54 protein-coding genes and 1 tRNA gene are annotated in these 55819 nt (G+C 66.2%); 35 read left to right on the forward strand and 20 right to left on the reverse strand.

Annotated features, from left to right (window positions below; genetic code table 11):
• Positions 1-49: 49 nt before the first annotated feature.
• Positions 50-3505, forward strand: coding sequence for a YhdP family protein (locus GY40_RS19825; protein ID WP_038365746.1), 3456 nt, complete (start codon positions 50-52; stop codon positions 3503-3505).
• A gap of 196 nt (positions 3506-3701) precedes the next feature.
• Here GY40_RS19825 and tyrS read toward each other — a convergent pair whose 3' ends face one another.
• Both tyrS and GY40_RS19835 read right to left on the reverse strand, forming a co-directional pair.
• Entirely contained in the window at positions 3702-4955 is a 1254-nt protein-coding gene (tyrS, locus tag GY40_RS19830) for a tyrosine--tRNA ligase (protein ID WP_038365748.1), read from the reverse strand.
• Positions 4956-5050: 95 nt separating this feature from the next.
• Positions 5051-5278 carry a DUF1127 domain-containing protein gene (locus GY40_RS19835; RefSeq protein ID WP_038365749.1) on the reverse strand — a complete coding sequence of 76 codons (228 nt, stop codon included), beginning with the start codon at positions 5276-5278 and terminating at the stop codon, positions 5051-5053.
• Positions 5279-5399: 121 nt separating this feature from the next.
• Between GY40_RS19835 and gcvA the strand changes: the two genes are divergently transcribed.
• Positions 5400-6353, forward strand: a complete 954-nt coding sequence (gene gcvA, locus GY40_RS19840) for a transcriptional regulator GcvA (RefSeq protein WP_051988315.1) — start codon at positions 5400-5402, stop codon at positions 6351-6353.
• Between the two features lie 9 nt (positions 6354-6362).
• Here gcvA and GY40_RS19845 read toward each other — a convergent pair whose 3' ends face one another.
• A complete protein-coding gene (locus tag GY40_RS19845; RefSeq protein ID WP_038365751.1) occupies positions 6363-7034 on the reverse strand; it encodes an alpha/beta hydrolase in 672 nt (223 codons plus the stop codon).
• 311 nt (positions 7035-7345) lie between these two features.
• Between GY40_RS19845 and GY40_RS19850 the strand changes: the two genes are divergently transcribed.
• From GY40_RS19850 to GY40_RS19885, 8 genes are all read left to right on the forward strand, one after another.
• The gene (locus GY40_RS19850; protein WP_156116008.1) at positions 7346-8548 is read left to right on the forward strand and encodes a cysteine desulfurase family protein; all 1203 of its coding nucleotides are present in this window, start codon (positions 7346-7348) and stop codon (positions 8546-8548) included.
• A gap of 62 nt (positions 8549-8610) precedes the next feature.
• Positions 8611-10083, forward strand: coding sequence for a Fe-S cluster assembly protein SufB (gene sufB, locus GY40_RS19855; RefSeq protein ID WP_038365754.1), 1473 nt, complete (start codon positions 8611-8613; stop codon positions 10081-10083).
• A 110-nt stretch (positions 10084-10193) separates the two neighbouring features.
• A complete protein-coding gene (gene sufC / locus GY40_RS19860; protein WP_038365755.1) occupies positions 10194-10946 on the forward strand; it encodes a Fe-S cluster assembly ATPase SufC in 753 nt (250 codons plus the stop codon).
• The gene (gene sufD, locus GY40_RS19865) at positions 10946-12295 is read left to right on the forward strand and encodes a Fe-S cluster assembly protein SufD (protein WP_038365757.1); all 1350 of its coding nucleotides are present in this window, start codon (positions 10946-10948) and stop codon (positions 12293-12295) included. The genes sufC and sufD overlap by 1 nt, the downstream gene beginning before the upstream one ends.
• Complete coding sequence (locus GY40_RS19870; protein ID WP_038365758.1) at positions 12295-12501, forward strand: tautomerase family protein; 207 nt, start codon at positions 12295-12297, stop codon at positions 12499-12501. Before sufD ends, GY40_RS19870 begins: the two co-directional genes overlap by 1 nt.
• A 4-nt stretch (positions 12502-12505) precedes the next feature.
• On the forward strand, positions 12506-13759 hold the full coding sequence (locus GY40_RS19875; protein WP_038365760.1) for a cysteine desulfurase: 1254 nt from the start codon (positions 12506-12508) through the stop codon (positions 13757-13759).
• 35 nt (positions 13760-13794) lie between these two features.
• Complete coding sequence (locus GY40_RS19880) at positions 13795-14175, forward strand: SUF system Fe-S cluster assembly protein (protein ID WP_051988335.1); 381 nt, start codon at positions 13795-13797, stop codon at positions 14173-14175.
• Positions 14176-14278: 103 nt separating this feature from the next.
• Complete coding sequence (locus tag GY40_RS19885; RefSeq protein ID WP_038365762.1) at positions 14279-15169, forward strand: PhzF family phenazine biosynthesis protein; 891 nt, start codon at positions 14279-14281, stop codon at positions 15167-15169.
• Here GY40_RS19885 and GY40_RS19890 read toward each other — a convergent pair.
• Both GY40_RS19890 and GY40_RS19895 read right to left on the reverse strand, forming a co-directional pair.
• Positions 15164-15520 carry an MmcQ/YjbR family DNA-binding protein gene (locus GY40_RS19890; RefSeq protein WP_038365764.1) on the reverse strand — a complete coding sequence of 119 codons (357 nt, stop codon included), beginning with the start codon at positions 15518-15520 and terminating at the stop codon, positions 15164-15166. The genes GY40_RS19885 and GY40_RS19890 overlap by 6 nt on opposite strands.
• 7 nt (positions 15521-15527) lie before the next feature.
• Positions 15528-16595, reverse strand: a complete 1068-nt coding sequence (locus tag GY40_RS19895) for a malate/lactate/ureidoglycolate dehydrogenase (RefSeq protein ID WP_038366054.1) — start codon at positions 16593-16595, stop codon at positions 15528-15530.
• Between the two features lie 205 nt (positions 16596-16800).
• Between GY40_RS19895 and GY40_RS19900 the strand changes: the two genes are divergently transcribed.
• Complete coding sequence (locus GY40_RS19900; RefSeq protein ID WP_038365766.1) at positions 16801-17190, forward strand: HesB/IscA family protein; 390 nt, start codon at positions 16801-16803, stop codon at positions 17188-17190.
• 6 nt (positions 17191-17196) lie between these two features.
• Here GY40_RS19900 and GY40_RS19905 read toward each other — a convergent pair whose 3' ends face one another.
• Together GY40_RS19905 and GY40_RS19910 are read right to left on the reverse strand one after the other, a co-directional pair.
• Entirely contained in the window at positions 17197-18249 is a 1053-nt protein-coding gene (locus GY40_RS19905; RefSeq protein ID WP_038365768.1) for a GGDEF domain-containing protein, read from the reverse strand.
• Between the two features lie 182 nt (positions 18250-18431).
• The gene (locus GY40_RS19910) at positions 18432-19916 is read right to left on the reverse strand and encodes a DEAD/DEAH box helicase (RefSeq protein WP_038365770.1); all 1485 of its coding nucleotides are present in this window, start codon (positions 19914-19916) and stop codon (positions 18432-18434) included.
• A gap of 161 nt (positions 19917-20077) precedes the next feature.
• Between GY40_RS19910 and GY40_RS19915 the strand changes: the two genes are divergently transcribed.
• Positions 20078-20773 carry an alpha/beta fold hydrolase gene (locus GY40_RS19915; RefSeq protein WP_038365772.1) on the forward strand — a complete coding sequence of 232 codons (696 nt, stop codon included), beginning with the start codon at positions 20078-20080 and terminating at the stop codon, positions 20771-20773.
• Positions 20774-20775: 2 nt separating this feature from the next.
• On the opposite strand, the gene GY40_RS19920 is transcribed toward GY40_RS19915, so the two are convergent.
• The 3 genes from GY40_RS19920 to parE all read right to left on the reverse strand — a co-directional run bounded on the left by GY40_RS19920 (position 20776) and on the right by parE (position 24325).
• Positions 20776-21036 (reverse strand): hypothetical protein, encoded by a 261-nt coding sequence (locus GY40_RS19920; protein ID WP_038365775.1) that lies wholly within the window; start codon positions 21034-21036, stop codon positions 20776-20778.
• 100 nt (positions 21037-21136) lie between these two features.
• Complete coding sequence (locus GY40_RS19925; protein ID WP_038365778.1) at positions 21137-22078, reverse strand: LysR family transcriptional regulator; 942 nt, start codon at positions 22076-22078, stop codon at positions 21137-21139.
• 165 nt (positions 22079-22243) lie between these two features.
• Complete coding sequence (gene parE / locus GY40_RS19930) at positions 22244-24325, reverse strand: DNA topoisomerase IV subunit B (protein WP_038365781.1); 2082 nt, start codon at positions 24323-24325, stop codon at positions 22244-22246.
• A 322-nt stretch (positions 24326-24647) separates the two neighbouring features.
• Here parE and GY40_RS27675 point away from each other — a divergent pair, with 322 nt between their 5' ends.
• From GY40_RS27675 to GY40_RS19940, 3 genes are all read left to right on the forward strand, one after another.
• Positions 24648-24815: a hypothetical protein gene (locus GY40_RS27675; protein WP_156116009.1), complete on the forward strand. Its 168-nt coding sequence runs from the start codon at positions 24648-24650 to the stop codon at positions 24813-24815.
• 223 nt (positions 24816-25038) lie between these two features.
• Entirely contained in the window at positions 25039-26421 is a 1383-nt protein-coding gene (locus GY40_RS19935) for a hypothetical protein (protein WP_051988316.1), read from the forward strand.
• Between the two features lie 31 nt (positions 26422-26452).
• A complete protein-coding gene (locus GY40_RS19940) occupies positions 26453-27328 on the forward strand; it encodes a glycosyltransferase family 2 protein (RefSeq protein ID WP_038365784.1) in 876 nt (291 codons plus the stop codon).
• A 7-nt stretch (positions 27329-27335) separates the two neighbouring features.
• Here GY40_RS19940 and GY40_RS19945 read toward each other — a convergent pair whose 3' ends face one another.
• Positions 27336-28535 carry a glycosyltransferase family 4 protein gene (locus tag GY40_RS19945; RefSeq protein WP_248311224.1) on the reverse strand — a complete coding sequence of 400 codons (1200 nt, stop codon included), beginning with the start codon at positions 28533-28535 and terminating at the stop codon, positions 27336-27338.
• Between the two features lie 115 nt (positions 28536-28650).
• Between GY40_RS19945 and GY40_RS27195 the strand changes: the two genes are divergently transcribed.
• Complete coding sequence (locus GY40_RS27195) at positions 28651-30054, forward strand: TIGR03808 family TAT-translocated repetitive protein (RefSeq protein ID WP_197062784.1); 1404 nt, start codon at positions 28651-28653, stop codon at positions 30052-30054.
• 113 nt (positions 30055-30167) lie between these two features.
• Here the strand turns inward: GY40_RS27195 and glnA are convergent, their stop codons facing one another.
• Together glnA and GY40_RS19960 are read right to left on the reverse strand one after the other, a co-directional pair.
• Positions 30168-31577: a type I glutamate--ammonia ligase gene (gene glnA / locus GY40_RS19955; RefSeq protein ID WP_038365793.1), complete on the reverse strand. Its 1410-nt coding sequence runs from the start codon at positions 31575-31577 to the stop codon at positions 30168-30170.
• A gap of 96 nt (positions 31578-31673) precedes the next feature.
• The gene (locus tag GY40_RS19960; protein ID WP_038365795.1) at positions 31674-32012 is read right to left on the reverse strand and encodes a P-II family nitrogen regulator; all 339 of its coding nucleotides are present in this window, start codon (positions 32010-32012) and stop codon (positions 31674-31676) included.
• 296 nt (positions 32013-32308) lie between these two features.
• Here GY40_RS19960 and GY40_RS19965 point away from each other — a divergent pair, with 296 nt between their 5' ends.
• Entirely contained in the window at positions 32309-33826 is a 1518-nt protein-coding gene (locus tag GY40_RS19965; protein ID WP_038365798.1) for a bifunctional ADP-dependent NAD(P)H-hydrate dehydratase/NAD(P)H-hydrate epimerase, read from the forward strand.
• Positions 33827-33878: 52 nt separating this feature from the next.
• On the opposite strand, the gene GY40_RS19970 is transcribed toward GY40_RS19965, so the two are convergent.
• Positions 33879-34406, reverse strand: coding sequence for a PRC-barrel domain-containing protein (locus tag GY40_RS19970; RefSeq protein ID WP_038365801.1), 528 nt, complete (start codon positions 34404-34406; stop codon positions 33879-33881).
• Positions 34407-34654: 248 nt separating this feature from the next.
• Here GY40_RS19970 and GY40_RS19975 point away from each other — a divergent pair, with 248 nt between their 5' ends.
• Complete coding sequence (locus GY40_RS19975) at positions 34655-34861, forward strand: hypothetical protein (protein ID WP_038365804.1); 207 nt, start codon at positions 34655-34657, stop codon at positions 34859-34861.
• Positions 34862-34888: 27 nt separating this feature from the next.
• Here the strand turns inward: GY40_RS19975 and GY40_RS27680 are convergent, their stop codons facing one another.
• Together GY40_RS27680 and GY40_RS19980 are read right to left on the reverse strand one after the other, a co-directional pair.
• The gene (locus tag GY40_RS27680) at positions 34889-35056 is read right to left on the reverse strand and encodes a hypothetical protein (protein WP_156116011.1); all 168 of its coding nucleotides are present in this window, start codon (positions 35054-35056) and stop codon (positions 34889-34891) included.
• A 5-nt stretch (positions 35057-35061) separates the two neighbouring features.
• Positions 35062-35283: a hypothetical protein gene (locus GY40_RS19980; RefSeq protein ID WP_038365807.1), complete on the reverse strand. Its 222-nt coding sequence runs from the start codon at positions 35281-35283 to the stop codon at positions 35062-35064.
• 139 nt (positions 35284-35422) lie between these two features.
• On the opposite strand from GY40_RS19980, the gene GY40_RS19985 reads away from it, so the two are divergent.
• Together GY40_RS19985 and GY40_RS19990 are read left to right on the forward strand one after the other, a co-directional pair.
• Positions 35423-35698, forward strand: coding sequence for a hypothetical protein (locus GY40_RS19985; RefSeq protein ID WP_038365809.1), 276 nt, complete (start codon positions 35423-35425; stop codon positions 35696-35698).
• A 54-nt stretch (positions 35699-35752) separates the two neighbouring features.
• On the forward strand, positions 35753-36577 hold the full coding sequence (locus tag GY40_RS19990) for a bestrophin-like domain (RefSeq protein ID WP_142020983.1): 825 nt from the start codon (positions 35753-35755) through the stop codon (positions 36575-36577).
• 101 nt (positions 36578-36678) lie between these two features.
• Here GY40_RS19990 and GY40_RS19995 read toward each other — a convergent pair whose 3' ends face one another.
• Positions 36679-36888 (reverse strand): hypothetical protein, encoded by a 210-nt coding sequence (locus GY40_RS19995; RefSeq protein ID WP_038365813.1) that lies wholly within the window; start codon positions 36886-36888, stop codon positions 36679-36681.
• Positions 36889-36988: 100 nt separating this feature from the next.
• Positions 36989-37063, reverse strand: a tRNA-Lys gene (locus tag GY40_RS20000).
• A gap of 177 nt (positions 37064-37240) precedes the next feature.
• On the opposite strand from GY40_RS20000, the gene GY40_RS20005 reads away from it, so the two are divergent.
• From GY40_RS20005 to GY40_RS20050, 10 genes are all read left to right on the forward strand, one after another.
• Entirely contained in the window at positions 37241-37519 is a 279-nt protein-coding gene (locus GY40_RS20005) for an FtsB family cell division protein (RefSeq protein WP_248311225.1), read from the forward strand.
• Positions 37520-37685: 166 nt separating this feature from the next.
• Positions 37686-38783 carry a pyruvate dehydrogenase (acetyl-transferring) E1 component subunit alpha gene (gene pdhA, locus GY40_RS20010; protein WP_038365819.1) on the forward strand — a complete coding sequence of 366 codons (1098 nt, stop codon included), beginning with the start codon at positions 37686-37688 and terminating at the stop codon, positions 38781-38783.
• A gap of 56 nt (positions 38784-38839) precedes the next feature.
• Positions 38840-40246 (forward strand): pyruvate dehydrogenase complex E1 component subunit beta, encoded by a 1407-nt coding sequence (locus tag GY40_RS20015; RefSeq protein WP_038365823.1) that lies wholly within the window; start codon positions 38840-38842, stop codon positions 40244-40246.
• Positions 40247-40259: 13 nt separating this feature from the next.
• Positions 40260-41597: a pyruvate dehydrogenase complex dihydrolipoamide acetyltransferase gene (locus GY40_RS20020; protein WP_038365826.1), complete on the forward strand. Its 1338-nt coding sequence runs from the start codon at positions 40260-40262 to the stop codon at positions 41595-41597.
• An 18-nt stretch (positions 41598-41615) separates the two neighbouring features.
• Positions 41616-43055 (forward strand): dihydrolipoyl dehydrogenase, encoded by a 1440-nt coding sequence (lpdA, locus tag GY40_RS20025; RefSeq protein ID WP_038365829.1) that lies wholly within the window; start codon positions 41616-41618, stop codon positions 43053-43055.
• A gap of 66 nt (positions 43056-43121) precedes the next feature.
• On the forward strand, positions 43122-43898 hold the full coding sequence (locus tag GY40_RS26700; RefSeq protein WP_051988317.1) for an alpha/beta hydrolase family protein: 777 nt from the start codon (positions 43122-43124) through the stop codon (positions 43896-43898).
• Between the two features lie 62 nt (positions 43899-43960).
• Positions 43961-44299 (forward strand): GlsB/YeaQ/YmgE family stress response membrane protein, encoded by a 339-nt coding sequence (locus GY40_RS20035; RefSeq protein ID WP_051988318.1) that lies wholly within the window; start codon positions 43961-43963, stop codon positions 44297-44299.
• A gap of 85 nt (positions 44300-44384) precedes the next feature.
• Positions 44385-44663, forward strand: coding sequence for a GlsB/YeaQ/YmgE family stress response membrane protein (locus GY40_RS20040; RefSeq protein WP_038365832.1), 279 nt, complete (start codon positions 44385-44387; stop codon positions 44661-44663).
• Positions 44664-44763: 100 nt separating this feature from the next.
• Complete coding sequence (gene lipA / locus GY40_RS20045; protein ID WP_038365835.1) at positions 44764-45771, forward strand: lipoyl synthase; 1008 nt, start codon at positions 44764-44766, stop codon at positions 45769-45771.
• Positions 45772-45785: 14 nt separating this feature from the next.
• Positions 45786-46259, forward strand: a complete 474-nt coding sequence (locus tag GY40_RS20050) for a type II toxin-antitoxin system RatA family toxin (RefSeq protein ID WP_038365838.1) — start codon at positions 45786-45788, stop codon at positions 46257-46259.
• A gap of 40 nt (positions 46260-46299) precedes the next feature.
• Here the strand turns inward: GY40_RS20050 and GY40_RS20055 are convergent, their stop codons facing one another.
• Both GY40_RS20055 and GY40_RS20060 read right to left on the reverse strand, forming a co-directional pair.
• On the reverse strand, positions 46300-46797 hold the full coding sequence (locus GY40_RS20055) for a CinA family protein (RefSeq protein WP_038365840.1): 498 nt from the start codon (positions 46795-46797) through the stop codon (positions 46300-46302).
• 4 nt (positions 46798-46801) lie between these two features.
• Positions 46802-48007 carry a bifunctional 2-C-methyl-D-erythritol 4-phosphate cytidylyltransferase/2-C-methyl-D-erythritol 2,4-cyclodiphosphate synthase gene (locus tag GY40_RS20060; protein WP_156116012.1) on the reverse strand — a complete coding sequence of 402 codons (1206 nt, stop codon included), beginning with the start codon at positions 48005-48007 and terminating at the stop codon, positions 46802-46804.
• 180 nt (positions 48008-48187) lie between these two features.
• Here GY40_RS20060 and dusB point away from each other — a divergent pair, with 180 nt between their 5' ends.
• From dusB to GY40_RS20085, 5 genes are all read left to right on the forward strand, one after another.
• Positions 48188-49177, forward strand: a complete 990-nt coding sequence (dusB, locus tag GY40_RS20065; RefSeq protein WP_038366068.1) for a tRNA dihydrouridine synthase DusB — start codon at positions 48188-48190, stop codon at positions 49175-49177.
• 81 nt (positions 49178-49258) lie between these two features.
• The gene (locus GY40_RS20070) at positions 49259-50332 is read left to right on the forward strand and encodes a two-component system sensor histidine kinase NtrB (RefSeq protein ID WP_051988336.1); all 1074 of its coding nucleotides are present in this window, start codon (positions 49259-49261) and stop codon (positions 50330-50332) included.
• Positions 50333-50347: 15 nt separating this feature from the next.
• Complete coding sequence (gene ntrC / locus GY40_RS20075; protein ID WP_038365842.1) at positions 50348-51799, forward strand: nitrogen regulation protein NR(I); 1452 nt, start codon at positions 50348-50350, stop codon at positions 51797-51799.
• Between the two features lie 181 nt (positions 51800-51980).
• Positions 51981-54260, forward strand: a complete 2280-nt coding sequence (locus GY40_RS20080; RefSeq protein ID WP_248311226.1) for a sensor histidine kinase NtrY-like — start codon at positions 51981-51983, stop codon at positions 54258-54260.
• On the forward strand, positions 54257-55624 hold the full coding sequence (locus GY40_RS20085) for a nitrogen assimilation response regulator NtrX (RefSeq protein WP_038365845.1): 1368 nt from the start codon (positions 54257-54259) through the stop codon (positions 55622-55624). The genes GY40_RS20080 and GY40_RS20085 overlap by 4 nt, the downstream gene beginning before the upstream one ends.
• Positions 55625-55819: the final 195 nt, after the last annotated feature.

Consider the following 55819-nt stretch of genomic DNA (forward strand, 5'->3'; position numbering starts at 1 on the left):
CTGCACCTTGTCGGAAGCGGCACCGACGCCCGAGAGGACCACGCGCATTTTGGCGGAGCAGGAAGCAAAGGTTGCGCTTGCCGGGCATGGCGAGCCGGCGCCGCAGGGCGCGGCCTGCGATGCGGAGGTCGTGAAGAAGCGCGCCAGGGCCGGCTTGATCACGATCTGTGTCGCGATCGTGGTCGCTGCCGTGGTGCTGGCCGGCGCGGCCGTGACGCTGCTCGTCACCGGGATCATTCCGCTCTCCGGTCTCGAAGGGCGAATCTCGTCCGCGATCGAGGAGCGGCTGGGCCCTGACTGGAAGGTGGAGGCCGCCTCGGCCGAGCTCGGCCGCATCGACGGGCATTCTCAGCTCAGGGTCAGGCAAGTCTCGTTCCGTCACTCGAGCGGCGCCGTCATCCGGGCGCCGGAGGCGATCCTCGGCTATGAGCCGATGGCGCTGCTCAAGGGCGATATCCGCCTGGTCTCGATCGATTTGCGCGGCGTCAACGTCCGGCTCGGCGTCGACAAAAACGGCGCGCTCGTCGTGAACGCCGATTCGGCTCCCGCAGAGACACCGCCACCCGCGACGGTTCCTGATGCCGCGCAGTGGAATGCCTTCACCGGCATCATGAGCGCGATCTCGACGCTGGCGCGCGGCGACGGGCTGCTCGGCGCACTGGAGACCGCAGGCATCAACGGCGCCCGCCTTTCGCTGGTCGATCCCGAGGGGCGCCAGAAGGCCGGCTTCGAGGATGTCGAGATTCGGCTGTCGCGGATCGGCGAGCGCGGCACGCGCCTGACGATGAAGGGCCGCACGGGGCAACGCTGGAAGGAGATGGCGGTCGATCTCACCACCGAAGCCGACGGAACCCAGCGCGCCGATATCGATATCCAGCGCTTCGAGCCGGCCGAGGCCGTCGCGCTGGCCTTCGGGACGGGCGGGATGGAGCTGGAGGGCCTCCCCCTTCAGGGCAAGGCGACGCTGCGGCAGACGCCCGACGGCAAGCAGTCGATCACGGCCAAGATCGACGTCCAATCCGGTTCGATCCGCTTCCCGGAGAGCCCGATGCCGACCGTCAAGCTCGCTTCGGCCCATTTGGAGGTGGCCAGCGGCCCCGATCTGACCCAGCTCAACATCGTGCGGGCCGAGATCGATGCCGGCGCGACGCATTTCGTCTCCTCCGGTTCGCTGCGCGAGGATAGTGGCGGCTGGCGTCTCGAACTCGACGCCAAGGGACAGCTCGCCGGGCTCGATGGCGACCCGGCGGTGCAGATGGACGGCCTGAAGGCCAATCTCAAAATCGATCCCGCCAATGGTGCGGTCGGAGTGGATGAGCTCAGCATCCGCGGTCCCAAGGCCAAGGTCGACATGACCGCCTTCGTCCAGCGCGTCGGCAGTTCCCCGCTGCAGCGCTTCCATGTCAAGGCGATGGATTCCGATCCGCGGGCACTTCTGGCGATCTGGCCGAAGTTCACCTCCCCGGACGTGCACAACACGCTGGAGCGGCAACTCGCGGCCGGACACATGAAGTCGTTGACCGTCGATCTCGACCTGCCGGCGGAGGATCACGCCAAACTCATCCATGGCGGCGGCATGCCCGACGGCGCCTTGCTCGTCGTCATCGACGCCGATCAGGTGCGATATCTGCCCGACCCCGGCCTGCCGCCCCTTACGGATGCGGTGGTTGCGGGCAAGGTCACGGGGCGCACGGTGCAACTTGCGATCGGCCAGGCGATGGCCGATCTCGGCAATGGCCGCAGCATGCGGCTGAGCGACGCCAGCTTCGCGATGCCGGACTACTGGATACATCGCGCTCCGGCGAATATCGCGTTTCGGATTGCCGGCTCGATGGATTCGCTGACCGCTCTGCTGGGCTTTCCGGCGCTGAAGGACTTCACCCCGGGCCAGATCGACCCCGCTGCGATCAAGGGAGCGAGCGACCTCAAGGTCGCGCTCACCCTGCCGCTGGCGAACGACCTGAAGACGGAGGAGGTGTCGATCAGCGGCAACGGCATCCTGTCCAATGTCGCATCCGACACGATGCTGGGAACCGAGAAACTCGACGCCGGCTCCTTCACGATGAATTTCGATCGCAACGGCCTGGCGCTGCGTGGCGACGCGAAGGTCGGCGGCGACAAGACGCAAATCGAGATCAAGCAGAATGCGAAGGGGCAGGGCGATGCGACACTGCTGCTCTCCCTCGATGCGGCGGCACGGCAAAGACGAGGCATCGGACCGGATTCCGGTATTTCCGGCGCGCTGCCGGTCAAGGTGGTGAAAAGCTTCAGCAAGGGCCAGCTGAACACGCCACCGCGGGTCGAGATCGACCTGACCAAGGTCGCGCTCGACGGAACGATACCGGGCCTGAGCAAGCCGGCCGGACGGCCGGGCAAGGTCAGCTTCAACTACATCCTCGATACCGACGGGCCCGATCTCGACGATTTCTCGTTCGATGCAGGCAGTGCGCAGATCAGGGGGCGCGTCGAGCTCAACAAGCAGAACGGGCTGGAGAGCGCGAGCCTGACGCAGTTCCGTCTCTCGCCGGGTGACAACCTCAAGCTCGACATCAAGCGGGACGGCGGCGTCACCAAAGTCATTGTTCGCGGCGCGGTGGCCGATCTGCGGCCCTTCATCAAGGACGTTCAGAGCCCGGCCCAGGCGCCGCGTGGCGATCGCTCGGCGCAGCAGAAGGGCGGCGACTACGACGTCGATCTCGACGTGCCGATCCTGACCGGCTTCAACAACGAGGCGATCACCAACGGCACGCTGAAATTCTCCAAACGCGGCGGCGATCTGCGCATGGTCAATTTCCAGGGGCGCATCGGCAAGGCCGACGTGACTGTCAGGCAGCGCCAGAGCGAGGGCGGCAAGCTCGTCGTGCAGACGGAGAATGGCGGCTCGCTGCTGCGCTTCCTCGATCTCTACAACAAGGCCTATGGCGGCGACCTCATCCTGACCATGGGGACAGGCGAGAACCAGAGCGGCGACCTGCTGTTCCGCAACTTCCTCGTGCGCAACGAGCCGGCGCTGCGACGCGTCGTCGGCACCTCGTCGAGCAGCGCCTTCACGGGCGAGCGTACCGGAGGCGACCCACCGGACGTCCGCATCGACGTCAGCGAAGTCGCCTTCACCAAGCTGCGCGCCGAGTTCACCCGCTCCGCCAGCCGGCTCGACGTCTCGGACATGGTGATCTGGGGCCAGCAGGTCGGCTTCACCCTTCAGGGCCATGTCGATTATGGCCGCGACCGCGTCGACATCGGCGGCACCTTCGTGCCGGGCTATGCCTTCAACAACGCCTTCGCGCAGGTGCCGGTGGTGGGGGCGCTGCTCGGCGGCGGCAGCCAGTATGGCGGGCTCTTCGCGGTGAATTTCCGCATTTCCGGCCCGGCCAGCGCGCCGAACATGACGATCAACCCGCTCTCCGCCCTTGCACCGGGTATCCTGCGCCGCTTCGTCGATCCACTCGGCGGGGCACCCGAGCAGCGGCCGGTCCAGCCGGGGCAGGCGCCGCCACGGCCCTGAGCGATACTGACGAAGCGGGACTTGCCGGGGCGAGATATGCCGTCACGCTCGGGCCTGCCCCGAGCGTCTCGTGGAGGAACGGCGCCTCTCACGGCGAGACATTCCCGGACTGCGCTTCGCTTAGCCCGAGAATGACGGCGCGACCGATGAGGTTGCTGTTCTTGCCGAAGCTGTTTTTGCCGGATCGGGCCTGTGCCTATTCCGGCCGCAGCAGGACGTGCTTCTTCTTGCCGAAGGAGAGCTTGACCGCCCCATCCGAGGTCAGATCGGCGAGGCCGAGCGTGGCGCGCTCGTCCGTGACGACGACATCGTTGACGCGCAAGCCTCCGGCCTTGACCTGCCGACGCGCCTCACCGGTCGAGGGCACGAGCCCCGCTTTGACGAAGGCGCTGAGCACGCCAAGGCCCGGCTCGATCTCACCGCGGGGGATCGTGACGCTCGGCAGGTCGGTCGCGAGGGCGCCTTCCTCGAAGGTCTTGCGCGCCGTCTCGGCAGCGGCTTCGGCGGCCTCGCGGCCGTGGACGATTGCCGTGATCTCGGTCGCGAGGATCTTCTTCGCCTCGTTCAGCTCGGCCCCGCCGAGCGCAGCGAGCCGGGCGATCTCGTCCATCGGCAGCCGCGTGAACACCTTGAGGAAGCGGCCGACATCCGCGTCCTCGGTGTTGCGGAAATACTGCCAGAAATCATAGGGGCTGAAGACGTCGGCATTGAGCCAGACCGCGCCGTTGGCGGTCTTGCCCATCTTGGCGCCGGACGAGGTCGTCAGCAGCGGCGTCGTCACGCAGTAGAGCTGCGGGCCGCCCATCCGGTGCGAAAGATCGACGCCGTTGATGATGTTGCCCCACTGATCGGACCCGCCCATCTGCAGGCGGCAGCCATAGCGGCGGTTGAGCTCGACGAAGTCGTAGCCCTGCATGATCATGTAGTTGAATTCGAGGAAGGACAGCGACTGCTCGCGGTCCAGCCTAAGCTTCACCGAATCGAAGGACAGCATGCGGTTGACCGAGAAATGCCGGCCGACATCGCGCAGGAATTCGACATAGTTCAGCTTCAGCAGCCAATCGGCGTTGTTGGCCATCATCGCGTCGGTCGGGCCGTCGCCATAGCGCAGGATGCGGCCGAAGACGCGCTTGATGCTCTCGATATTGGTGGCGATCTCCTCGACGGTCAGCAGCTTGCGCTGGTCGTCGCGGAAGGAGGGGTCGCCCACCATGGAGGTGCCGCCGCCCATCAGCGTGATCGGGCGATGGCCGGTCTCCTGGAACCAGTAGAGCATCGTCAGCGAGATCAGGTTCCCGATATGGATCGAGGTCGCGGTCGCGTCATAGCCGACATAGGCCGTCTGGGTTCCCTGCCGGCACAGAGCATCGAGGCCGGCCGGGTCGGAGACCTGGTGGATGAGGCCGCGCTCGTCGAGCACGCGCAGGAAATCGGATTTGTAGGTGGTCATGGCGGCTTGCGATCTGGCGTTTGTGGGTCCGCCGTCGTCTAGAGCATGTTCCGCCAAAGTGGAAACCGCTTTTGCGGCGAAGGCGCCGGCGGCCTTCATCCGGGAATGCGGTTGAGCCATAATCCGGCAGCGTCGCTGGGATGCGGCGGGTCCACGACATCGCGCGAGAGCCCGAGGTCGCAAAGCGCGCGGTCGTCCAGCATGGCGAGGCGGCGCTGCGTGCGGGCGGCAGCCGCATGACGCTGCCAGGACGCCAGCAGGCCGAGCAGGAAGGAGGCGCCGGCCCGGGGGGCGAGCGGCGCCGTTTGCGGTAGGCAGGTCATGATCCGATCCTCGGAGGCGGCAGGCGATGCGCCTGGCGGTGTGAGGTGAATCTGAGCCGGATGGCGCGGGACGACAAAGCGGAAGATTGTCACCTGCCATAAAGAGGGCTTATGGTTCGGCATGCCCGCGCATCCGCCGCCACCAAAGCTTCCTCCGCTCGCCGCGGTCCGCGTTTTCGAGGCTGCGGCGCGCCACCAGAACTTCACCCGCGCGGCCGAGGAGCTCGGCATGACGCAGGCGGCGGTGAGCTACCAGATCCGCTTGCTGGAGGACCGAGTGGGCGCCGCGCTGTTCGTGCGCCAGCCCCGCCAGGTCGTGCTGACGGCGATCGGGCAACGCCTCGCCGGGCCGGTGGCGAAGGCGCTCGCCGATATCGGCACGGTGTTTCGCGATCTCTGCGAAGAGAACCAGACGGTCCTGACGATCTCGGCGTTGCAGACGATGGCGATCACCTGGCTTTCACCGCGCCTCGCCCAGTTCCAGATCGAGAACCCGCAATTCGAGGTGCGGGTCGGGACCTCGGAGCATCTCGTCAACTTCGCGACGGAGTCGGTCGACCTGGCCTTGCGCTTCGGGATGGGCGAATGGCCCGGGCTGGTCGCGGAGAAGCTCTTCGCCTGCCACTACGCACCGCTCTGCACGCCGGAACTGCGCGAGCGGCTGCAATTGCGCGAGCCGCAGGACCTGCTGCGGGCCCCGCTGCTCAGCCCGACGGATGATTGGTGGGCAAACTGGTTCGCCGATGTCGGTATCGTGGCGCCGAAGCCCGGCGGACGGGCCACGATGGCGTTATCGATGCAGGCGATGAACATCCAGGCGGCGCTGCGCGGGCATGGCGTCGCGATGGCGGCGCCGGAACTCTTCGCCTATGACATCGCGGCCGGGCGGCTGGTCTTCGCCATTGAACACGCAGTGCGGGGGGAACGCTCCTACTGGATCGTCTATCCGCCGGAGCGCCAGCGCGAGCGCAAGATCAGGTTGTTCCGCGACTGGATTCTGGCGGAGGCCCGGGCAGCTTCCATGAAGCTGCCCGTACTCGAGGGAAGCCGGAGCGCGACCGCCCCAGCTGCCTGATCGTCCGGATCAGGCCTGTTCCTGCTCCGACTTGATGATCTCCGGCCCGACCTTGCCGTCGAGATAGACGCCGACCTGCTCCATGAGCTGCTCGACGCGACCGTCGAAGAAGTGGTTCGCGCCTTCGACCACGGCATGCTCGATCTGGATGCCCTTCTGGGTCTTCACCTTCTCGATCACCGCCATCACCTCCTTGACCGGGGCGACGCGATCCTCCGAGCCATGGACGAACAGGCCGGAAGACGGGCAGGGCGCCAGGAAGGAGAAATCGTAGCGGTTCGCCATCGCCGCGATCGAGAGGAAGCCCTCGATCTCGGGGCGGCGCATCAGCAATTGCATGCCGATCCAGGCGCCGAAGGAAACGCCCGCGATCCAGCAGTTCTTGGCCTCGGGGTTGAGCGCCTGCATCCAGTCGAGCGCGGCAGCCGCATCCGAGAGCTCGCCGGCGCCGTGGTCGAAATGGCCCTGGCTGCGGCCGACGCCACGGAAATTGAAGCGCAGCGCCGAGAACCCCCGGTTCACGAAGGTGTAGAACAGGTTGTAGACGATCTGGTTGTTCATCGTCCCGCCGAATTGCGGGTGCGGATGCAGGATGATCGCCAGCGGCGCGCCCCGCTTCTTGGCGGGCTGGTAGCGCCCCTCGATCCGGCCTGCCGGACCGTTGAAAATCACCTCTGGCATCGTCTTACCGCCTTTTGTTGACGATGCCGGCAGGGGCGGAGCCTGGGGCGGCCGAATGCCGCTCCTGAAGCCCGCCGCCCTTGACGGCACCACCTCGTGCGCCCTAGATAAAGAGCGCTTAGAATGGTTCTAACAGCCGTGAACGAACGAAGAACAAAACGGTATGCCGCTCTCGGAAACCGGTTCGACCTCGTTCTGGCCGGTTCGGACGGGCGGCTATAGCACGGCGCACAGGTGCGATTTCAAGCATTTCGTGTCGAGCCCGTGAGATCGCGGCCCGCGATGACGAAGATGGAGCAGGCAGGACGGTGATGGCGGCAAGGCGCGCCTATCTCGACCACAATGCCACGACCCCGGTGCGGCCGGAGGCGGTGGAGGCGGTCGCGCATGCGTTGGCCCTGCCCGGCAACCCGTCCTCCGTTCATGGTGAAGGGCGCGCGGCCCGCGGCGCGATGGAACAGGCGCGCGAGCAGGTCGCCGCGCTCGTCGGTGCGAAGGCCGCGAATATCATCTTCACCAGCGGCGGCACCGAGGCGAATGTCACCGTGCTCTCGCCCGGACTGATGGATTGCGATGGCGGCCGCGATTGTGTGCGGGTCCCGGCCTCGCTCCTGCTTCACAGCGCGAGCGAACATGCCTGCGTGCGCGATGGACATCGCTTCGCCGCCGGTTCCGCCGAGGAAATCCCTGTCGATCGCGACGGGCTCGTCGATCTCGTCTGGCTGGAGGCGCGGCTTGCCCGCTTCGCCGCCGAGATGCCTGGCGCGCGGGCGCTGGTCTCGATCCATCTCGCCAATAACGAGACCGGGGTGATCCAGCCGGTCGCCGAGGCCGCTGTCATCGTTCACCGTCATGGCGGGCTTTTGCACAGCGATGCCGTGCAGGCTGCCGGCAAGATACCGATCGATATCGTGGCGCTCGGTGCCGATGCACTGACGCTGTCGGCCCATAAGATCGGCGGGCCGAAGGGGATCGGCGCTATCGTCTTCCGCACCGGCGCGCTCGAACTCGCGGACAAGCCGATGCGTGGCGGTGGTCAGGAGCGCGGCTGGCGGGCCGGAACCGAAAACTTGCCGGGAATCATTGGCTTCGGCGCTGCAGCTGAGATCGCGCGCAAGGCTCTGGGCGAGGAGGCGGCCCGGCTTGCCGTGTTGCGCGACAGGCTCGAAGCCGGCTTGCTGGCGCTTGCGCCGGAGACCGCGATCTTCGGCCGCCCGGTGGAACGCCTGCCCAATACCAGCGCCTTCGCGACGCCCGGCCTGAAGGCCGAGACACTTCTGATCAAGCTCGACCTGATGGGCGCGGCGCTGTCCTCCGGCTCGGCCTGCTCCTCGGGGAAGGTCAAGCGTTCGCATGTGCTCGATGCGATGAAAATCGACCCTGCCATGAGCGCAGGGGCCTTGCGGGCCTCGCTCGGATGGACCACCTGCGAGGCGGACATCGATCTTTTCCTCGCGGCCTACGAAAAGCTCGTGGCTGCGCAAGCCGATCGGGGCGCCCGGGCTGCCGCCTGACGCGTTCCGCAACACGAAGAAATTGAACCGGCGGGCCTTGAACCCGCACTGGAGACTGAGAAATGGCAGCGGTCCAGGAGACCATCGATCAGGTCAAGTCGATCGACGTGACCGAATACAAATACGGCTTCGTCACGGAGCTCGAGGTCGACAAGCCGGCCAAGGGCCTGACCGAAGACACCGTGCGCTACATCTCTGCGCGCAAGAACGAGCCCGAATGGATGCTCGAATGGCGGCTCGACGCCTTCCGTCGCTGGAAGACCATGACCGAGCCGACCTGGTCGCGCGTCAACTATCCGCCGATCGACTACCAGGACCTCTACTACTATGCTGCGCCGAAGAAGGGCGCTTCGCCGAAGTCCCTCGACGAGGTCGATCCGGCGATCCTGGAGACCTACAAGAAGCTCGGCATCCCGCTGCGCGAGCAGGAGATTCTCGCCGGCGTCGCGCCGGAGAACCGCGTCGCGGTCGATGCGGTGTTCGATTCCGTTTCGGTGGTCACGACCTTCAAGAAGGAGCTGGCGCAGGCCGGCGTGATCTTCTGCTCGATCTCGGAAGCGATCCAGGAACACCCCGAGCTGGTGAAGAAGTATCTCGCCACCGTGGTGCCGGTGACGGACAATTATTTCGCCACGCTCAACAGCGCGGTCTTCACCGACGGCTCCTTCGTCTATGTGCCGAAGGGCGTGCGCTGCCCGATGGAGCTGTCGACCTATTTCCGCATCAACGAGCAGAACACCGGCCAGTTCGAGCGCACGCTGATCATCGCCGACGAGGGCGCTTATGTCAGCTATCTTGAAGGCTGCACGGCTCCCAAGCGCGACGAGAACCAGCTCCACGCGGCGGTGGTCGAGCTGATTGCGCTCGACGATGCCGAGATCAAGTACTCGACCGTGCAGAACTGGTATCCGGGCGATGCTGAGGGCAAGGGCGGCATCTACAACTTCGTGACCAAGCGCGGCGATTGCCGCGGCAAGAACTCGAAGATCTCGTGGACGCAGGTCGAAACGGGATCGGCGATCACCTGGAAATACCCGTCCTGCATCCTGCGCGGCGACGGTTCGCGCGGTGAGTTCTACTCGATCGCCGTGTCGAACGGAGCGCAGCAGGTCGATAGCGGCACCAAGATGCTGCATCTCGGCAAGAACACGACCTCGAAGATCATCGCCAAGGGCATCGCGGCCGGCAAGTCCGACTCGACCTATCGCGGCATGGTTTCGGCCCATCGCAAGGCGACGGGCGCGCGCAACTTCACCAACTGCGACTCGCTGCTGATCGGCGACCAGTGCGGTGCGCACACCATCCCCTATATCGAGGCCAAGACCGCGACCGCGATCTTCGAGCATGAGGCGACGACCTCGAAGATCGGCGAGGACCAGCTCTTCTACTGCCAGCAGCGCGGCCTCTCCGAGGAGGAGGCGGTGGCGCTGATCGTCAACGGCTTCGTCAAGGAGGTGCTGCAGCAGCTCCCGATGGAATTCGCCGTCGAGGCGCAGAAGCTGATCACCATTTCCCTTGAAGGCTCCGTGGGCTGACGCCCGATCGTTTCCGAGATGCCCGGGGCAAGCCCGGGCATGACGCCGAGACCAAGCGCGTCATGGTCGGGCCCGACCCGACCATCTCCTGCAAGATGGAACTCTGAACAATGCTCGAAATTCGCAATCTGGTCGTCAAGATCGCCGACGAGGACAAGCAGATCCTCAATGGCCTCAACCTCACCGTGAACGATGGCGAGGTCGCCGCGATCATGGGGCCGAACGGCTCCGGCAAGTCGACCCTGTCCTATGTCATCGCCGGCAAGGAGGACTATGAGGTCCTCGACGGCGAGATCCTGCTCAACGGCGAGAACGTGCTGGAGATGGAGGCCGACCAGCGCGCTGCGGCCGGCATCTTCCTGGCCTTCCAGTACCCGCTGGAGATCCCCGGCGTCGCCACCATGACCTTCCTGAAGGCCGCGATGAACGCGCAGCGCAAGGCGCGCGGGCAGGACGAGCTTCTGACGCCGGACTTCATCAAGCAGGTCAACGCCGCCGCCGACAAGCTCGGCATCGCCAAGGACATGCTGCGCCGTCCGCTCAATGTCGGCTTCTCCGGCGGTGAGAAGAAGCGCATGGAAATCCTTCAGATGGCTCTGCTTTCGCCGTCCATGTGCATCCTCGACGAGACCGATTCCGGCCTCGACATCGACGCGCTGCGCATCGTCGCCGAGGGCGTCAACGCGCTGCGCGACAAGAATCGCGGCTTCCTCGTCATCACCCACTATCAGCGCCTGCTCGACCATATCGTGCCGGACACCGTCCACGTCATGTCGAAGGGCAAGATCGTGAAGACCGGCGGCAAGGAGCTGGCGCTCGAGCTCGAGAAGTCGGGTTACGCGTCCTATGGGGAGGCCGCCTGATGGCCATCGTCACCCCGCTGAAGACGGCGGCCGAGCAGACGCTGATCCAGCAGTTCGCTGACAGCAAGGCCGAGCTGCCGGGCGGCCCGGCCGTGCGCAAGTTGCGCGAGGACGCCTTCGCCGGCTTCGAGGCCAAGGGCCTGCCGCATCGCCGGCTCGAATCCTGGCGCTATACCGACCTGCGCGCGCTGTTGCGCGAGGCCCGTCCGCTCGCCGACGGCGCCGCCGTCACCGAGGCGGTCAAGGCTCGCCTGGCCGCGCTGAAGCTCGACGGCCTGCGCCTCGTCCTGGTCGACGGCGTCTTCGCGCCCGACCTCTCGACGCTCGACGACATTCCGGAAGGCGTTTCGGTGCAGTCGCTGTCCGAGGCACTGGTCTCTCAGCGCGAGGGCCTGTCCCGCGTGCTGTCCGGCCCCTCGGTCGGCGCCGACGATACCGGGCTGATGCTCAACACCGCACTGATGCGCGACGGCGTCTTCGTCGAGATCGCCGAGGGCCGGAATCTGGAGCAGCCGATCGTCATCGTCTCCCTCGCTTCCGGCCATGAGGAGCGGGCGGTGTTCCACCGTTCGGTCGTGCTGGCGGCGCAGGGCAGCCGGGCGACCATCGTCGAGGTCAGCGAGGCGGCCGGCGAGGCGGCCCAGCAGATCAACGGTGCCATCGTCTTCGAGACCGGCGACGAGAGCGAGATCCAGCATGTCCGCATCGTGACGCGGCAGGCCGCGGCGAGCGTGCAGGTGCAGAGCCTGCTCGCGACCGTCGGCGCCCAGGCCAAGTTCGACTCCTTCGCCTTCGTCGCCAGGGCCGGCACGCTGCGCCAGCAGCATTTCGTCCGCTTCGCCGGCGAGCACAGCGAAATCGGCCTGCGCGGCGTCAATCTGCTGCGCGGCTCGGAGCATTCCGACGTCACGCTGATCGTCGACCATGAGGTGCCGCACGGCACCAGCCGCGAATTGTTCAAGACGATCGCCGGCGGCGAGTCGACCGGCGTCTTCCAGGGCAAGGTCGTCGTGCGCCCGCATGCGCAGAAGACCGATGGCAGCATGAAGAGCAACGCGCTGCTGCTGAATGACGGCGCGACGATGTTCAACAAGCCGGAGCTCGAGATCTTCGCCGACGACGTGGTCTGCGGCCATGGCGCGACCGTCGCGCAGATCGACGGCGACCAACTCTTCTACCTGATGGCGCGCGGCCTGCCGCGGCCCCAGGCGGAGGCGCTGGTGCTGCAGGCCTTCGCCGGCGAGGCGGCCGAGTTCATCGGCGACGAGAATGTGCGCGAGCTCGTCATGCACGAGGTCGAGTCCTGGCTCCAGGCCCGCGAGGCCGCCTCCGAGGTGAGCACCGTCTGATGCCCTACATCAATCTCCAGATCACGAAGGGCGCGACGCGCGAACAGAAGGCGCAGATCGTCAAGGAGTTCACCGAGACCCTGGTGAAGGTGCTCGGCAAGAACCCGCAGAACACCCATATCGTGATCCAGGAGATCGAGCGGGAGGATTGGGGGCATGCCGGCGCGCTCGTCGCCGACCGGCAGCCCGGTACCGGAAAGGCGTGAGCATATGAACGCGGTGACCGGCCAGCCCGTACTGAAGCCCTATGACGTCGAGACGATCCGGCGGGATTTCCCGATCCTGTCGCGCGAGGTCTATGGCAAGCCGCTCGTCTATCTCGACAACGCGGCCTCGGCCCAGAAGCCGAACGTGGTGATCGATACGATGTCGAAGCTGATGCGCGAGGATTATTCCAACGTCCATCGCGGGCTGCATTACCTCGCCAATGCCTCGACCGAAGCCTATGAGGCGGCGCGCGAAAGCGCGCGGCGCTTCCTCAACGCCAAGCATCTCGAGGAGATCGTCTTCACGCGCTCCTCGACCGGCGCGCTCAACACCGTCGCGTCCTCGCTCGGGCGCCACCTGAACCTCGGCGAGGGCGACGAGATCATCGTCTCGATCCTCGAGCACCACTCCAACATCGTGCCCTGGCATTACTGGCGCGAGCGGCATGGCGCCGTGCTGAAATGGGCACCGATCGACGAGGACGGCAATTTCCTCATCGAGGAATTCGAGAAGCTGATCACCCCGCGCACCAAGGTCGTGGCGCTGACGCATATGTCGAACGCGACCGGCACCATCGTGCCGATCGCCGATGTGGCGAAGATCTGCCGGGCGCATGGCATCCCGCTCGTCGTCGACGGCAGCCAGGGCGCGGTGCATCTGCCGGTCGACGTGCAGGCGCTGGGCTGCGACTTCTATGCTTTCACCGGCCACAAGACCTATGGACCGACCGGTTCCGGCGTGCTCTGGGGCCGCAAGGAATGGCTCGACAAGCTGCCGCCCTATGAAGGCGGCGGCGAGATGATCGTGACCGTCACGGAAGACACCGTGACCTATAACGACCCGCCGCACCGTTTCGAGGCCGGCACGCCGGCGATCGTCGAGGCTGTGGGGCTGGGCGTCGCGCTCGACTACATGATGGCGCTCGGCCGCGAGAACATCGCCGCCCATGAGGCGAAGCTCGGCGCCTATGCGATGGAACGTCTCGGCGAGATGAATTCGATCCGCATCTTCGGCAAGGCACGGGAGAAGGGTGCGATCGTCGCCTTCGAGATGAAGGGGGCCCATGCCCATGACGTCGCGACGGTGATCGACCGCGCCGGCGTGGCCGTTCGCGCGGGTACCCATTGCGCGATGCCGCTTTTGGCACGATATGGGGTGACATCGACCTGCCGCGCCTCCTTCGGCCTCTACAACACGCTGGAAGAGGTCGACAAGCTGGTGGAAGCCCTGCGGAAGGCCGAAAACCTGTTCGCATGATATCGAGGATACGAGCCTTGGCCACGTCCGAACCCATCGCGCTGAAGGAAGACGGCTTTAAGCCGAACGAGCCGCAGGTCGGCTCCGCCGCGTCGCTTCCGCCTGAGGAGATCGACCGGCTGACGGACGATATCGTCGCGGCGCTGAAGACGGTCTACGATCCCGAGATCCCGGCCGACATCTACGAGCTCGGCCTGATCTACCGTGTCGACATCGCCGATGACCGGCAGGTCACCATCGATATGACGCTGACCGCGCCGGGTTGCCCGGTCGCGGGAGAGATGCCGGGCTGGGTCGAGAATGCGGTCAGCACCGTCAACGGCATCGCGGGTGTCACGGTCAACATGACCTTCGATCCGCCCTGGGACCAGTCGCGCATGTCCGACGAGGCCCGCGTCGCGCTCGACATGTGGTGAGCGCGACACCGGTCGCGTTGATGGATCGCATCTCATCGCTTCATTGGTGCTGAGCCCGCTCCGCTGGCAGGAATAGGCGCGTCATCCGCTCCCGGAGCTTGCCATGCCCAGCTTTCCCTACGAGACCGTCGACGTCTTCACCGACCGCCCCTTCGGCGGCAACCAGCTCGCCGTCTTCACCGATGCGCGCGGGCTCTCGGATGCGCAGATGCAGTCGCTTGCGGCCGAGATGAACTATAGCGAGACGACCTTCGTCCTGCCGCCGGACGATCCGGCCCACGATGCCAGAGTCCGGATCTTCACGCGCGCGCATGAAATGCCGTTCGCCGGCCACCCCAATGTCGGAACGGCCTTCGTGCTCGCGCGCCACGGTCGCGACCGTGGCGGCGTGCTGCGCTTCGAGGAAATTGCCGGGCTGGTCGAGGTGAAGGTCGCGCGCGATGCCGCAGGCACCGTCACCGGCGCGACGATTGCTGCCCCGCAGGCCCTGACGAAGAGCATCGAATTGCCGGCCGACGCGATCGCCGGCTGCGCCGGTCTTTCGCCTTCAGATATCGTCGTGACGAACCACCGGCCGGTACGGGCCTCGGTCGGCGTTTTCTTCGTTCTCGCGGAGGTGACGCTGGAGGCGCTTTCGCGCGCCACGCCGGACCTCAGCCGGTTTCGGGCCGTCCGGGACAGCACGCCAGGCCTGGAGGGCCGCTTCTCGCTGTTCCTCTATGCGCGGGACGGCGCCAGCGATATCCGCGCCCGGATGTTCGCGCCGATCAGCGGCACATGGGAGGATCCGGCGACCGGAAGCGCCAGCGCCACGGTTGCCGCCCTGCTTCTCTCCCTCGGTAGCCAGGACGATGCGAGCTTCACGCTGACGCAGGGCGTCGAGATGGGCCGGCCCAGCCTTCTGCACCTGACCGCGCGCCGCGGCGAGGACGGCATCCGCGCCACTGTCGGCGGCTCCTGCGCGCAGATGTTCCGGGGCGAAGCGCTCCTATAGGCCCAGCTCCGCGCGCACCCGCTTCGTCAGCCCTGCCGCGGCGAGGCGGTGGCTTTCGCGCAGATAGTCCTGCAAGGCGTCGTCCGGCATGCTCTCGGGCGACAGCCACTGGATCCATTTCATGCCGCGCGAGGCGAGGTAGGGCGCGGGCCTCAGGCCCGGCTGCTCCCTCAGAATGTCGAAAGCCAGCGGCGAGCATTTGAAGCTCACCGCCATCTCACCGTCCTCCTGCGGCCGCGCGATGGCGAAGACCTTGCCGCCGACCTTCCAGACATCCGCGCCGCCCCATTGCACGACATGGCTGGTCGCCGGCAGGGCGGCGCAGAAGGCATTGTAGGCCGCTTGCAGCATGGGAAGCTCAGTAGCTGTCGGCGTCGATGCCGTAGCGGGCGGCGGCGGCCTTGATCTGCGACCAGGTCTCGTCGTCGAGCGGGATGCCGGCGGCGGCGCGCTCGATCCGGACCTTCCGCTCCTTGTCTCCCGGCGCCAGGACGGGGTTGGCCGGGTCCTGCGGCTTGGCGGCGCGCACGAAGGCGAGGTAGCTGTCGATGCGGCTCTTGCGCAGCCCGGCATCGGGCTCGAGGCGGGCAGGGTCGATCAGCACGCCGAAGAGCGAATTGATGGTCCAGCTCTTTTGCGGCTTCTGGTCGATGCGCGCCGCACCCATCAGCCCCGCCGAGAGCAATTCGGCGATCAGCGAAAGGCCGGCGCCCTTATGATCGCCGAAGGGCAGCAGCGCGCCGAGCGGCCGGTCCGGGCTGGCGAAGACATGGGAAGGGTCGGTCGTTGGGCGGCCCTCGCCGTCGATGATGTAGCCGGGCGGCACCTGCTCGCCCTTGTTGAGCGCGACGCGGGCCTTGCCATGCGCCATGCGGCTCGTCGCGAAATCGAGGATCAGCGGATCGCCGCCGGGGACGGGAATGCCGATCGCATGCGGGTTCGTGCCGAAGCGTGCTTCCTTGGCAGCGAAGGGGGCGACGATCGGCGGCCGGCCGGCGACATTGACCCAGAAGAAGGAGATCAGCCCGGCCGCCGCCGCAACCTCGGCATAATGGCCGATGCGGCCGATATGGTGCGAATCGAGCAGGTTGACGATGGCGACGCCACCGGTCCTGGCCATCTCGACGGCGCGGTCGACGGCGTTGCGCGCGGTGGGTTGGCCGATGGCGATGTTGCCGTCGACGATCAGGAAGGGCGCCGCGTCGAGGCGGATCTCGCCCTTCGATTCGGGTTTGAGGTTTCCGTCGGCAAGGGACTGGAAATACAGCGGTATCATCCCGACGCCGTGGCTGTCATGGCCGCTCAGATTGGCGAGGACGAGGTGGTCGGCGGTCTCCTCGGCCTCCTCAGCGCTCCAGCCGGCCCTGGTGACCATGTCGCGGACGAGGGAGCGGAGGGCTTCGGGGCGGTGCAGGCGTTGAGGCATGGCTTCCCTGACGCTGGGATCGAAGGCGCTCCAGAGTGCATGCCGGAGGGCGAACCGCAATGCATCGCGCGCGAGGATGCCGGCGCATGAACGCATGGCGCGCCAGCTGTGTCGCGCCGCACCTCGACGGAAGCGCGTGCAATCCCTATGTTAGGTCCATCATCTTGCTTCACCGGGCCTTGAACCCGGTCGAGGAGGGACAACAATGTTTTCGATACCCGGGCTGAAGGTCATCTCTCTGACCGATGCAGCCGCTGCCCGCATCCGCGAGATCATGGCGCAGAGCGCGGGCGATGCCGCGCCGGCACTCGGCCTCAGGGTCGGCGTGAAGAAGGGTGGCTGCGCCGGCATGGAGTACACCTTCGAGATCGCCCGCGAGATCAATAAGGGTGACGAGGTCGTTTCCGAGAAGGACGCGACCGTGATCGTCGATGCCAAGGCGGTGCTGTTCCTGCTCGGCACGGAGCTCGACTTCAGGACCGATCGCTTTTCCTCGACCTTCGTCTTCAACAACCCCAACCAGGTCTCGGCCTGCGGTTGCGGCGAATCGGTCGAGATCAAGCCGCGTGGCGAGAGCGCGTTCGCGGCGTCCTGAGCGGCGTCAGGCGACGCGGCTCGCGAGTTCCACAGCTTCCTCGGTGACGGTGCGGTTGCGGCCGTCGCGCTTGGCCCGCATCATCGCCTGATCAGCCCGGTCGACGAGGGAGCCGGCGGTGTCGCCGCGGCGATACATGGCGACGCCGAGCGAGATCGTGATGCGGCCAAGGTTCTCGTTGGTCGAGCGCTTGATCAGCTCGCGGGTGAGCAGGGCCTGGCGCACCGTCTCGGCGCCGAACTTTCCGGCGATCAGGTCGGCCTCCGGCAGGATGATCGCGAACTCCTCGCCGCCGAAGCGGCTGATGACTGCCTTGTCCTTGAACTTGTCCTTCATCGTGCGTGCGACGAGGCGCAGCACCTGATCGCCCGTCAGGTGTCCATGGGCGTCGTTGAAGCGCTTGAAGAAGTCGATATCGGCCATCACTAGCGCGAAGGGCTCGCGCCGAAGCGTGGCCTGGTCGATCGACTTCTGCAGCATCTCCTCGAAATGGCGGCGGTTGGCGAGGCCGGTCAACGGATCCGTCAGGGCTTCGGCGCGCGTCGATTCCAGCGCCTCGCGCAGGTTGCGGATCTCGTTAGAGCTGTTGCGCAGCTCCGCTTCGAGCTGGGTCTTGCGCGTCACTTCCTCGCGGGTCGACATGACCAGCGCCTCGACCCATTCGCGCAGCTTCTGCCGGTCAGTCATCGGTGGGACATCTTCCGACATCGCCGCCAGCCTACCGTGATAGAGCTCGCTGGAGCCGAGCGCCTTGTCGATCAGCGCCATCATGCTGTCGATCTCGCCCAGCACCTGCAGGCTGGTGCGCTCCGCCTGCCGCGAGAAGCGCTCGGTATTGATGAAGCGCTCATAGAGGCTGTCGATATCGGCGGCCGTGACCTTGCCGTCGCTGCCGGCGAGGATGGCGTTCAGTGCCAGGCTGACCGCGGGCATCTCGCCGCTCAGATGGGCATACCAGACCTCGAAGGCGCGCGGATAGCTCGGTGAATCATGCTGCCGCATGGCGGCGACGACGCGCTCGGCCAGGTCGTGATGGGCGGAAACCGGGGCTTCGTCCATATCATGCCATTCCCGTGCGAAGCGGGTCGCGGCTTTCGGCCACGTCGACTTCGATCATTCAATCGAAGCGGGACATCCTGTCCGCATATACGGCGGCATGCGCCCGTCCATCGCGAGACTTTCGCACCGCGACGACGGAGATATCAAGTAAAGGCCGTTAAAATCGGGTTTATGCCGCTGCGTCAACCGATGCGAACCGGCCGCAGCAGGAAGGCCGGCACATGATCGCCGAGGCCTTTCACCTGCGGGCCGTCATCGTCGTCGCGATTGCGCCGCCGCCCGTCGCGCTCCTTGCGCTCCGGGGTTCCGGGGCGGATGGGCTGCTCGGCTTCCACCTGCGGACGCGGGCGCCGCGCGGCGTCGCGCCGCTCTTCGACAGCCTCGACGACGGCGGGGGCGGCTTCCGTTTCGCTATGGCCGCGCGGACGGCGTTCGTTGCGTCCACGGTCGCGCTCGCCCCGTCCGCGGTCGCGGGAAGACGGGCGCTTGTCGTCGCGCTTGCCGCGGCGTTCCTCGCGGGGGGCTCCCGGCGGCAACGCGTCGAGACCCGCTCCCTCATAGGCGATGCTCTGGCCGGTCAGCTTCTCGATCGCGGCGACGAGCTTGTCGTCATGGCGGGTGACGATGGTGAAGGAGGCGCCTTCGCGACCGGCGCGGCCGGTGCGGCCGATGCGGTGGACATAGTCCTCGGCGTGGGTCGGCACGTCGAAGTTGAAGACGTGGCTGACGGCCGGGATGTCGAGGCCGCGCGCGGCCACGTCGCTCGCGACAAGGATCGGGTTCTCGCCGGTGCGGAAGGATTCGAGCGCCGCCATGCGCGCGTACTGGTCCATGTCGCCGTGCAGGGCGACGGCGGGGAAGCCGTGGCGCAACAGCGATTTGTGCAGCGTCGCGACATCGCGCTTGCGGTTGCAGAAGACGATGGCGTTCTGCAGATCGGTTGCGCCCTTGATGAGCTTGCGCAGCGTCTCGCGCTTCTCGAAATCCTGCGGGTTGGAGGCGATCAGCCGCTGCGTGATGGTGGTGGCTGCGGTCGCGGGGCGCGAGACCTCGACACGGACCGGATTATGCAGGAACTGCTCGGAGATCCGGGTGATCTCGGGAGGCATGGTCGCCGTGAAGAACAGCGTTTGCCGGGTGAAGGGCACGAGCTTGCAGACGCGCTCGATGTCCGGGATGAAGCCCATGTCGAGCATGCGGTCGGCCTCGTCGATGACGAGAAGCTCGACGCCGGTGAGCAGCAGCTTGCCGCGCTCGACATGGTCGAGCAGGCGGCCGGGCGTCGCGATCAGCACGTCGACGCCGCGGGTGATCTTGGCGTCCTGATCGCCGAAGGAGACGCCGCCGATCAGCAGCGCGACCGAAAGCTTCTGATTGACGCCGTAGCGGGTGAAGTTCTCCTCGACCTGCGCGGCAAGCTCGCGCGTCGGCTCCAGGATCAGCGTGCGCGGCATCCGGGCGCGGGCGCGGCCCGTCTCCAGGATCGTCAGCATCGGCAGGGTGAAGGCCGCCGTCTTGCCCGTGCCGGTCTGGGCGATGCCCAGAACGTCCTTGCGGGCCAGCACATGCGGAATGGCCTGGGCCTGGATCGGAGTCGGTGTGCTATAGCCGGCGGCCGTGACAGCCGTCAGAACCTTTTCACTCAGGCCGAGTTCGGCAAATGACATGCGTATGGCGCTTCTTCAGAGTCGGTGACACGCGGCGGGATGGGTCCATCAACCGCCACGCTGGCGCGACAACAGTTCCTGCGCGCCTTCGGACCCGTGTGGAATGCAAAGAAAACGCGGCAAAGTCAATCACGTAGCCAGAAAAGGACGATTTTTGCCCGATGAAGGACCCGCTCGTTCTCGTCCCCGGCCTCAGTTGCACCGCCGCGCTCTATGCTCCGCAATGGTCGCGGCTGGCCGATGGCCGCCTCGTTCTGGTCGCAGAACACAGCCGCGACGACAGCCTCGGTGCCATCGCTGAGCGTCTTCTGGCAGCCGCGCCGCCGCGTTTTGCGCTCTGCGGGCTGTCGATGGGCGGCTATGTCGCCTTCGAGGTGCTGCGCCGGGCACCGGAGCGCGTCACGAGGCTGGCGCTGCTCGACACCAGCGCCAAGCCGGCGACCCCCGAAAGCAATGAGCCCCGCGCCCAGATGATCGATCTCGCGGAGAAGGGGGCCTATGACAACGTCACGACACTGCTCTGGCAGCGCCTGGTGGCGCCCGCCCGGCTGACGGACGAGCCGTTGCGGCTGCTGGTGCGCCGGATGGCCGACGATATCGGCGCCGACGGTTTCGTGCGTCAGCAGAAGGCCATCATGAAGCGGCCGGATTCGCGACCGGTCCTGACGGGCCTATCCCTTCCGACATTGGTGCTGGTCGGTGAGGAGGACGAGATCACCCCGGTGGCGGAGGCGCAGGAAATGGCGGGGCTCGCCGGCGCGAAGGCCCGGCTGGCGACGTTGCCGGGCTGCGGCCATCTCTCGACGCTGGAGGAGCCGGAACGGGTGGCGGCGGAACTGGCGCGCTGGCTGGCCTGAAATCAGCGGGGCAGGGCGCAGGGGTCGAGCTTCGTCGCGTTCGCAGTCTGGCTGATGGAGCCGGTGACCATCGGATCGACCGGCTGGCGCTTCGCGGCGGCAAGGCTCGCCTGCGCCAGCTTGTCCCTGTCGAGGCCGGCCGTCTGGTTCGAGACGAAATTGGCGGCGATGACCGACAGGAAGGCGATGGCCGCGGCGGCCTTGGCAATGTCGATGGCCGCCGTGCCGCGATTGTTCTTCCAGAACAGTTGGATCAGGCGCATTGCGCTCTCCGTGTCCCGTGTCCGCACGGGTATGGCGCAAGCATGCACCGAGAGCGGTAAAAGCTTGGTTAGCCGGATCTTTCCGGAAAGCGCGGCATTTTCAGGATAAGGGGCCGGTCTCGGCCGATCGCCCTTCGAGGCGCGCCCGATGCTCGCGAAAGAGCTTGCGCAGCGCCGCCAGCACGGCGCCGACGCCGGCGCGCTGGCGCGAGACGTCATGCGAGAGCAGGTAGATGTCGTCGCCGGTCGCGTCCGGCGGCGGTGCGATGCGCCGGAGGCCGGGGTCGAGATCGGCCATGAAGCAGGGCGCCATCGACAGCGCGCCGGCCGAGCGGATGCTTTCATAGCGTGCCGCGGAATCGCCGACTCGGGCCGCAATCGGCCTGCCGGCCGCGAAACGCAGGATATGATCGTCGATGCGCGAGGAGGTTTCGCGGTTGACCGAGATGATCGGCGCCGTCGCCGGATCGACATCGTGGCGGCAGTAGAGCGCCTGCATCAGCCGGCCGATCTTCTGCGCGTAATAGCCCGGTTCCGCTGGCGGGTTGCTCATCCTCAGCGCGATGTCGGCTTCCCCACGGGCGAGGCTAAGCCGGTCGCGCGTGCTGATGATGACGATTTCGACGCCGCCGGCATCCCTGGAGACCGTGGTGGCGTGCATGGTCAGGAACAGGCTGATCGAGGTCGTCGCGGTGACGCGCACCGGCGCATTGGCGAGCGGACGAGCGGCATCGGCCCGCGACAGGAAGCGCCGGGTGGCCGCCTCGACCTCACCGGCTTCCGCCGCGAGCTCGATGCCGATCGCCGTCGGAACGAGGCGGTTGGCCTCGCGGATGAAGAGCTGGAGGCCGAGATCCTTCTCCAGCACCTTGAGCCTGCGCGTGACGGTGGCCTCGCTTAAGCCCAGCCGCGCCGCCGCCACGGCCATCGACCCGCCGCTGGCGATGGCGTTGAAGATCCGGATGTCGTCCCAGGAGGCGTTCCCGGCGGGCGCCGCCAGATCGCCGTCGCGTCGAGATGGAGGTGGAGCAGGCTCGGCCATATCGTCAGGGACGGCTCGCCGAGCGGGGCGCGGCTTCTGCGATCATGATCGTCCGGGAAGCGGAAGGGGTTCGACATGCGCGAACCCTGCCAATCCTTTCGCAAGCGGGCAGCCCGGCGGCGCTGAGGTGCAGCCTTGCAGAAATGCCGGGCTCGCCGCCGGCGATCACAGGTCGATCAGCTCGCCGGCGAAGGCCGCCCGCTCCTGGATGAAGATGAAGCGGGCCTCGGGCTTGTTGCCCATCAGCCGCTCGACCGTATCGGAGGTCTCTTCCCTCGCCTCATGGTCCACCATGACCTTGAGCAGCAAGCGCTTGGCCGGGTCCATGGTGGTTTCCTTGAGCTGCTGCGGCATCATCTCGCCCAGGCCCTTGAAGCGCGAGATCTCCGGCTTCTTGCCCTTGAAGACGGTCTCGATCAGCTCGTCCTTGTGGGCGTCGTTCCGGGCATAGACGCTTTTGCCGCCGTGCTGGAGCCGGTAGAGCGGCGGCACGGCAAGGTAGAGATGACCCTTCTCGATCAGCTTCGGCGTCTGGCGCCAGAAGAAGGTGACGAGCAGGGAGGCGATATGGGCGCCGTCGACATCGGCGTCCGTCATCACGATGACCTTCTCGTAGCGCAGGTCGTCCTCGCGGAACTGCGTGCCGATGCCGCAGCCGAGCGCCAGGATCAGGTCGGCGAGCTGCTGGTTCTGGTTGAGCTTCTCTCGCGTGGCGTTGGCGACGTTGAGGATTTTGCCGCGCAAGGGCAGGATCGCCTGGTTGGCGCGGTTGCGCGCCTGCTTGGCAGAGCCGCCGGCCGAGTCACCCTCGACGATGAAAAGCTCGGAGCCGGCCGCGCCGGCATTGGAGCAATCGGCGAGCTTGCCGGGCAGGCGGAGCTTCCGCGTCGCGGTCTTGCGCGAGACCTCCTTCTCGAGGCGGCGGCGCAGCCGCTCCTCGGCGCGATCCACCGACCAGTCGAGCAGGCGCAGCGCCTGCTGAGGTGCGGCGGCAAGCCAGTGGTCGAAGGCGTCGCGCACGGCGTTCTCGACGATGCGGGAGGCTTCCAGCGTCGCGAGCTTGTCCTTGGTCTGGCCCTGGAATTCCGGCTCGCGGATGAAGACCGAGAGCATGGCGGCGCAGGTCGCCATCACGTCGTCGGAGGTGACCTGCGCCATGCGCTTCGACTGGCCGATGCGCTCGGCATGGTCGCGCAGGCCCCGCAGCAGGGCGATGCGCAGGCCCTGCTCATGGGTACCGCCTTCGGGAGTCGGGATCGTATTGCAATAGGAGGAGGAGAAGCCGTCCTCGCCGGTGGCGAGCCAGGCGATGGCCCATTCGAGCGAGCCGTGGCCGCCTTCCTTCGTGATCTTGCCGGAGAAGATCGGCTCGGCGACGAGGTCCTTGCCCTCGATCTCGCGACCGAGATAGTCGCGCAAGCCGCCGGGGAAGCGGAACACGGCTTCCGCCGCGACATCGCCCTCCGGCTTCAGCAGCGCCGGCGCGCAGGTCCAGCGGATCTCGACGCCGCCGAAGAGATAGGCCTTGGAGCGCGCCATGCGGAACAGGCGGGCAGGCGAGAAATGCGCGCCTTCGCCGAAGATCTGGGCATCCGGGTGAAAGCGCACCTTAGTGCCGCGCCGGTTGGCGACCGCGCCGACCGTCTCAAGCGGGCCTTGGGGCAGGCCGCGCGAGAAAACCTGCCGGTAGAGCGTCTTGCCGCGCGCGACCTCGACCTCCAGCCGGTCGGAGAGCGCATTGACGACGGAGACGCCGACGCCATGCAGGCCGCCCGAGGTCTCATAGGCCTTGGAGTCGAATTTGCCGCCGGCATGCAACGTCGTCATGATGACTTCGAGCGCCGACTTGCCGGGGAATTTCGGATGCGGGTCGACCGGGATACCGCGGCCATTGTCCGTCACCGCGATCGAGCCGTCCTCGAACAGTTCGACGTCGATGAAGGTGGCGTGGCCGGCCACGGCCTCGTCCATGGCGTTGTCGATCACCTCGGCGAAGAGGTGGTGCAGCGCGCGCTCGTCGGTGCCGCCGATATACATGCCCGGCCGACGGCGGACGGGCTCGAGCCCCTCCAGCACCTCGATGGCGGAGGCGTCATAGCCGGTCTCGGACAGGGTTCCGTTGCGCGGAGCTCCCGCGCCGCTGCGCGGCGCTTTTGGAGTCTCGGCGGGTGCGCGCAGTTCCGGCTTCGGGCCAGCCTCAGCCGGCCGCTCCGCGTCCGAGCCGAAAAGATCGCCATTCTCCGCCATCGCGCCAAATGCTTCCTGATTCGCAACGCTAAACTCTAGCGCATTCCGACCCGTCCTGCGCTTCGCGGCCGCTTATAGACCGTGCCGGCCGCTATAAAAACCTCGCCTTCCACATCTGTCAGGAGCCATGCGCCGCCCGCCGTCATCGACAGGTCATGGATCGCCGTGAACCTCTGCTGGAACCCGGTTCATTCAGGCTGCGTTAAGCGGCACGGACCAGGATGGTGTGCGTGATCGGGCCTATGCGGCGATTTGCAATGCGCTAAGATCAGCCTAGGGGGAGGTCGCCGTGGTGTCGCGTCAGTCGTTTCCTGTGACGAGAATGGCCGGGCTTCAGCGCGCTGCGCGTCTGGCCGGCGAGTCCTTCGGCTATGAGGATGCCCGCGTCGTGGCGGAAGCGCCGCGCCTGGACTGGACGTCTTCGCGAGGGCTCTGGTGGCTCGCTGCCGTTGCGGCAGGCGCCGGTTTCGCCGTCCTGCACTTCTCCTGATCACTGACGGCTGGGGGCGCAGCGCCCTTTCCGGATCGTGCCGGCGCCCATGCCCGGGCGCTGGCATCCGGTTCATTGTTCGGTCCGGTGCTCCCTCGACGCGAAATATCAACCTTTCGGCCCTACGCCTGACGGTGGAGGGTTTCGCGCGTGAACGGTGCCATCATTGCCAGTGCCGGCCTGACAGGCCGCGTCGCCGCCACTGTCGCAAGCTGAGGCCGCGATGGCGAAGATCGCTGCGCTCGGAGCCTATATCTACCAGGCCGTTCTGGCGCTGGGGCTGTTGCTCGTTGTCGCGCACCGGCTGCCGGCGGCGGAGTTCACGGCCTATTCGCTGTTCATCTCGGTCGTGCAGTTCGGGGCGATCGCTTGCTTCGAGTGGATTCGCTTCGCCTGCAGCCGCTTCTATCCCGGCCCTGACGCGCAGAGCGAGGCGACCGAGCGCGGAACCATCACCTCGGAATTCCTGGCCTGTTGCGGGTTTTGCGCTGTCGGTGCGCTGATCGCGTGGTTCTGCGGCGTGCCGGCACCGGTCGCGGGGCTCGGCGCGGTCGCGGCGATCGTGCAGGGCGGCAGCGAGATCCATCTCACCATGCTGCGCTTCCGGCACGCCTTCCGGCTGTTCTCCTGGATGCAGGCCCTGCGCGCCTCGCTGATGGCCATCGGCACGCTGGCCGGCGCCTGGGCCGGGGCGGATTTCGCCCATGTCCTCGGCGGCGTCATGGCGGGCTATCTCGCCTATCTCGTCCTGGCGATCCTGGTCTCGCGGGGCGGTTTCGGCGAACCGGGGCGCTGGAGCCTCGAGGCGACGCGCCGGCATCTCGCCTATGGTGGGATCTCCGCGGGAGCCTCGGTCGCCGCGATGCTGGCACCGCTCGGGCTGAAGGCGATCTTCACGGCCACGTTGGGAGGGCAGGCGGCCGCCGCGCCGCTGCTGGCGCTCGATCTGTTGCAGCGCCCCTTCGTCCTGATCGTCTCGGCGATCTACGCCATCCGTTATCCTTCGCTCGTACAGCTCTTCGACCGCGATGGCGGCAGCGGCGAATTCCGCCGCGAGCTCGGGCGTTACTATGCCTTGCTCGCCGGCTTCTCGGCGATGGGCGCCGCGGCCGTGCTCAGCCTGCTGGCCGTCGCCACGACGCTGCTGATCGCGCCCGAGCTGCGCGAATCCTTCCTGCGTGTCGCGCCCCTCATCACGTTCACGGCGCTGATCCGGGCCATCGTGCAGACCCTGTTGCCGACGGCGGCCCATCTCCAGCGTCGGTTGGCGGCGATCGCCGGGCTCGCCGTATTCGATTCTGCGCTGATGTGCGCCGGCGCTCTGGCCGCCACGGCGTGGTTCGGCGGAACGGATTTCACGATCTCGGCCGGTGCGGCCGTCGGAGCGCTTGTCGCGCTCGCCGGCGGCCTGCTGCTGCTGCGCCTGCTGCCATTCGAGATGCCACGGCTGCCGCTCGCCTCCGCCCTGCTGGCCATCGTCGCGGCCTGGGCGATATCGACCTGGCTTGGCGGGAACGCGGTGCTCGCCGCTGCGGCCGGGCTCGGCGCGACGATGCTCGCGAGCCTGCCCGCCTTGCCTCGCATGCTGCGATGGCTGGCGCATTGAGGGACGGATGCATGATCGGAACGCTCCAGCCATGAAGATCGTCGTCGGGATCGCGACCGCCGGGCGCCGGGAGGTGCTTTGCGACACGCTCGCCGAGCTCGCGCGGCAGGAACGGCTGCCGGCGGAGATCCTGATCTGCCCGGCGCAGGAGGAAGATGTCGACTGGTCCTTCGCCGAGACGCTCACCGTGCCGGTCAGGCGGGTCGCGCCGCGGCAGGGGCTGTGCGTGCAACGCAATGCCATTCTCGACGCGATCGGCGATGCCGAGCTGCTGCTGTTCTTCGACGATGATTTCCTGCCGGCCCCGTCCTTCGTCACCGAGGCGGAGGCGTTGCTCGGCCGCGAAGGCGACATCGTCGTCGCGACCGGACAGGTGCTTGCCGACGGCATCCACGGGCCCGGCCTCGCTGCTGCGGAAGCCCGGGCGATCCTGGCACGGGACATCGCGCCGGCGGAGGCGCGGTTGACGCCGGTCGAGAATGCCTATGGCTGCAACATGGTATTCCGGGTCGCGGCGATCCGGGCGGCGGGGGCGCGTTTCGACGAGAACCTGCCGCTCTATGGCTGGCAGGAGGACACCGATTTCTGCCAGCAGCTCGCCGGGCAGGGGCGGATCGTGCATTCGACCGCGCTGCGCGGTGTGCATCGCGGCAGCAAGCGCGGACGGACCTCCGGTCTGCGCTTCGGCTATTCGCAGATCGCCAACCCGGTCTATCTGGTGCGCAAGGGCACGCTCAGGCCGCGCCGCGCTCTGCGGCTTGCCGCCGGCAATGTCGCGGCGAATATCGGCGGCAGCCTCAAGCCGAACAACCCCGTCGACCGGATCGGCCGGCTGAAGGGGAACTGCCTCGCTTTCTGGGACCTGCTGCGCGGGCGGCTCGCGCCGCAGCGGATCCTGTCGCTGTAAGGGCCAGTCAGGCCTTGGCCAGCCTTTCGGGGCACATCTCGGCCAGGATCGCGAGCAAGGCTTGAGTACTCTTCTCCCAGGAGAAGTGCGCCAGATTGGCATGGCCGGCAGCGACAAGCGTCGCGCGGCGCTCAGGCTGCGCCAGTATCAGCTGCATCGCTTGCTTCAGGCTTTCGCGATCGCGCGGATCGAAATAGAGCGCCGCATCGCCACAGGCTTCGCGCACGGCCGGGATATCGGCAGCCAGCACCGGGCACTCTTGCGTCATGGCCTCAAGTGGCGGGATGCCGAAGCCTTCATAGAGGCTCGGAAAGACGAAGGCGATCGCCTGCCGCTCGAGGCCAGCGACCTCGGCATCAGATAGGCGCCCGGCAAAGATTATATTGTCCGCCTCGGCAATGCCGCTGCCTTTGAAGACATGGGAGTGGATGCCGCCGACGATGACCAGCTTCTGGCCGGGCAGGGCACTTTCCTGGAAGGCGCGAATGGCGAAGTCGACGTTTTTGTTCGGCTTCAGCGTGCCGACCAGAACGAAGAAGCCGCGATCGTCGAGACCAAGCCTGTCGACGATGGAGCCGTCCGGCACCGTTTCGGCGAAATGATCGGGCGCGTTGTGGATGACGGCGATCCCTTCTGCGGGCACGCGGAAGACAGCGCTCAGCTCACGACGGGAAAACTCCGAGACGGTCGCGACCCGGGCCGTCCGGGTTAGCGCGAAGCCGAGCAGCTTGTGCAAGGCCCGGTAGCCGCGGCCGAAGGCCTCCGGGTGGCGGAAGATCGTGGCGTCATGGATGACGACGAATTGGTGTGGATGAAGCAGAGGGCCACTGCCGCCGAAACCGACGAGAAGGTCCTGGCGGGTCGCGCGCGCCAGGACACTCTGTTCCCACACGTGCCCGTTCGACCGGCCGGTTTGGAGAACCTCCATATGCTGCAATTCCAAGTCGATCTCGACACCCGCGGGCACGACAATTCGCCAGCGAGAGCCGAGAAGAGGTGACGGCAGGGCGCCTTGGCCGATCCTTCTGTCAAGCGCTGCCGTGAGTTCGCGTGCGAAGCGCTGAACGCCTGTCAGTGGCTGGGCGAGGAAGCGGCCGTTGATCGATATGGTCTTCAACGCAGCTGTCCCATGCCAGACGAGTTGACTTTGAACGTGCCGGAAAGGGCTGAAAGCTCCGTTACGAGGCGTGTCGCCGATAGACGCCACATCGAGCAGTGAGGCTTGACAAATAAGAATATAAGCCTATTAATGTTCTTGTTTTGTTCGAGTCGTTGACGCCTGATGCGTGCGTGCTCGAATGCCTAGCCCGAAGGAGGTCCCCATGCCCGGCTATCGAATTCTTGATGACGTGGTCATTGCTGATCCCGCGACGCCCCCGCCATCCGGTTTCACAAGTGCGACTGTCGGCGCCGCTATCGAGGCAGCGAGAAATGCTGCCAAGCCATTGCAACTACGCGCCGGCGTCTACGATATTGCGAATATTAGCATCCTGACGACGAATGGTTCCGGTTGCGGCATTGAGGTTCTCTGCAGTGCTGGTGAAGCGGTGCTCAGGTTTACTGGCGGCGGCTATGCTCTGCGTATCGCCGGACAGGGGGGCATGAGCTTTCGCAATGTGACTTTTGATGGTCAGAATTTAGGTATTCAATCCTATAACGCGCCCGACATCATCACGGGCGCTGCCGGCCTTATTGTTCTGGACAATGCCAAAGATGTTCGCTTCTCGAAATGCAATTTCAGAAATACCGTCAAGACGGCTGATGAGCCGGCGGGAGGATACAAGGCGGCTGTACTTTGCGCGAATGATGCTCGCCCGACGATTAGTAACTGTGAGTTTTACAATGTCGACGTTGGTGTCTGGTCCTTCAGTTCCGAAACCATTGTCGAAGGCTGCCGTATCGTCGGAGCGAAGAACAACGGCATTGCTATCTGGGGAACGGTGGGCAGTGGCGGCAATCTCTCGGCGATCCGCAATAATTTCATTAACTTCGTTTCCAGCGATGCCGGCACCGGCGCCAACGGAAATGGTGTTGCGGTCTACCTCGCGAATGACGTCAGCATCGTCGACAATACGATCATGAACTGCGATTTTTCCGCAATTCGGGTCAACGGCGGCTCGAGGGTCCTGTTCTCACGTAACGTCTGCTGGAACCTTAGGGAGGGTGCCCTCTATTATGAAGCGCCAGGGGCAGGGCAGGACGGAACAGGGGTGACGATTGTCGACAATCGCGTCGATACGGCCGGCGATGGAATATATGTGACGAATTCTGGCTATTATGGCGATGGCGTCGCCCGTCGAGCGGTCGTCAGTGGTAATCAACTTTCTAATATCGCCCCTCATGCCATTCCGGGGTCGGGCGGGATCGGCCCCTACAGCACGAGCGGTATCGGCATTCTCGTCGAGCAGGACGGTGTCATCAGTGGGAACATCATCGAGAGCTGCGCCGGAGGGATCAAACTCGGTGTCGCTCAAGGAGCGCGCGATCTCGTCTGCGATGGAAATCTTGTGCGGGGGTGCGATGTCGGGCTGATCTTCTCGTCAAATTCGGCTGCTGGCAAGATGGTCATCTCAAACAACATCGTCTCCGGTGCGGGTGGCAATGCGCTCGTATCTGCGCCTTCGACCGGATTGACGCCGCCGCTGACCAGCTACAACGCCAACCTTCCATCCCAGATGGTTGGCGGAGCAGAGCAGATTCTCATCGTCGATAATCGGGCGTCGTAGATCGATCGCGAATCCACAAAAAACCGGGGCGTCGCCGCCCCGGTGAAAGGTAGCCGCGGGATACGCGGCCGGGAGGAAGCCGTGGGCCGGCTCGAAAGAGCCGGCCCGAGCTCTCAGTAGGAGTAGTACATCGCGAACTCGACCGGGTGCGGCGTCATCTCGAAGCGCGCCACATCCTGCATCTTGAGCTCGATATAGCTCTCGATGAAGTCGTCGTTGAAGACGCCGCCGGCCTTGAGATAGGCGTTGTCCTTCTTGAGGCTTTCCAGGGCCTCGCGCAGCGAACCGCACACCGTCGGGATCTTCTTCAGCTCGCGCGGCGGCAGGTCGTAGAGGTCCTTGTCCATGGCCGGACCCGGATCGATCTTGTTGATGATGCCGTCGAGGCCGGCCATCAGCATGGCGGCGAAGGCGAGATAGGGGTTCGCCATCGGATCGGGGAAGCGGACCTCGACGCGCTTGGCCTTTGGCGAGGTCGTCCACGGAATACGGCAGGACGCCGAGCGGTTGCGCGCCGAATAGGCGAGCAGCACCGGAGCCTCATAGCCCGGGACGAGGCGCTTGTAGGAGTTCGTCGACGGGTTGGTGAAGGCGTTCAGGGACTTGGCGTGCTTGATGATGCCGCCGATGTACCACAGGCACTCCTGCGACAGGTCGGCATATTTGTTGCCGGCCATCGTCGGCTTGCCGTTCTTCCAGATCGACTGGTGGACGTGCATGCCCGAGCCGTTGTCGCCATAGATCGGCTTCGGCATGAAGGTCGCGGTCTTGCCGTAGCTCTGGGCGACGTTGTGGATCGCGTACTTATAGACCTGCATGGTGTCGGCCATGTGGGTCAGGGTGTCGAACTTCAGGCCGAGCTCGTGCTGGGCGGAAGCGACCTCGTGGTGGTGCTTCTCGACCTTGGCGCCCATGGCCGCCATGGCCGCCAGCATCTCGCCGCGCATGTCCTGCGCCGAATCCTGCGGCGGAACCGGGAAGTAGCCGCCCTTGGTGGCGATGCGGTGGCCAAGATTGCCGCCCTCGTACTCGGTCATGCCGTTGATCGGCAGCTCGACGTTGTCGAGCTTGAAGCCCGTGTTGTACGGATCCGCCGCGATCTTGACGTCGTCGAAGACGAAGAACTCGGCCTCGGGGCCGACATAGATGGTGTCACCGATGCCGGTCGACTTGAGATAGGCCTCGGCCTTCTTGGCGATGCCGCGCGGGTCACGGCCATAGGGCTCGCCGGTGGCGGGCTCGAGCACGTCGCAGGTGATGACCATGGTGGCGGCCGAGAAGAACGGATCCATCACAGCGGTGGTCGGATCCGGCATCAGCAGCATGTCGGACTCGTTGATGGCCTTCCAGCCAGCGATCGAGGAACCGTCGAACATCGTGCCTTCGGCGAAGATGTCCTCGTCGATCATCGTGACGTCGAAGGTCACATGCTGCCACTTGCCGCGCGGGTCGGTGAAGCGGAAATCGACATATTTGACGTCGTTGTCCTTGATCGCCTTGAGGACATCCTTGGCGCTTTTCATTTCAGCATTCCTCTTGCCAGCTATTTCTCAAACTCGCGCGCTGCGGATGGATCCAAATCACCCGGCAGCTCTCGACCCATGTGATGCGGGAAATCGTCAGATCGCGTCCGCGCCTGTCTCGCCCGTGCGGATGCGGATGGCACCCTCCACGCTCGATACAAAAATCTTGCCATCGCCGATGCGGCCGGTCTGGGCGGCCTTCATGATCGCCTCGATCGCGCGCTCGACCATGTCGTCGGCCAGAACGATCTCGATCTTCACCTTCGGCAGGAAGTCGACCACGTATTCGGCGCCGCGATAGAGCTCGGTATGGCCCTTCTGGCGGCCGAAGCCCTTCGCCTCGAGAACGGTGATGCCCTGAAGCCCGACTTCCTGAAGCGCTTCCTTCACCTCGTCCAGCTTGAAGGGCTTGATGATCGCTTCGATCTTCTTCATGCGCCGACCGGCCTCCTTTGCGCCCCAGACCCCGGCCGGAGCCGGGCGGCACCCGCCGCGATCCGGGAGTTTGAACGATCCCCGGCCGCATGCGAAGCACCTTGTCTTGCTCATAGCATCGGCGCCCGCGCACCGCCACGTGGCAGCCCGGCTTCTTGCGCCTGATCGAGAGGCAAAAAACAGCATAAAAAAAAGTCAAACGCCTAATTGTAGTGCAAATGCTGCCTTGGCGCCTTGTTGTCGCGCCGTGCGACCTGCTCTCATGATGGGCCATGCCCGGCACAACGATCCCAGCCATGCGACCGACCGACCTCGCCTTGCTCGCAGTGGCGCAGATGGGGGAGGCGGATCGCATCGCGATCGCGGGTGGGACGCCGGGCATCATGCTGATGGAGCGGGCCGGGGCGGCGGTGGCCGATGCGGTCTCCCGCCATGCGGCTTCCGGCGCAAGCGTGAGCATATTCTGTGGCCCCGGCAACAATGGTGGCGACGGATTCGTTGCCGCGAGGCTCCTGCGTGAACGAGGGTTTCAGGTGGCGGTTGCTCTGCTGGGCGACGTGCATGCGCTGCGGGGCGATGCCGCCATCGCCGCGGAACGCTGGGGCGGCCCGATCCTGCCGCCGGGCGTGGCCGTGCCGAACGACGCGGACATCCTCGTCGATGCGCTGTTCGGAGCGGGTTTGAGCCGGCCGCTTGCCGGCGAGGCCGCGCAGCTGGTCGCGGCGATGAACGCCTCTGGCCGGCCGCTGGTCGCGGTCGATGTTCCCAGCGGGCTTTCGGGCGATACCGGGCAGGCCGAGGGGCTGGTCGTTCGTGCCACGGAAACGGTGACCTTCTTCCGGCTCAAGCCCGGTCACCTGCTCCAGCCCGGCCGCGATCTCTGCGGACAGGTGACGCTGGCGGATATCGGCATTCCGGCCGAAGCGGCCCTCGAGGCGATCGCTCCTACGGCCTTCGCCAACGGTCCCGCTCTCTGGAGCTGCCATCTGCCGCGCCATGGCAGCTTCACGCATAAATTCGAGCGCGGCGCCGTTGCCGTACTCGCAGGAGGGATCGCCGGCGTCGGGGCGCCGCGGCTCGGCGCGCGGGCGGCCCTACGGATCGGCGCCGGGCTCGCGACCATCCTCTGCGCTCCTGCGGCCCTGGCTGCGCATGCGATGCGTGGGCCGGACGCGCTGATGCAGCGCTCCCTCGCGGACGAAACGGGCCTTGCGCCTCTCCTGGAGGATCGGCGCTTGTCCGCCGTTCTGGCAGGGCCGGCGCTCGGGCTCGATGCGCGAGCTCGCCAGCTGGTTGCGGCGCTTGTCCATAGCAGCAAGCCGCTGGTGCTCGACGCCGATGCGCTGACGATTCTGGCGGAGAATGCGGAAGCCCTGTCGAGGCTGGGACAGCGGAACGCGGCTTGCGTGATGACGCCGCATGAGGGCGAGTTCCGGCGGCTTTTCGGCTGGGAGCCGGCGATCGACCGGGACTCTTCCAAGCTGGAGCGCGCCCGCAAGGCCGCTGCCTTCAGCGGGGCGATCGTCGTCTACAAGGGAGCCGACACGGTGATCGCATGCCCGGACGGGCGTGCGGCGATCAATGCGACCGGCTCGCCGGCGCTGGCGACCGCCGGTTCCGGCGACGTCCTGGCCGGCATGGCCACGGGGCTGATCGCGCAAGGCATGCCGGCCTTCGAGGCGGCCTGCATGGCGGTCTGGCTGCATGGAAAGGCCGGCGAAGCGCTGGGCTTCGGGCTGATCGCGGACGAGCTGCCCGAAGCCGTTCCGCCCTTGCTCCGCACGCTCGCCGCAGGAGCGGGTCCGGATCCATGACGCTGGCACAAACGAAACCGCCCCGTTGCCGGGGCGGTTCGGATCGAACGTGTCAGCTGCCGGAATAGGTCACGGCCGGGGCTGCATTGAGCTGGTCCTTGGTCATGGTGATCTTGCCATGATCCGGATACATGGCTGGCGCCTTCGGAGCCGCGCTCATGCCGCCGCCCGTGCTACCGGCAGCACCGCCCGCCGGGGCAGGGGCCGGAGCGGGTGGGGCGATCGGCTGATCGCTCCAGGTCACCTGCTCGAAGGGAATGGCGACGTCCTTCGCGCCGATGCCGAGGAAGCCGCCGACGCCGACCGTGACCATCTCGATCTTGCCGGTCTTGTCGACGATCACTTCGGTTACGTCACCGACCTTCTTGTCGTCGGGGCCGTAGATATCGACGCCGATCAGCTTGCTGGTACGCCATTTGCCCTGGCCGGCGAGATTGTTTGCCGGCGGCTTGGCAGGCTGAGCCGCGGGAGCCGGGCTCGTCGAGGACGAGGGCGGCGTCGGAGCGCTCGTCTGCGCGAGCGCTGTCGCGGTCAGCATGGCGAATCCGATAGAGGTCATGGCGAGTTTATGCGTGAGCATTTTTTCCTCCTTTATCAGCCCAAGTCGCAGGCCGTTCATGCAACCAACAGATGAAACAAGTTTTTGTTCGTCTTCTGTCGAGACAAACCATGGCAGAGGCGCGCAAATAATCACGTCACCGAAAGCAGCTTGAAATTCTCTGCTCGTTCGGTTTGCCGACTTGCTCGCATCGCGATGTCGTGATCGGATGCTGCGCTTGCTACAACGTCTGGAAGCCGGTGCTGTTCCCGGAGACGTGGAGACAAATCATGCCGATTGCGTTGACTGTCCTGCTGGCCGAGGCCGAAACCGCAGCGCTCGACCGCCACATCGCGGCGCATCGGCCTGGGCATACGCGTGAAGAGATGGTGGCGGAGATCGTGGCGCGGTGGCTGGAGGTGCAGCAGCCCGCCACCAGAACTCATCCGGATGAAGGACTTCGCCCGGAGGAGCTCAACGCCAGCAACGATTCCTGAACGTTGCTGGGCTCGATGCCGCGGGGATCAGTCGTCGGCGTCGTCGCGACGGAGCTCGAAGGCGAGCATCGCTTCGGCGATCGCTTGCAGTTCCTTGTCCTTTTCGGGGCCGTCGGGCAGGGCGTTCAGTTCCTCGACGCGCTGCTGCGCCCGGTCATAGTCTTCCTCGGTATGGACCATGATCGGCGTTTTCACGGTATCTACCTCCTGTGTCGGCCCGGCTGGGCGGCATGGTCGGCATCCCAGCGTTCGACGGCATCGATGAGAGCCTGCAATTCTTGCTCCTCATCGTCGCCGCGTGTCGAGTCCTTGAGGCTTTCGATGCGATGCTTGGCCAGTCCGTAGTCCTCGACGGTCTCGATCCTGAAGACCGGACGGGTTGCCTCGCCAGTGCTGTCGCCGCGCCGAACCTTGGCTCGCATCGGAACCTCCTGCCTTGAGCCCTGCATAGGAGATACCCGCGACGGCGCGCCCTGTTCCCGCCCGGTTAAGCTTTCCGCAAGAGCCCCGCGGGCATTGATGGTCGATTGGTCGCAGCCACAGGGGCAGGGGAGCGCCGCGATGAACAGGCTTCTGGCCACGGTTCTGCTGGTCGGCCTCGCGCAGGCGCCGCAGCCAGCGACCGCCTTCTGGCAGCGCTCGCAATTCACGCGCTGCTCCGATGCAACCACGGAAGACGAGCGTCTGCGGCTGCGCTGCTGGGAACTCGACGCCTATGTCGATCCCGGCTGGCCGGCTCTCGGAATGGGCGGGGGCGCCTATCTCCTGCCGGAGGCGCCGCCACCGCCTCACAGTCGGAGGCCGGTAAAGGGCGGCGTGACGCGCCGGCTCGGCTGAGCGGCTGTTCGCGTGTGACGCAGGGGCTCGCATCGGTCGCAGCGCTGTGAGAGCATGGCCGGGCCCGATCGGCCTTCTCGCGGCGACGCCATGGAAATCCTCTCAGGCTTCGGTTTTCTGACCTTGTTCGGCCTGAGCGCTCTGGCCGGCATCGCCCTGCGCATGTGGCTGCCGGAGGAGCATCTGTCGAAGGAGAACATGGAAGCGGTCCGGCTGGTGACCGGCCTGCTCGTGACCTTCGCCGCGCTGGTGCTGAGCCTGCAGCTCTCGACCGCGCGCTCCGCCTTCGATTCCGCCAACAGGAACCGCTCGCTCTACGCGGCCGAGCTGGCGCGGCTCGACCAATGTCTGCGCAATCTGGGGCCGAACCTTGCTCCGACCCGGCAGATCCTGAGCCGCTACGTCGCCGCCGTGATCGCCAGTACCTGGCCTGCGGAGCCCGCTCCTTCGGTTGCCGGCATGCCGGATACCCGCCGCATGTCGGTTCGCGGCGAAGATGCGGTTCTGGCCGGCATGCTCAACGAGGTCGGACTGGCCATCGACACGACCGCTCCGGCGCCTGATCTATCCCCGGTTTTGCAACGCTGCCGGGCCGACTACGCCAGAGTTCAGGAAAGCCGCTGGGCCGTGATCGAGGATACGAACGGCCCGCAAAGCGGGCTGTTCCTCGGTATCATAAGCTTCTGGCTTGCGTTGGTGTTCCTGAGCTTCGGGTTGCAGGTGCCGCGCCGTCGAGTCAGCGGCATCGTCCTCGCGATCGGGGTGGTCTCCGTCGCGAGCGTAATGTTCGTCATCGTCGATCTGGCCTTGCCTTACCAAGGCCTGTTCGGGATTCGCAGCCTCGCCATGCGAGAAGCGCTGGCGGATATGAGCCGCTAGATCGCCGAGCGTCCCGTCGGACGCGATCACGGCGATCTATCTACCTGATCGTATCGAATCGGGCTTTCCGAAAGCCGCGTCCCGGCTTCGGGCCGCCGCGTTCAGTTTTGGCTTTTGGAAGCCGTCGCCTGTTCGAGAATGCGGACGGTTTCCTCGAGGCTCTCCCGCACGCCGAGCATGAAATCCTTGCCGAACCCGATGATGGTGTCCGCCGGCTCGCCCTTGTGGGTGTAGACCACGACGACCTGCTCGGGATTGACATAGACGGGCTTGCCGTCGCGCGGCGAGGTGAATTTGCACAGCTTGGGCACGGCATTCCTCCGGGGCGGGGCTTGGGTGCGCGCAGGCGCCGATGGGGGCGGAAGCGTCCGGCGATGGGGCCGGCTCAGGCCGTGGCCCGATTCCGGGTGGTGGTGAGCGGGGTGGGGATCGAACCCACGACCACATGATTAAAAGTCACGTGCTCTACCACTGAGCTACCCGCCCTCACAGGCCCGCTGACATACGGAGGTGAAGGGCGCGGGTCAACATGTCCAATGCACATCCATGCCGCCTGTCCCCTTCCTGGCGTAACCCTCCGGCCCCGTGCGTTAACCGCCCGGAAACCACGCCATCCTAGTCTCATCAACCATGGTCATTCGTCGCGGTCTCAGATCTGTCTTCGTGACGCTCGCGCTCTATGCGGTGTCGGCGCTGACGGTCAGCTATTTCTTGTTCCACGCCCAGCACGGCGCGCGCGGCCTCGAGGCGCGCGGCGCCGTTCGGGAATCGCTGCGCGAACTGGAAGCGGAGTTGGCGACGCTCACCCTGGAGCGCAAATCCTGGGAACAGCGCCTCGCCCTCGTGCGCGACGACAATGTCGATCGCGATCTGCTCGACGAGTCGGCGCGTGCCATGCTTGCCCGGACCCACAAGAACGACGTCGTGATCATGGGGCGTTAGCGAGCCGGCTGTTAGTCTCAGACGTATCAATTAACTTGAATCCAGTTACGCCTGCAGTATCATTATATTTCAACGGCTTAGATGATGGTGCAGTGCGAGATAGCGTCCTCGCCAAGGTTTTTTCGATCCTCTACAACAAAGGTCGAAGGCCCTTGGAGGATCGTCTATGGCTGTTGCTGCGCGTAAACCGAAAGCTCCCGCCCCATCGAAAGCCGCCGCCAAGCCGGCAAAGGCACGTTCGGCCAAGGAGGGAGCGGGGCAGTCCGCCCCGGCTGCCAGCAATGTCACTCCCTTCACCAAGGACGAAGACCTCCACGCCTATCGCGAGATGCTGCTGATCCGGCGCTTCGAGGAGAAGGCCGGCCAGATGTACGGCATGGGCCTGATCGGCGGCTTCTGCCACCTCTATATCGGCCAGGAAGCCGTCGTCATCGGCATGCAGATGGCCTCCAAGGATGGTGACCAGGTCATCACCGGCTATCGCGACCACGGCCACATGCTGGCCTGCGGCATGGAATCGCGCGGCGTGATGGCTGAGCTCACCGGTCGGCGCGGCGGCTATTCGCGCGGCAAGGGCGGCTCCATGCACATGTTCAGCCGCGAGAAGAACTTCTATGGCGGCCACGGCATCGTCGGCGCGCAGGTATCGCTCGGAACGGGCCTCGCCTTCGCCGACTGGTATCGCGGCGACAACACGGTCTCGATGACCTATTTCGGCGACGGCGCCGCCAATCAGGGCCAGGTCTACGAGAGCTTCAACATGGCCGAGCTCTGGAAGCTGCCGGTCGTGTTCATCATCGAGAACAACCGCTACGCCATGGGCACCGCGGTGAGCCGCGCTTCGGCCCAGACCGATTTCTCGCGCCGCGGCGTCTCCTTCAACATTCCGGGCGAGCAGGTCGACGGCATGGATGTCCGGGCCGTTCGCGAGGCCGGCCAGCGCGCGATCGACCATGCGCGCTCCGGCAAGGGCCCCTACATCCTGGAGATGCAGACCTACCGCTATCGCGGCCACTCGATGTCGGACCCGGCGAAGTACCGCTCCAAGGACGAGGTCCAGCGGATGCGCGAGGAGCATGATCCGATCGAGCAGGTCCGGGCCCGGCTGGTCCGCGAGTTCAAGGTCGGCGAGGACGAGCTGAAGGCGATCGACGCCAAGGTGCGCGAGATCGTCAACGACGCCGCCGAATTCGCGACGCATGACCCCGAGCCCGACGTCTCGGAACTTTACACCGACATCCTGCTGGAGCCGGCGCAGGGCTGACGCCCGCGCCGCTGCCGCCTCTCGCCTTTCCCCGCGTCTAGAATCCGGGTGCGTTCATGCCGATCGACATTCTCATGCCTGCCCTTTCTCCCACCATGGAGGAAGGAAAACTGGCCAAGTGGCTGAAAAAAGAGGGCGATCAGGTCAAGTCCGGCGACATCATCGCCGAGATCGAGACCGACAAGGCGACCATGGAGGTCGAGGCGGTCGATGAGGGCATCCTCGCCAAGATCCTGGTGCCGGACGGCAGCGAGAATGTCGCGGTCAACACGCGGATCGGCGTGATCGCCGCCGATGGCGAGGATGTCAGCGCCGCGGCGAGCGGAGCCGGCAAGGCGGCGGCCGAGAAGCCGGCCGAGGCCAAGGAAGAGCCGAAGCCCGAGGCCAAGGCGGAAGACGCTCCCGCTGCCAGCAAGCCCGAGAGCGTGCCGGCCCAGGCGAAGGCCTATGACGCTTCGTCCGAATTCCCGGCCGGCGCCGAGATCGTCAGCCAGACGGTCCGCGAGGCGCTGCGTGACGCGATGGCAGAGGAGATGCGCCGCGACGGCGACGTCTTCGTCATGGGCGAGGAGGTCGCGGAGTATCAGGGCGCCTACAAGGTCACTCAAGGGTTGCTGCAGGAATTCGGCGCCAAGCGCGTCATCGATACCCCGATCACCGAGCATGGCTTCGCCGGCATCGGCGTCGGCGCGGCGCTCTCGGGCCTCAGGCCCATCGTCGAGTTCATGACCTTCAACTTCGCCATGCAGGCGATCGACCAGATCATCAACTCCGCGGCCAAGACGCTCTACATGTCCGGCGGACAGATGGGCTGCCCGATCGTGTTCCGCGGCCCCAACGGCGCGGCCGCCCGCGTCGGTGCCCAACACAGCCACGACTATGCGGCGTGGTACTCCAACGTGCCGGGCCTCAAGGTGGTGATGCCCTACAGCGCCTCCGACGCGAAGGGGCTGCTCAAGAGCGCGATCCGCGACCCGAACCCGGTGATCTTCCTCGAAAACGAGATCATGTACGGCAAGTCCTTCGACGTGCCGAAGGGCGACGATTTCCTGATCCCGATCGGCAAGGCCAAGGTGGTGCGGCCGGGCACCGACGTGACCATCGTCTCCTTTGGCATCGGCATGACCTATGCGCTCGGCGCTGCCGAGGCGCTGGCCAAGGACGGCATCGAGGCCGAGGTCATCGACCTCCGCACGATCCGCCCGATGGATATCGAGACGGTTGTTGCCTCCGTGCAGAAGACCAATCGCTGCGTCGCGGTGGAGGAGGGCTTCCCGCAGTCCGGCGTCACCGCCGAGATCGGCATGAAGATCATGGAGGCGGCGTTCGACTATCTCGACGCCCCCGTCGCCCGCGTCACCGGCAAGGACGTGCCGATGCCTTACGCGGCGAACCTCGAGAAGCTCGCTTTGCCGAATATCGGCGAGGTCGTCGCGGCGGCCAAGGCCGTCTGCTATCGCTGAGAAGGGCTGACCGATGCCGACCAACATCCTGATGCCCGCGCTCTCTCCGACGATGGAGAAGGGCAATCTCGCCAAATGGCTGAAGAAGGAAGGCGACACCATTAAGTCCGGCGACATCATCGCCGAGATCGAGACCGACAAGGCCACGATGGAGGTCGAGGCGGTCGATGAGGGCATCCTCGCCAAGATCGTGGTGCCGGAAGGCACGGCCGATGTCGCGGTCAACGAGGTGATCGGCGTGATCGCCGGCGAGGGCGAGGACGCCAAGAGCGTCTCCGCTCCGGCGGCCGGCGCTGCGCCGAAGGCGGAAGCTCCCAAGGCCGAGCCTGCGAAAGCCGAAGTCGCTCCGGCCGCCGCTGCGCCTGCCAAGGCGGCTGAAGCACCGGTTGCGACTGCTCCGGCGAAGGCTGACGGCAGCCGCCCCTTCGCCTCGCCGCTGGCGCGGCGTCTCGCCAAGGACGCGGGGCTCGACCTCTCCGCCATCGCCGGCTCCGGCCCGCATGGCCGCATCGTCGAGAAGGATGTCGAGGCTGCCAAAAAGGGCGGCGGTGCCAAGGCTGCCCCGGCGGCTGCTCCCACGGCCAAGCCCGCTGCCGCGCCGCTCGCGGCCGGCCCCTCGGACGAGGCGGTCAAGAAGCTGTTCGCGCCGGATTCCTATGAAGAAATTCCGCATGACGGGATGCGCAAGACGATCGCGCGCCGCCTGCTCGAGGCCAAGCAGACCGTCCCGCATTTCTACGTCACCGTCGATTGCGAACTCGACGCGCTGCTGAAGCTGCGCGCGGAGCTCAATGCGGCCGCGCCGGAGAAGGACGGCAAGCCCGCCTACAAGCTCTCGGTTAACGACATGGTCATCAAGGCGCTGGCGCTGGCGCTCAAGGCGGTTCCGGACGCAAACGTGTCCTGGACCGAGAACACGATGCTCAAGCACAAGCATGCCGATGTCGGCGTCGCCGTCTCGATCCCGGGCGGCCTGATCACGCCGATCATCCGCGATGCCTGCCACAAGACGCTGTCGCAGATCTCCAACGAGATGAAGGACATGGCGGCCCGCGCCAAGGCCCGCAAGCTGAAGCCCGAAGAGTATCAGGGCGGCACGACGGCAGTCTCGAACCTCGGCATGTTCGGGGTCAAGGACTTCGCGGCGATCGTCAATCCGCCGCATGCGACGATCCTGGCGGTTGGCGCCGGCGAGCAGCGCGTCATCGTCAAGGGCGGTCAGCCGGCTGTCGCGACGGTGATGTCGGTGACGCTCTCGACCGACCACCGCGCCGTCGACGGCGCGCTTGGTGCCGAGCTTCTCGCGGCGTTCAAGGGCTATATCGAGAAGCCCATGGCGATGCTGGTCTGAGGCGGCGGGAGAAACACCATGGCTGACTACGACATCATCGTCATCGGCTCCGGCCCTGGCGGCTATATCGCCGCCATCCGCGCCGCCCAGCTCGGCTTCAGGACCGCGATCGTCGAGCGTGAGCATCTCGCCGGCATCTGCTCGAACTGGGGCTGCATCCCGACCAAGGCGCTGCTGCGCTCGGCCGAGATCCTGCATTACGGCCAGCATGCCAAGGATTACGGACTCGTCCTGGAAGGTTCTTTCAAGGCCGATCTTGAAGCGGTCGTGAAGCGTTCGCGCGGTATCGCGGTCAGGATGAACAACGGCGTCCAGTTCCTGATGAAGAAGAACAAGGTCGACGTGATCTGGGGCGAGGCCAAGCTCACCAAGCCCGGCACGATCACCGTCGCGCCGACCAAGAAGCCGGCGATGCAGCCGCAGGGCCCGATCCCGAAGAACGCCAAGGGCGAGGGCACCTATACCGCCGACCACATCATCGTCGCGACCGGCGCCCGGCCGCGCGCGCTGCCCGGCCTCGAGCCGGATGGCAAGCTGATCTGGACCTATTTCGAGTCGATGGTTCCGGCCAAGATGCCGAAATCGCTGCTCGTGATGGGCTCCGGCGCGATCGGCATCGAATTCGCCTCGTTCTACCGGACGATGGGTGTCGATGTGACGGTGGTCGAGGTGCTGCCGCAGGTCGTGCCGGTCGAGGATGCCGAGATCGGCGCCTTCGCGCGAAAGGCCTTCGAGAAGCAGGGCATGAAGATCATCACCAGCGCCAAGGTGACGAAGGTCGAGAAATCAGCGGACTCCGTCACCGCCCATATCGAGGACGAGAAGGGCGGCAAGCAGACGATCACGGCCGACCGCATGATCTCGGCCGTCGGCGTCGTCGGCAATATCGAGAATATCGGGCTGGAGGCGCTCGGCGTGAAAACCGATCGCGGCTGCATCGTCATCGACGATCTCTGCCGGACCAACGTCAAGGGCGTCTACGCCATCGGTGACGTCGCCGGCCCGCCTATGCTGGCGCACAAGGCCGAGCATGAGGCGGTGATCTGCGTCGAGGCGATCAAGGGGCTGCATCCGCACCCGATGGACAAGTCGATGATCCCCGGCTGCACCTATTGCCACCCGCAGATCGCCAGCGTCGGCCTGACCGAGGCGAAGGCCAAGGCTGCCGGCTACGAGCTCAAGGTCGGCCGCTTCAACTTCGTCGCCAACGGCAAGGCCGTGGCGCTCGGCGAGGATTCGGGGCTGGCGAAGACGATCTTCGACGCCAAGACCGGCAAGTTGCTCGGCGCCCATCTGGTCGGCCCGGAGGTCACCGAGCTGATCCAGGGCTTCGTCGTCGCGATGAACCTCGAGACGACCGAGGAAGAATTGATGCACACCATCTTCCCGCATCCGACCCTGTCGGAAGTGATGAAGGAAAGCGTGCTCGATGCTTACGGCAAGGTGTTGAACGCCTAGCTGCGCAGTCACGGCGGAGAGCCTGGAATTGGCTCTCCATGGGCGATATGGCGGCGGGGGCGTGCCATGAAGCGTGCGGGTGCAAGGCTGCTGACCGTTCTCGCGGCTGTCCTGTTTGGCGGCGCGGGAGCCTTGGCCTGTGACGGCGATACATGCGCCAACGGCCTGGCCTATGAAGCGTTCGGCGCGGCACCCGGCGGCGGGACGCGCCCCGTCCTCGCCATCTTTGTTCACGGGGACGTTTCGGCCGGAGGGCCGGCCGACTACATGTACGGCCATGCCAGGCGGTTCGCGGCCGGCCGCAAGAATGTGGTGGCCGTTGCTCTGCTGCGGCCCGGCTATTACGACCGCGCCGGCCGTCGCAGCGACGGCTCCGATAATGGCCGTCGGGATACGTTCCAATCCGGCAACAACAGCGCTGTCGCCGGGGCGATCCAGGAGCTGAAGCGCATCTACAACGCCCGCAACGTGGTGGCTCTCGGGCATTCGGGTGGCGCCGGCACGATCGGTGTCGTGGCCGGAAGCCATCCCGGCCTGATCAACGGCCTCGTGCTGGTGTCATGCCCTTGCGACGTTCCGGCCTGGTATGCCAGCCGAGGCCGGCGGCCAGGAGCGGCTCAGTCGCCGGTGGACTACGTGTCCGGCATTCCCGCAGGGACGCCGATCGTCACTGTCACCGGACAGGCGGACGACAACACCCGCCCGGAACTGGCGGCGGACTATGTCGCGAAGGTGCAGGCGAGGGGGCTGCCCGCGAGAGCGCAGATCGTCGGGGGCGGGCATAATTTCGGTGGCGCGCTTGCGGCGACGTCGGTTTCCGCGCTCGCAGCGATGGTCCGCTGATCGGCCGCGACGCTCGCCCGCATCGACTTGGCGGCCGCCCGCTCGCGCTCCATATTGCGCCCATGCCGCCACGCACCCGCAAATCATCCAAGCCCGATCGCGTCGTCCGCGACGAGGATATCGAGATCCTGCCGCCGCGCCGGACGCTGCCGCTCGACTGGAGCGTCATCGTCCCGACAGTGGCGTCCGGCACCGTCATCGGCTTCGCCGCGAGCCTCGTGGTCGGCGGAGGCGGGCTGATCCGCCATGCCGTCGTCGGCGTGCTCGGCATGCTGGTGGGACAGGGCATCGTGCGCCTGACCGGCTGGCGATTGAATACGGGCTACGGTTTCCTCGACGATGCCGGCATGGCGGTGCTGGGTGCCATCCTCGTCATCCTGCTGGCACGCTTCATCGCGTAAGTTTGGATTTCGTCTTCAGGAACTTTCACGCAGGGCTTACGGTTATCGGCGCGCGCCTTCGCGCATGGCTAGGGGGATATCCGCGATGGAAAGCTTTGCCGCCACCATGGCCCAGCCGGGCTACGGTTTCTTCATGACGCTGCTGATCGGTCTCATCGCCGGCTGGATCGCCGAGCGCCTGACCTCATCCGATCACGGTCTCTTCACCAACATGCTGGTCGGCGTCGCCGGCTCCTTCGTCGGCGCCAAGATCGCCGAATTGCTGGAGGTTCCGGTCTTCGGCTTCTGGCGGACGCTGACGGCTGCGGTGGCCGGCGCCATCGTCATCATCGTGATCTGGAACGCGGCGCGCGGGCGCCGCTGAGGAGCGCTTGCCCGTCGGGCAGTTGCGGGAGCGCGCTTTGGGGATTAGCTAAGAGGGAGCCGGCCTTGCCGGCTCCTGCTTTTGAAGCCCGGACCCCGTTATGGCGCTTGTTCTCGACCTTCTGAACCGCGATCCGCGACCCAATGCCGGCAATCCGAAGGCGGAAGCTCGCCAGCCCGCAGCGGAATTGCGCCACCCCGAGAAGCAGAAGCGGCCGGAAAACCCGGTCCTGCGCAAGCCGGACTGGATCCGCGTCAAGGCGCCAGGCTCGCCGAAATGGGCCGAGACGCAGAAGATCGTGAAGGCCGAGAAGCTGGTCACGGTCTGCGAGGAGGCCGGCTGCCCGAATATCGGCGAGTGCTGGGAGAAGAAGCACGCCACCTTCATGATCATGGGCGACACCTGCACGCGGGCCTGCGCCTTCTGCAACGTGAAGACCGGTGTGCCGCTGCCGCTCGATCTGGAGGAGCCGCGCAAGGTCGCGGATGCCGTCGCCAAGCTTGGGCTCGAGCATGTCGTCATCACCTCGGTCGACCGCGACGATCTCAAGGACGGCGGCGCCGAGCATTTCGCCAACGTGATCCGCGCCATTCGCAAGGCTTCGCCCGGCACCACCATCGAGATCCTGACGCCGGACTTCCTGCGCAAGCCGGGCGCGCTCGAAGTGGTCGTCGCGGCCAAGCCCGACGTGTTCAACCACAATCTCGAGACCGTGCCGGGCAAGTATCTGAAGGTGCGGCCGGGCGCGCGCTATTTCCATTCGCTGCGGCTGCTGCAGCAGGTGAAGGAGCTCGACCCGACGATCTTCACCAAGTCCGGCATCATGGTCGGGCTCGGCGAGGAGCGGAACGAAGTTCTCCAGCTCATGGACGATCTGCGCTCGGCCGAGGTCGACTTCATGACCATCGGGCAGTACCTCGCGCCCTCGCGCAAGCACCATGCGGTGATCCGCTTCGTCACGCCGGACGAGTTCAAGAGCTTCGAGACCATCGCCTACGCCAAGGGCTTCCTGATGGTGTCCTCGACGCCGCTGACCCGCTCCTCGCACCATGCCGGCGAGGATTTCGCCCGGCTGCGCGCGAATCGTGCGGCAAAGCTCGGCGGCTGACGGCGCCGCTCCCCATGCCGATGTTCAACAGCACCCGCCGGGTGAAGCACTCGCCCGAGCAGATGTTCGCGCTCGTGGCGGATATCGAGAAATACCCGCAATTCCTGCCGCTCTGCGAGGGGCTGGTGGTGCGCCGCCGCACGCCGCGCGAAGGCGGGGGCGAGGTGCTGTTGGCCGATATGACGGTCGGCTACAAGGCTATCCGCGAGACCTTCACCAGCCGCGTGACGCTCGATCCGGCAAACCTGAAGATCCTGGTCGAATATGTCGACGGGCCGTTCCGGCATCTGGAGAATCGCTGGACCTTCAAGCCGAACGACAGCGGCTGCGAGGTCGGCTTCTTCATTTCCTACGAATTCGCCAGCCGGATGCTCGGCCTGCTGATGGGCGCCATGTTCGACAAGGCCTTCCGCAAGTTCTCGGAAGCCTTCGAGCGCCGGGCCGATCAGGTCTATGGACGCGGCGGGGCTGCAGCGCTCGGAACATAGAGCTTGCCGAGCGTCGAAGCGAACGCGCGAAAGTAAGTCTCTACGGCCCGGTCAGCGCCGTCTCGCGCAGCAGATCAAGCGCTTCCAGCACGCTGAGGCGGCGGATCTCGTCGCGCGATTTCTCGCCGAAGCGGCGTTCACGATGGCGCGTGCCGGAAGGGCCGGCGCAGGCGAAATGGACGAGCCCGACCGGCTTCTCGACGCTGCCGCCGCCGGGGCCGGCAACGCCGGTGATCGAAACCGCGAAGGTGGCATCGAGGCGCCTGCGGCCGCCTTCCGCCATGGCACGGGCGACGGGCTCGCTGACGGCGCCGTGCTGTTTCAGCAGGGGCTCGGGAACGCCGGCGAGAGCCGCCTTGGCCTCGTTCGCATAGGTGATCAGCCCGCCTTGGACCATCGCGGACGAGCCGGCGATCGCCGTCAGCGCGCCGCAGACGAGGCCGCCGGTGCAGGATTCGACCGTCGCGACCGTGAAGCCGCGCTCCTTGCTCATATCGAGCAGTTCGGCTGCAAGCGCGCGGATGTCGGGGTCGAACATGGCCTCACTCCTCCTCGGGCAGCCGGATCGTTGCTGTGGCCAGCGCGGCGAGGCCTTCGCGCCGGCCGGTGAAGCCCATGCGCTCGGAGGTCGTCGCCTTGATCGCGACCTTGCCGGCCGTGACGCCGGCGGCGGCTGCGATCGCTACGCGGATCGCGTCGCGATGCGGGCCGACCTTCGGCGCCTCGCAGACGATGGTGAGGTCGAGATGGTCGATGCGGCCACCGCGCTCGCGCACGCGCTCCGCCGCGAAGGCGAGGAATTTCGCCGAGGCGGCGCCGCGCCATTGCGGATCGCTCGGTGGGAAATGCGTGCCGATATCGCCTTCGGCCAGCGCCCCCAGCAGCGCGTCGGTCAAGGCATGAAGCGCGACGTCACCGTCGGAATGAGCGACGACGCCCTGATCGTGGCCGATCCTGACGCCGCCGAGCCAGACATGATCGCCCGGCCCGAAGGCGTGGACGTCGTAGCCCGTGCCGACGCGGGTGACGAGCAGCTTGCCGTTGCCGGCGCCGGTCCGCATGAAATCCTCCGGATGCGTCAGCTTGATGTTGGCGGGATCACCCGCAAAGGTTGCGACGGGATGGCCGGCCCATTCCATCAGCGCGGCATCGTCGGTGAAGCCGTGCAGGAGCGCGGCGCCGGCCGCCTCGTGAGCGGCCAGCAAAGGGCCGAACCGGAAGGCCTGCGGGGTCTGCACGCTGACGAGCCGGTCCCGGGGCGGCGTCTCGGCGATGTGGCCGCGCTCGTCGATGCGCTTGATCGTGTCGGTGACCGGCAGGGCGGGGATGGCCGCGAGCCCGCTTTCGTCCAATGTGCGGATGGCGGCGTCGATCAGGGCCGGCGAGACGAAGGGGCGCGCCGCGTCATGGACCAGCACGATGCCATCGAAGCCGTCGCGCGCCAGCGCCTGCAGCCCACGCCGGACGGAGTCCTGCCGGGTCGCGCCACCGATGGTCGGCGGCGCAAGGCGCGCGGGGTCGAGGCCGGCGATGGCGTCGGCATAGCGATCCTCGTCGCCCTCGCCGATCACGACAGCGACGCGGCCGATCGCAGGCTCTGCCAGAAAAGGCGCCAGCGCCTGCGCGAGAACCGGGCGCCCGTCGATCAGCCTGTATTGCTTCGGCTGGCCGGCGCCTGCGCGCAAGCCGCGACCGGCCGCGACGAGCAGGGCGGCGACGGGGGCGGAGGTCTCGATTCGGTTCGGCACGTTCCCTTGCCCTGGACGGAGAAATCGCAATCGGCGGAAGCCATAGCCAATTCGGTGGCGCTCGGGCAGGGGGTGCGGCGATGTTGCATCGCAATATCAACGTCAAGACGCTTGCGCTTATGCAGCAATGTCCAATAAATATGCATCCTAGAGATTGCCTCAAAAGCAGGCTGTGAGTTGTTGCAGATCGCCGGTATCCCGATCCAGTCCCGCGCCTTCCTGGCGCCGATGTCAGGCGTGACCGACATCGTCATGCGCCGCATCGCCGGCCGTTTCCGCGCGGGTATCCTCGTCTCGGAGATGGTGGCCTCGGATGAATTCGTCCGTGGCAGCGAGGAGGCGCGCATCCGTGCCGAAGGGCAGGGGGTCTCGCCCCATGTGGTGCAGCTCGCCGGCTGCGATCCGCACTGGCTCGGGGAGGCGGCGCGGCTGGCCGAGGCGAATGGCGCCGATATCGTCGACATCAATATGGGCTGCCCGGCGAAGAAGGTGACGGGTGGCTGGGCGGGCTCGGCGCTGATGCGCGATCTCGATCACGCGGTCAGCCTGGTCGAAGCCGCCGTGGCGGCCGTGAAGGTGCCGGTGACGGTGAAGATGCGGCTCGGCTGGGACGATGCCTCGCGCAACGCGCCCGAGCTGGCGCGCCGCGCCGTGGCGGCGGGCGCGCGGCTGATCACCGTCCATGGCCGCACCCGGCAGCAATTCTACAAGGGCAAGGCCGACTGGCGCGCCATTGCTGCGGTCCGGGCGGCTGGCGATTTCCCGCTCGTGGCCAATGGCGACATCCATGATGTCGAGGACGCCCGCGCCTGTCTCGATCAGTCCGGCGCCGATTTCATCATGGTCGGACGAGCCGCTCTCGGGCGGCCCTGGCTGGTCGGCGCGATCGGGGCCGCGCTCGACGGTCTGCCGGCACAGACGGTGACGCTCTCGGACAAGCTCGCCATGGCGCGCGAGCATTACGAGGGGCTGCTGACGCTGATGGGGATCGCGCATGGCGTGCGTCATGCGCGCAAGCATCTGGCCGCCTATGCCGACGACGCGCTGGCGGATGGCTGCGAGGCCGATCCGGAGCGCCGGCGCATTCTTTTGACCTCGGAGGAGCCGCGGCAGGTCATCGCCGCGCTGTCGGGGCTGTTTTCCACCGATCGCTGCCGCGAAGCGGCTTGAACCGGAGTCGAGCTGATGACGGTGATGTTTGCCGAGACGGGCGCCCAGGGCCGGGCCAGCTACCTGCTCGACCCGATCGAGATGCAGGCGCTCAATGTGCTGCCGATGCCCGTGCTCGTCATCGGCGAGGCCCATGCGGTCATCTATGCCAATATGGCGGCCGAGAACTTCTTTCAGTCGAGCGTCGCCCTGCTCAGGCGGCAGAGGCTCGACGACCTCATCGCTTTCGGATCGCCGGTGCTGGCGCTGGTCGAGGAGGTGCATCGCCGTGGCGCGAGCGTCAGCGAGTACCGGCTCGACCTGGGTTGTCCCCGCCTCGGGAATGAGCGCATCGTCGATGTCTTCGCCTCTCCCTTGCCCAATCAGGGGCCTGCCGTCGTCCTGATGCTGCAAGAACGGACAATTGCCGAAAAAATGGACAGGCAATTGACGCATCGAGGAGCAGCCCGCTCGATCACGGCGCTCGGCGCCATGCTGGCTCATGAGATCAAGAATCCGCTTTCCGGCATACGCGGCGCCGCGCAGCTGCTCGAAGGCTCGATCTCGGATTCCGACCGGATGCTGACGCAGCTCATCTGCGACGAGACCGACCGGATCGTGAAGCTGGTCGAGCGCGTCGAATTGTTCGGCGACGAGCGGCCGAGCGAACGCGACGCGGTCAACGTCCATGACGTGCTCGACCATGTGAAGCGCCTGGCACAATCCGGCTTTGCCCGGCATGTCCGCTTCAACGAGGTCTACGATCCTTCCTTGCCGCCGGTGTCGGGCAACCGCGACCAGCTCGTCCAGGTGCTGCTCAATCTGGTGAAGAACGCCGCCGAAGCCATTGGTGAACAAGCGATAGACGGTGAGATCACCCTGTCGACCGCCTATCGTCCTGGCATCCGCATGCAGGTGCCCGGATCGTCCGATCGCATCGCTTTGCCGCTCGAGATCGTCATCCGCGACAACGGTCCGGGCGTGCCGTCGGACCTGCTGCATCTCCTCTTCGATCCCTTCGTCACGACCAAGGCGCAGGGAAGTGGCCTTGGACTTGCACTCGTTGCCAAGGTGATCGGCGATCATGGCGGAATCGTCGAATGCGAGTCCGTTCCCCGCCGTACCAATTTCAGGATTCTCCTGCCCCTGCATCAGCGCCCGGGACAGGCAACGTAAGGCCAGCGCGAACACATGCCGACCGGGAACATTCTGGTAGCCGACGACGACGCCGCGATCCGCACGGTCCTCAACCAGGCGCTCGCGAGGGCCGGTTATGAGGTGAGGACAACCGGGCAGGCGGCAACGCTTTGGACCTGGGCCGCGCAGGGGCTCGGCGATCTCATCATCACCGACGTCGTCATGCCGGACGGCAACGCCTTCGACCTGCTGCCGCGTATCAAGCGGGTGCGGCCGGAGCTGCCGATCATCGTGATGAGCGCGCAGAACACCTTCATGACCGCGATCAAGGCCTCCGAGCGGGGTGCCTATGAATATCTGCCGAAGCCCTTCGACCTGAAGGAACTCGTCGCCATCGTCGGGCGGGCCATGTCGCGGCCACGTGGCGATGCGGCCCGCGCCCAGGTGGGCGAGGCCGAGGACATTCCGCTGATCGGCCGCTCGCCGGCGATGCAGGACGTCTACCGGGCGCTGGCGCGCCTGATGCCGATCGACCTGACCGTGATGATCAACGGCGAATCCGGCACCGGCAAGGAACTGGTGGCGCGGGCGCTGCACGATTACGGCAAGCGCAAGAACGGCCCCTTCGTCGCGATCAACATGGCGGCGATCCCGAAGGACCTGATCGAATCGGAGCTGTTCGGCCATGAGAAGGGCGCCTTCACCGGCGCGCTGACCCGCTCGTCGGGCCGCTTCGAGCAGGCGGAAGGCGGCACGCTGTTCCTCGACGAGATCGGCGACATGCCGATGGAGGCGCAGACCCGGCTGCTGCGCGTGCTGCAGCAGGGCGAGTATACCACGGTTGGTGGGCGCACGCCGATCAAGACCAATGTCCGCATCGTCGCCGCGACCAACAAGGATCTGCGCATCTCGATCGCGCAGGGGCTGTTCCGCGAGGATCTGTTCTTCCGCCTGAACGTGGTGCCGATCCGCCTGCCGCCCCTGCGCGAGCGCGTCGAGGACATCCCGGATCTCGTCCGCCACTTCTTCTCGCTGGTCGAGAAGGAGGGCCTGCCGCGCAAGCAGGTCGATTCGGAGGCGATGGACGTGATGCGGCGCTATCGCTGGCCCGGCAACGTCCGTGAGCTGGAGAATCTGGTCCGGCGGCTGGCGGCGCTCTATCCACAGGAAACCATCACCGCCCCGATCGTCGAGGCGGAGCTGCAGCCGGCGAGCGCGACGCCGGGCTATAGCGGCGCCAGCACGGCGCCGGAACGGGCAGAAACGTTGTCGGGCTCGGTCGAGCGCCATCTCAACCAGTATTTCGGCGGATTTGGCGACAATATCCCGCCGCCCGGGCTCTATCACCGCATCCTGCGCGAGATCGAGCCGCCGCTGATCGCGGCTGCGCTCGCCGCGACCCGCGGCAACCAGATCCGCGCAGCGGAGCTGCTCGGTCTCAACCGCAACACGCTGCGCAAGAAGATCCGCGAACTCGACATGCAGGTGGTGCGGACGCCACGCTGAAGCCTCGCGGCGCTTCCGGGCGGCTTTCAGAGGCCATCGGCCGATAGCGCGGCCGCCGGCACCGACCGGCCGGCTTGCCTTGCCTATGTCATATTTTGACAACACCGTTGCGTCGGCGCATCAGTGACGCATGCGAGCGCGACCGGCTGCCGGCCGCGCACCCCTGGAGTTGTCGAATATCGTGTCGTTTTCCGTAAGTGACACCAGGATCGTGCCGCGCGCCGAGGAAAAGCAGCGCCACGTCTCCGGGTGGATCGGCGGGATCATCGTCGTTCTCGCGCTGGTTTCGGCGCTGCTGACCTTCCTCGTCCTGTCGGGCGCGACGCCGATCGCGCCGGTGCACGAGGTGGTCATCGGCGTCTTCGTGCTGAACGCACTGCTGATCCTGGCCCTGCTGGTCGTCGTGGTCTTCGAGGCCGCCGTGCTGATCCGGGCCCGCAAGGCGGGCGCGGCGGCGGCGGGCCTGCATGTCCGCATCGTCGGCCTGTTCAGCTTCATCGCGGCGCTGCCGGCGATTCTCGTCGCGGTCATCGCGACGGTGACGATCGAGCGCGGGCTCGAGCCGTGGTTCTCCGACCGGATGCGCGACGCCATCTTCAAATCGGTCGAGGTGGCGGATGCCTATGCCGCCAGCCAGTGCAAGTCGCTCGGCCGCGAGATCCGCGTGCTGGCGGACGATCTGACGCGGGCGAAGCCTGCCTTCGATGTCGACCGCAAATGGTTCGACAGCTTCATGACCGCCCGGGCGACCGCGCTCGGCCTGCCTGTGGCGGCGATCATGCAGCCGCCGGACAAGACGGTCGTGCGCGCCAATATCGACGTGCTGAAGGATCCGCCGAAGCCCGACCAGGCCGCCTTCGACGACGCCTCGGCCTCGCCGGATCCGATCTGCGTGATTCCGCGCACCGGCAGGATCTTCGGCGCGCTGGTGAAGCTGCCGATCTATGACGGCAATTTCCTCTACATCGCCCGCGAGGTGGACCCGCTGGCAGTCGAATTCCCCGCGGTCGCGCGTGGCGCGGCGGTTGAGTATCTCTCGATCGATGCGCGCCGGAAGGGCGTCCAGATCGCCTTTGCCTCGATGTATGGGCTGATCGCACTGATCCTGCTGCTCTCGGCGATCTGGCTCGGCCTGAGCTTCGCCAATCGCCTGGTCGCGCCCATCCGGCGGATGATCCATGCGGCCGACCAGGTCTCGAGCGGCAATTTCTATGTGCAGGTGCCGATCAAGCGCTCGGAGGGGGACCTCGCCCATCTCGGGGAAACCTTCAACAAGATGACGGCGGAGCTGCGCCGGCAGCGCGACGGGCTGGTCACGGCAAGCGAGGTGATCGACCGGCGCCGGCGCTTCACCGAGACCGTGCTGTCGGGCGTGTCGTCCGGCGTGCTCAGCCTCGACAATGAAGGCCACATCACCATCATCAACCGTTCGGCCGAGAGCCTGATCGGCACCGGCGGACGGCTGCTCGGCAAGCCGATCGCGGAGATCGCGCCGGAGGTTGCGAGTTTCGTCGCCGACGCGCTTCAGGGCCGCCAGCGGCAGAGTTCCGGCCAGGTGACGATCTCGCGGGCAGGGCGCGACCGTGTCGTCAACATCCGCGCCGTGCATGAGGGCGAGGGGATCAATGCCGGGCTCGTGGTGACCCTCGACGACATCACCGACCTCGTTTCGGCGCAGCGCACGGCGGCCTGGGCCGATGTCGCCCGGCGCATCGCGCATGAGATCAAGAACCCGCTGACGCCGATCCAGCTTTCGGCCGAGCGCATCAAGCGCCGGTTCGGCAAGGTCATCATCGAGGGCAAGGAGGTCTTCGACCAGTGCACGGATACGATCGTGCGGCAGGTCGAGGACATCCGGCGCATGGTCGACGAATTCTCCTCCTTCGCCCGCATGCCGAAGCCCGCGCTGCTGCGCGAGGACATCGTCGAGACCGTCCGGCAGATCGTCTTCCTCTGGCGGGTCGGCAATCCCGAGACGACGATCGAGGAAAGCCTGCCGGCGGAAGCCATGCAGGCCCGGTTCGACCGCCGGCTGATCTCGCAGGCCCTGACCAATGTCATCAAGAACGCGACGGAAGCCATCGAGGCGGTTCCGCCCGAGGAGCGAGGGCAGGGGCTGATCCAGGTCCAGTTCGAGCGCTGGGCCGATGGCCGGATCGTCATCGACGTGACGGATAACGGCAAGGGCCTGCCCGCAGACCAGCGCCAGAAGCTGCTGGAGCCCTATATGACCACCCGCGAGGGGGGGACCGGGCTCGGCCTCGCCATCGTCGGCAAGATTCTCGAAGACCATGGCGGCGGCATCGAGCTGCTCGACCGACCCGACGGCGCGCGCGGCGCGCGCATCCGTCTCTGGTTCCCCGAAACAGGCCCGGTTCAGGAGGCCGACAATGGCGAGGAGGCTGCCGAGCGAGGCAGCGCTGCGCCAGAGCATGACATGCAGAATGGGACACGCCTATGAGTGCTGACATCCTGGTAGTGGACGACGAAGTCGATATCCGCGATCTGGTCGCCGGCCTTCTCGAAGACGAGGGCTATCGGACCCGCAAGGCGGGTTCCGCCGACGAGGCGCTGGCGGCGATCGCGGCCCGGCGGCCGAACCTGGTCTTTCTCGACATCTGGTTGCAGGGCAGCCGCCTCGACGGCTTGCAGGTGCTCGCCCTCATCAAGGAGAGCCACCCCGACCTCGCCGTGGTGATGATCTCCGGCCACGGCAACATCGAGACGGCCGTCTCGGCCATCAAGAGCGGCGCCTACGACTTCATCGAGAAGCCGTTCAAGGCGGACCGGCTGGTCCTCGTGGCCGAGCGGGCGCTGGAAGCATCGCGGCTGCGCCGGGAGGTGCGGGAGCTCAAGACACGCTCGGTCCAGGCGAACCGCATCGTCGGCCACTCCACCGTGGTCAACCAGCTCCGCCAGACGATCGAACGCGTCGCGCCGACCAATGCGCGAGTCCTCATCACCGGCGAGCCCGGCTGCGGCAAGGAGCTCACGGCCCGCACCCTGCACGAGGCATCGAACCGGTCCTCCGGCCCGTTCGTCGTGATCAACGCGGCGACGATCACGCCCGACACGATGGAAGAGGAGCTCTTCGGCGTCGAGGGCGGGGACGGGCGCTCGCGGCGCGTCGGCGCGCTCGAGGAGGCGCATGGCGGCTCGCTCTATATCGACGAGATCGGCGACATGCCGCGGGAGACGCAGAACCGCATCCTGCGGGTGCTGGTGGATCAGAACTTCCAGCGCGTCGGCGGGGCGACACGCGTCCATGTCGATGTCCGCATCATCTCTTCGTCGAGCCGCGACCTGGCCCAGCTCATCACCGATGGGCGCTTCCGCGAAGACCTCTACCACCGCCTCGGCGTCGTCCCGATCAAGGTGCCGCCGCTGTCGGAGCGACGGGAGGACGTGCCGGAGTTGATCGAGTTCTTCATGGACCAGATCTCGGTGGCCTCGGGCCTGCCCAAGCGGCAGATCGGCGCGGATGCGATGGCCGTGCTGCAATCGCATGAATGGCCCGGCAACGTCCGGGAGCTGCGCAACAATGTCGAGCGGCTGATGATCCTGACCAAGGGCGACCCGACCTCGGAGATCACCGTCGAGATGTTGCCGGCGGAGGTTGGCGCGATGGTCCCGACGACGCCTTCGGGCTCGGGCGGGGAACGCCTGATGAGCCTGCCGCTGCGCGACGCGCGCGAGATCTTCGAGCGCGAATATCTGATCGCCCAGATCGCGCGTTTCTCGGGCAATATCTCGCGGACGGCCGAGTTCATCGGCATGGAGCGCTCCGCCTTGCACCGGAAGCTCAAATCGCTGGGAGTGGGGTGAGCGTCAGGCGCCTTGCGCATGCCCATCTGCGCGTCACGCAGGTAGGATGCCTAAAAACACGGCTTTGCTGCACTTGCGTTGCATGCGAAGTCAACGATCTAATGTGATGTCGGTGTCTCGGGTCGGTAAGGTGGCTTGCCGGCCAGAACGGGACGAACTGGATCGCGGATACAATCCGATCGGCGATCCCAACAA

The organism is Allobosea sp. UNC402CLCol, assembly GCF_000745475.1.
In the GTDB taxonomy this organism is placed as follows: domain Bacteria; phylum Pseudomonadota; class Alphaproteobacteria; order Rhizobiales; family Beijerinckiaceae; genus Allobosea; species Allobosea spartocytisi.

Coding starts and splice junctions, on each gene's coding strand:
- GY40_RS20015 (WP_038365823.1), top strand. CDS start 38,840: ATGCCGATCGACATTCTCATGCCTGCCCTTTCTCCCACCATGGAGGAA.
- GY40_RS19905 (WP_038365768.1), bottom strand. CDS start 18,249: ATGGACGAAGCCCCGGTTTCCGCCCATCACGACCTGGCCGAGCGCGTC.
- GY40_RS27675 (WP_156116009.1), top strand. CDS start 24,648: ATGGCCGGGCTTCAGCGCGCTGCGCGTCTGGCCGGCGAGTCCTTCGGC.
- GY40_RS19890 (WP_038365764.1), bottom strand. CDS start 15,520: ATGCTGCAAGCGGCCTACAATGCCTTCTGCGCCGCCCTGCCGGCGACC.
- GY40_RS20055 (WP_038365840.1), bottom strand. CDS start 46,797: ATGTTCGACCCCGACATCCGCGCGCTTGCAGCCGAACTGCTCGATATG.
- GY40_RS27195 (WP_197062784.1), top strand. CDS start 28,651: ATGCCCGGCTATCGAATTCTTGATGACGTGGTCATTGCTGATCCCGCG.
- GY40_RS19915 (WP_038365772.1), top strand. CDS start 20,078: ATGAAGGACCCGCTCGTTCTCGTCCCCGGCCTCAGTTGCACCGCCGCG.
- GY40_RS19985 (WP_038365809.1), top strand. CDS start 35,423: ATGAACAGGCTTCTGGCCACGGTTCTGCTGGTCGGCCTCGCGCAGGCG.
- sufC (WP_038365755.1), top strand. CDS start 10,194: ATGCTCGAAATTCGCAATCTGGTCGTCAAGATCGCCGACGAGGACAAG.
- GY40_RS19870 (WP_038365758.1), top strand. CDS start 12,295: ATGCCCTACATCAATCTCCAGATCACGAAGGGCGCGACGCGCGAACAG.
- GY40_RS19975 (WP_038365804.1), top strand. CDS start 34,655: ATGCCGATTGCGTTGACTGTCCTGCTGGCCGAGGCCGAAACCGCAGCG.
- GY40_RS19835 (WP_038365749.1), bottom strand. CDS start 5,278: ATGACCTGCCTACCGCAAACGGCGCCGCTCGCCCCCCGGGCCGGCGCC.
- sufD (WP_038365757.1), top strand. CDS start 10,946: ATGGCCATCGTCACCCCGCTGAAGACGGCGGCCGAGCAGACGCTGATC.
- GY40_RS19920 (WP_038365775.1), bottom strand. CDS start 21,036: ATGCGCCTGATCCAACTGTTCTGGAAGAACAATCGCGGCACGGCGGCC.
- tyrS (WP_038365748.1), bottom strand. CDS start 4,955: ATGACCACCTACAAATCCGATTTCCTGCGCGTGCTCGACGAGCGCGGC.
- GY40_RS19900 (WP_038365766.1), top strand. CDS start 16,801: ATGTTTTCGATACCCGGGCTGAAGGTCATCTCTCTGACCGATGCAGCC.
- parE (WP_038365781.1), bottom strand. CDS start 24,325: ATGGCGGAGAATGGCGATCTTTTCGGCTCGGACGCGGAGCGGCCGGCT.
- GY40_RS20085 (WP_038365845.1), top strand. CDS start 54,257: ATGAGTGCTGACATCCTGGTAGTGGACGACGAAGTCGATATCCGCGAT.
- GY40_RS19940 (WP_038365784.1), top strand. CDS start 26,453: ATGAAGATCGTCGTCGGGATCGCGACCGCCGGGCGCCGGGAGGTGCTT.
- pdhA (WP_038365819.1), top strand. CDS start 37,686: ATGGCTGTTGCTGCGCGTAAACCGAAAGCTCCCGCCCCATCGAAAGCC.
- GY40_RS19885 (WP_038365762.1), top strand. CDS start 14,279: ATGCCCAGCTTTCCCTACGAGACCGTCGACGTCTTCACCGACCGCCCC.
- GY40_RS19935 (WP_051988316.1), top strand. CDS start 25,039: ATGGCGAAGATCGCTGCGCTCGGAGCCTATATCTACCAGGCCGTTCTG.
- gcvA (WP_051988315.1), top strand. CDS start 5,400: ATGCCCGCGCATCCGCCGCCACCAAAGCTTCCTCCGCTCGCCGCGGTC.
- GY40_RS19965 (WP_038365798.1), top strand. CDS start 32,309: ATGCGACCGACCGACCTCGCCTTGCTCGCAGTGGCGCAGATGGGGGAG.
- GY40_RS19850 (WP_156116008.1), top strand. CDS start 7,346: ATGGCGGCAAGGCGCGCCTATCTCGACCACAATGCCACGACCCCGGTG.
- sufB (WP_038365754.1), top strand. CDS start 8,611: ATGGCAGCGGTCCAGGAGACCATCGATCAGGTCAAGTCGATCGACGTG.
- lpdA (WP_038365829.1), top strand. CDS start 41,616: ATGGCTGACTACGACATCATCGTCATCGGCTCCGGCCCTGGCGGCTAT.
- GY40_RS20040 (WP_038365832.1), top strand. CDS start 44,385: ATGGAAAGCTTTGCCGCCACCATGGCCCAGCCGGGCTACGGTTTCTTC.
- glnA (WP_038365793.1), bottom strand. CDS start 31,577: ATGAAAAGCGCCAAGGATGTCCTCAAGGCGATCAAGGACAACGACGTC.
- lipA (WP_038365835.1), top strand. CDS start 44,764: ATGGCGCTTGTTCTCGACCTTCTGAACCGCGATCCGCGACCCAATGCC.
- GY40_RS19875 (WP_038365760.1), top strand. CDS start 12,506: ATGAACGCGGTGACCGGCCAGCCCGTACTGAAGCCCTATGACGTCGAG.
- GY40_RS19960 (WP_038365795.1), bottom strand. CDS start 32,012: ATGAAGAAGATCGAAGCGATCATCAAGCCCTTCAAGCTGGACGAGGTG.
- GY40_RS19970 (WP_038365801.1), bottom strand. CDS start 34,406: ATGCTCACGCATAAACTCGCCATGACCTCTATCGGATTCGCCATGCTG.
- GY40_RS26700 (WP_051988317.1), top strand. CDS start 43,122: ATGAAGCGTGCGGGTGCAAGGCTGCTGACCGTTCTCGCGGCTGTCCTG.
- GY40_RS19990 (WP_142020983.1), top strand. CDS start 35,753: ATGGCCGGGCCCGATCGGCCTTCTCGCGGCGACGCCATGGAAATCCTC.
- GY40_RS19910 (WP_038365770.1), bottom strand. CDS start 19,916: ATGTCATTTGCCGAACTCGGCCTGAGTGAAAAGGTTCTGACGGCTGTC.
- GY40_RS20035 (WP_051988318.1), top strand. CDS start 43,961: ATGCCGCCACGCACCCGCAAATCATCCAAGCCCGATCGCGTCGTCCGC.
- ntrC (WP_038365842.1), top strand. CDS start 50,348: ATGCCGACCGGGAACATTCTGGTAGCCGACGACGACGCCGCGATCCGC.
- GY40_RS19845 (WP_038365751.1), bottom strand. CDS start 7,034: ATGCCAGAGGTGATTTTCAACGGTCCGGCAGGCCGGATCGAGGGGCGC.
- GY40_RS20020 (WP_038365826.1), top strand. CDS start 40,260: ATGCCGACCAACATCCTGATGCCCGCGCTCTCTCCGACGATGGAGAAG.
- GY40_RS20050 (WP_038365838.1), top strand. CDS start 45,786: ATGCCGATGTTCAACAGCACCCGCCGGGTGAAGCACTCGCCCGAGCAG.
- GY40_RS19895 (WP_038366054.1), bottom strand. CDS start 16,595: ATGCCTCAACGCCTGCACCGCCCCGAAGCCCTCCGCTCCCTCGTCCGC.
- GY40_RS19925 (WP_038365778.1), bottom strand. CDS start 22,078: ATGGCCGAGCCTGCTCCACCTCCATCTCGACGCGACGGCGATCTGGCG.
- GY40_RS20070 (WP_051988336.1), top strand. CDS start 49,259: ATGCAGGCGCTCAATGTGCTGCCGATGCCCGTGCTCGTCATCGGCGAG.
- GY40_RS19980 (WP_038365807.1), bottom strand. CDS start 35,283: ATGCGAGCCAAGGTTCGGCGCGGCGACAGCACTGGCGAGGCAACCCGT.